Genomic DNA, 55,682 nt, shown 5'->3' on the forward strand with positions numbered 1-55,682 from the left:
GCTCCCGGGCTCGCCGCGCGCAGCGCTTGCCCTGCGGTTCTCGCGCTTGCCGCGCAGCGCTTGCCTTGCGGCTCCCGGGCTCGCGGCGCGCAGCGCCTGCCTTGCGGTTCCCGCGTATCGGCCGCGCGCAGCGCCTGCCTTGCGGTTTTCGCGCTCGCCGCGCGCAGCGCTTGCCTTGCGGTTCTCGCGCTCGCCGCGCGCAGCGCCTGCCTTGCGGTTCTCGCGCTCGCCGCGCGCAGCGCCTGCCCTGCGGCTCCCGGGCTCGCCGCGCGCAGCGCTTGCCCTGCGGTTCTCGCGCTTGCCGCGCAGCGCTTGCCTTGCGGCTCCCGGGCTCGCGGCGCGCAGCGCTTGCCTTGCGGTTCTCGCGCTCGCCGCGCGCAGCGCCTGCCTTGCGGTTTTCGCGCTCGCCGCGCGCAGCGCTTGCCTTGCGGTTTTCGCGCTCGCCGCGCGCAGCGCTTGCCTTGCGGTTCTCGCGCTCGCCGCGCGCAGCGCCTGCCTTGCGGTTCTCGGGCTCGCCGCGCGCAGCGCCCGCGCTGCGGTTCTCGGGCTCGCCGCGCGCAGCGCCTGCCCTGCGGCTCCCGGGCTTGCCGCGCGCACTCCAGCCTCGTTGTTCTCCCGCGCTTGCCGCGCGCAGCGCGTGTACCGTTGCCCGCCCGGCCCCGCGTCGAGCCTGCTTTGTTGTTCTTCCGTACCGGCCGCGCGCAGCGCTTGTGCCACCGGCTCTTCCGCGCCGCGCGCAGCGCGTGTGCCACTGCCCGCCCCGTTCCGCGCGTCGCGCCTGCATCGCCGTTCTCCCCACCAGTTGCGTGCAGTGCGGTTGGCGGGTGGGGTGCGTCAGAGCACGGTGTCGTGGGCCGTGAGGGCGGCGTGCAGGGTGAGGAGGTCGGGGCCGCGGGTGGTGTCGAGGCCGGTGAGGTCGGCGGTGCGGCGGAGGCGGTAGTCGACGGTGTTGGGGTGGACGAGGAGGTGCGCGGCGGTGCGGCGGCGGTCGAGGCCGCAGGTGAGGAACGCCCGGAGGGTGTCGAGGAGTTCGGGACGGCCGGTGAGCGGGGCGAGGAGCGCGGCGAGGGCGTCGCGGGCCGGTCCGGGGCGGCTGAGCTGGTATTCGAGCAGGACGTCGTCGAGCAGGTACAGGCCGGGTCCGCGGCCGAGTTGCCGGATCTCGGCGGCCAGCCGGACGGCGTCGGCAACCGCGGCGGGCGGCGCGGTTGTCGCGGCGGCGATCAGCGGTGCGCCGCAGGCCCGGGCGAGCCGTTCGACCAGGGCGGTGAGCGCGTCCCGTTCGAAGGGGGCGGCGGGCAGCAGCACCGTTCCCCCGTCGGCGGCGAGTGCGGCGAGCGGGACGCCGTCCGGGTTGCGGCGCTCCAACTCGGCGCGCAGGCGGCGGAGTTTGCGTCGGGCGGCGACCGAGCGGTTGACGCCGGGGCGGGATTCGTCGGGGTGCGGTCCGATGGCGAGGGAGAGCACGACGTAGCGGGCGGGGAGCCGGATGCCGGCCCGGTCGGCGGCGGTGTGCGGGTCGCCGCCCTCGAGCAGGCGGGAGAGCAGGGCCTGCCGGGCGACCTGTTCGTCGCCGAGTGCGGCCTGCCGTTCCTGTACGTAACCCGCGGCGACCTCGCAGCTGACGGCGTGGAGGTAGCCGAGCAGGCGGTCCTGCGCGGTGGCGATGTCGGGCAGATCGGCGGGTGCGGCGGCGGTGAGCAGGCGGGCGGCGCACAGTTGGGCGCCGAGGTGGTAGGCGCCGACGACGGATTCGAGTGGGACGCCCTCGTCCGCCCGCCGCGCGGACGATTCGCGGATGCGGGCGAGTTCGTCCTCGCCGGGCGGCCGTCCGGTGCGCACGACGTCGGCGAAGGCCCGGATGGCGCGTTCGACCTGGCGGGTGATCTCGCCGCGGAGTTGTTCGGGCGGCAGCGCGTGGTAGGCGGGGAGGCGGTCGAGCAGGCGGGTGGTGACTTCGGCGGCGAGTTCGGGGGCGAGGGCGAGCAGCCGCAGGTGGACCGGGGTGCCGTCGAAGTGTGGTTCGGGGGCGGAGTGTTGGGCGTTGGGCGCGGTCACAATCCACCTCGCGAATCTCTGTGCAGCGGCCCGGCGACGTGGCCGGTCGACGCGTCCATGATGGTTTCCCCGGAGGTTACCTACCCGTAGGTAACTCGCGCGATCCCCCCTCGACCCCCCCGTCAGGTCGCGCCCCGTCCCCCAGCCGGAACCGTCAGAAACGGGAGAGCCATGTACCGAGCCGTAGCCCGGACGATCGCCACCGCCCTCGCCGCCGCCGCTCTCGCCACCGCGGCCCCCGCCGTCACTGCCACGGCCGCCGTCACCGCCACGGCCGCCTCCGCGGCCACGGACACCTTCTACGCGTACGACGGCAGCGCCCCGCTGTCCTCGTTCGCCCCCGGCACCGTGCTGAAGACCCGCACCCTGTCGTACCACCTGCTGGGCATACCGACCCCGGTGCAGGCCGTGCAGCTGCTGTTCCGCACCACCGACGCGCAGGGCCGCCCGTCCGCCGGGGTGACCACCGTGGTGCGGGGGCTGGGCAGTGACGGGTCGAAGGCGGTGTCGTACCAGTCGTTCTACGACTCGCTGAACCCGGCCGACGGCCCGTCCCGGGCGATCGCCGGCGGCCTCACCCTCGGCGGGGCGATCCCCAACGCGGAGGCGCTGTTCGTGGTGCCGTTCGTGCTGCAGGGCTACGACGTGGTGATCCCCGACACCGAGGGCCAGACGGCCGACTTCGCCGCCGGGCCCGAGTACGGCACCACCACGCTGGACTCGATCCGCGCGGTCTCCGCCTCCGCGGCGACCGGCATGAACGCCAACACCCGGTTCGGCCTGCTCGGCTACTCCGGCGGCGCGATCGCCACCAACTGGGCCGCCGCCCTCGCCCCCGGCTACGCGCCGGACGTCAACCGCCGCCTGGTCGGCTTCGCCGAGGGCGGACTGCTGGTCGACCCCGCGCACAACCTGAGGTACGTGGACGGCGGGGTGGTGTGGCCCGGCGTCATCCCGATGGCGATCATCGGCGTCGCCCGCGCCTACGACCTCGACCTGACGCCGTACCTGAGCGACTACGGCAAGCAGGTGTACGCGAAGATGCAGAACGCGTCGATCGTCAACGCGCTCGGCCAGTACCCCGGCCTGACCTGGAAGAAGCTCGCCAGGCCGGAGTACTCCGACCCGAACTCGGTCCCCCCGTTCCTGGCCGCCGTCAACAAGGTCAACCTCGGCTCGGCCGCCACCCCCACCGTCCCCGGCTACCTCGCCCAGGGCAACGCCGGCGTCCTGGAGGGCACCTACTCCAACCTGCCGGGCATCGGCACCGGCGACGGCGTGATGGTGGCCGGCGACGTCCGCGCGCTGGCCCGGCAGTACTGCGCCACCGGCAACGGCCGGATCGCCTACCAGCAGTACGACCTGCTCAGCCACCTCGGCGCGGCCGTCCCGTGGGCACCCACCGCCGTCGGCTACCTGAACGACCGGTTCGCCGGGAAGACCGCGCCCAGCGACTGCGGCCGCATCCCCGCCGGCAACTCGCTCGCCCCCGAGCAGCCCACCCGATAGCCGATGTGACGAAGGGCCCGCCGGGAGCGTCCCCGGCGGGCCCAACGTGCCGACAGCGTCTCAGAGTTCGCGCGGATACAGCTTCGCGGCGCCGCGGATCCGCATCGCCGCGACCACCTCGGTCACGCCGACCACCAGCAGCGCGACGCCGGCCAGGATCGCCAGCGCGGTGATCGAGTGAGCAGGGAACACCATCAGCAGAATGCCCGCCAGGATGTACAGCACGGAGACGAAACCCTGCCAGCCGCGGGCCGGCATCAGCGGGTCCGAAGCCACCGCGGAGAGGTGCGTGATGCCGCGGAACAGCCAGCCGATGCCGATCCACAGAGCCAGCAGCAGGATCGACTGGGCGGCCGACCGGAAGCACAGCAGGCCCAGCAGCACACAGATCGCGCCGCTGACGAACGCCAGCACCCGCAGCGCCGTCGCGACGTGCGTACCGAACGCGGCGACCACCTGCACGATGCCGATCACCACCAGGTACACGCCGAACAGCACGCCGACCACCCACAGCGTCTGCTTCGGCCACACCAGGATCATGATTCCCAGCGCCAACGAGATCAGACCGCCCGCCAGCACCACCTGCCAGGCCATCCGGGCCAGTTGCTGGAACGGTCCGACCAGGCCGGGACTGTCGTCGGTCCGATAGGGGTCTGCCATGGCTCCTCCGGGGTTGCCGCTGCGAACAGGGATCGCTTCCAGCCTCGACGCCCGCCCCGCCTCCGGGCACGGCGGACTACGCCGAACGGGGCAATTTCCCGGTGCGGATCCGATACCGTCTGTTCACCCTGGCGTCCTGACGGGGCGTCTACCATCTGACGCTATGACTGATCAGGGGCGGGGGAGCCCACAGGCCGCAGCCGGCACGGCCGGCACGGCCGACACAGGGGACAGCGGCAGGACAGGACCGAACGGTGGCGGGGATGGGCCGGTCGAGGGGCACTACATCGTCTGCGGCGGCAACTCGATCGCCTACCGGCTGATCCTCGAACTCACCGAGCAGTACGAAGTGCCGGTGGTCGCCGTGCTGCCCGACCGCTCGCGCGAATACGGGCCGGCGATAGCCGAGTTACCCGGTGTGGCGGCCGTACTGGAGTACTCCACGCTGACCGGCGAGGCGCTCGGCGCGGCCGGTGTCGAACGGGCCCGCGGCATCGCGCTGATGGACGGCACCGACCAGGAGAACATCCACGCCGCGATGGCCGCCGAGAACCGCAACCACGGCGTCCGGATCGTGCTGCGCATCTTCAACCAGCGGCTCGGCGAACACCTGGAGAAGCTCCTCCCCAACTGCGCGGCCCTGTCCGCCTCCGCCACCGCCGCACCGGCCTTCGCCAACGGCGCCCTCGGCCGTCCGCACTCCGTCGAGGTCGGCGGACGCCACCTGTACGTCGCCTACGACGAGGAGATCCACAGCAACCAACTGTGCCTGGTCGCCGACCGGATCGACCGTCAGGACCTCACCCAGCTGCGGCTGCTGCCCGACACCGGCGGCCGCGCCGCCGACTTCATCCGGATCGCCGAACGCTTCGGCAGCGGCGAAGGCCCGATCGAACTCGGCCGCCCCGACCTCGCCCCCGCCCCCGAACCCGGCGGCCTCGCCGCCCTGCAACCCCTCGACGCCGAACCGGCCCTCCGCCAGCCCTGGCGCAACCGGGCCAAGTGGTGGCTGCTGGACAGCCTCAAGTACTTCACCAACACCCGGCTGCGGGTCATCCTGATCACTGCCTTCGCCGCCATCGTGGTCGGCGCCGCTGTGCTCTACTACCGCACCCAGCACCCGCCCGGCCTCGGCTGGACGCTCTACTCCACCCTGCTCGACGCGGCCGGCGCCGCCCAACCCGACCTGCCCACCGACCAGGCCCTCGGCGACCCGTGGGCCCGCGCCGCCCAGGTACTGATCACCTTCTGCGGCATCACCTTCGTCCCGCTGGTCACCGCCATCGCCGTCGAAGCCCTCGCCAGCGGACGCCGCGGCCTGCCCCGCCCGCCCGGCGCCCGCACCCGCGACCACGTCATCGTGGTCGGCCTCGGCAACGTCGGCACCCGGGTCGCCACCCTGATCCACGCCACCGGCCTGCCCGTGGTCTGCCTGGAACGCGACCCGCAGGCCCGCGGCATCGCCGCCGCCCGCGCCCTCGGCATACCCGTCCTGATCGGCGACGGCCCCCTGGAGGCCCAGCTCAAGCAAGCCCGGGTCAAGCACGCCCGCGCCGTCGCCGCCGTCACCTCCGACGACGCCGCCAACCTGGAAGCCGCCCTCGAAGCCCGCGCGGTCCGGCCCGAAGTCCGCATCGTGGTCCGCCTGTTCGACGACGACTTCGCCCACCACGTGTACGCCACCCTCGGCAACGTCGCCTCCCGCTCGGTCTCCTACCTGGCCGCCCCCGCCTTCGCCGCCGCCCTGATGGGCCGCGAAGTCCTCGGCACCCTCTCGGTGTTCCGGCACGTCCTGCTGATCGCCGAACTCACCGTCGAGGAAGGCTCCGCGCTGGAAGGCCGCAACATCGGCGACCTGGAATCCACCGGCGGCGTCCGAGTGGTCTCCGTCCGCCTGCAACGCCGCGCCGACGCCTACCAGTGGAACTTCGCCGACCGCTCCCGCCGCCTCACCCCCGGCGACCACATCGTCGTCGCGGCCACCAGGGCCGGGCTGGCCCGTATCATCCAGTAGTCGTGTACGGTCCAACACGACTGTACCCACCGGAGATTGACGGAGCATCAATGATCGGCGCGGTCCTGAACAACAACGTCGTCCTGATCCCGGCCTTCCTGGTGCTGGCCCTGCTGCTCGGCCCCGCCGGGTGGAAGCTCGCCACCCGGCGGAACCTCCCCGGCTGGCCCACCGTGCTGCTCGGTGTCGCCCTGGCCGGCGAACTCGCCGCCACCCTCTACCCCACCGGACCCGGCGGCAGCCAGGACCCGTCCTGCACCTGGGGCGCCGACCTCGCCTTCACCCTCGGCGCCGAACAGGGCCAGCTCAACCTGCTGATGTACGTCCCGATCGGCCTGTTCGCCGTCCTGGCCTTCGGCCGCCCCGCCCTGGTGGCGGTCTCCGTCCTGGCCCTGACCGCCGTCACCGAGACCGTCCAGGGCATGCTCCCGTTCATCGGCCGCGCCTGCGACAGCGGAGACCTCGCCGCCAACGCCCTCGGCGGCCTGGCCGGCGTACTGCTCGGCTGCGCCGTGCGCCTTGTCCAGCGCCGCCGGATACGGCCCGCCAGGCGGGAGTTGGCGTTCGGCTCCGCCCTCGCCGTGGCGCTCGGGGCGCCGGTACTGGCCCTGCACTTCCTGGTGCTGGAGCCGACGGTCGCCATCGGAGCCTCGGCAGCCACCGGCCACCAGCGCGAACTCGCCCTCCGGGACGCCGAGTTGCTGTTCGGCCCCGGTAGCAGGGTGGTCGCGGTGCAGTACGAGCTGGGCGGCCCCGGGATCGAGCGAGTGGTCGTCACCGGCGAGCACCAGTTCTTCACCCTGGATTGGCCGTCCGGGCTGCTGCTCAGCCTCGACGGCGGATTCCTCCCCGACGAGCCCGACCCCGGCCCCGCCACCGAGCAACAGGCCCGCGAAGCCGCCGACCGCTTCCTCGCCCAGTGGTGCCCCGCCGCCACCGGCGAACCTCAGTTCGCCCCCCACGGCGGGCAGGGCGGACGCCGACGCTTCACCTACGCGCTCGGCAGCGGAACGGTCCACGTGGACGTCGATCGGAACAGCCGGGTGGTCGAGTTCCGCCGGGACTGACCAGGTGCTCAGACGATGCCCACCAGCACAATGACCAGCGCGGGCAACGCGATGAAGACCGTCCCGAGGTAGACGGCGAGCACCCATCGGTGCTCGGAGGCGACATGGGCACCCACCCGAGCGCCTTCCGCCACCCCGGAAGCTGCACAGCCTTGGCGCCATCCCCGGCCCCGGAGACATCACCCTCCGCCCGGCCGCTGTCGGGTGCGCCTTCCGTCATGAACCAAGGTAGGAGCACTCACCGAGCACCGCGCGTGGCCGGCCCCACAGCCGTGCGAACGGACGGCCGGCGCCACCGGGGTAGGTTGACGTCCGCCAGTGGTGGCTCACGGAAACAGCAACAGGAGGGGCAGCATGTCGCATCCGACAGACCTTCAGGTGGGGGACGACGTACGGGTCATCGGAGGTCCCTTCATAGACTCCACCGGCCCCGTCCTGGCCGTCGACCACGCGCGGGCCCGCGTGCAGCTGACTGTGGACATCTTCGGCGACCCGACCCGGATCGATATCCCGCTGCCGCACGTTGTGCGGGCCGACTGACGCAGTTCTTCCGGGCCGCGGCCAACGCTGACCACGCCATGGTGATCCGGCTCGACCCCCGAGTGGCTGTGACCACTACCGCTTGCGGGCCAGCAACTGCACCGCCTGCGACCGGTGGCCGTTCATCGTGGCCACCTCGATCCGGCGCTCGTCCACCGGGTCGAAGTCCGAGAGAAGAGCGCGCAGCTCCGCGATGTCGTGGTGCCGACACACCGCACCGTCGTCGGTGGCGAACACCCCGTACGGTGTGCCGAATTTCCGGGCATGGGCGGCGTAGCGGTCGCGGTTTCGTTCGTCGTCCTGCAGAAGCAGGTCGCTGACGTAGAGCAGCCCGCCGGGCGCGAGGACGCGGTTCAGCTCCTCGACCAACGCTTCCTGGGCGTCGCCGTCGGGGACGCATGTCAGCACGGCGAACAGCAGGATCACATCGAAGCTCTCCGAGGCGTGTATCAGGGTCGGCGGGGACTCCAGGACGGCGAAGCGCAGGTCGGGCTGCAACCGCCGGCCCCGTTCGATGAGTGCGGGAGACAGGTCGACTCCGGATACGTCACGGAAGCCGTGCTGGCTCAGCTCGGCCATGACGCGGCCGTATCCACAGCCGTAGTCCAGGACCCGAGCGTCCGGGCCCACCTCTGCCAGCCAGCTGAGATTCACCGGATGGGTGAACATTTTCGTTGCGCCGACGCCGTCCCAGTACGCGATCTGACTACCAAGATCCTTCATGAGTGCAGCTTATGGATCCTTCGGCTCTGAGCGCCCCCGTTTGATCCGCCTCTGAAACAGGCCCGAGTACGGCAGTCGCAGACTACTTCCGCTGCATGGAGAAGTAGCAGGGGTCCAGTTCCTGGGGCTCGCACAGCATGCTCGGGGAGGAGCCCCCGTACACGTCCATGGTTTCGGAGTCGTTCAGGACGATGCTCTGCCCCTGGCCGTGGCCGGATGTCCCTGTGCGGGTCCAGTGCCCCGACAGGTAGACGGGTGGCCGTGTTTCCCAGACCCGGGCCGGGTCTTCGCCGATGAAGTTGGTGCGGTACTGGCCGTCCGGTTGGAGCTCCAGCACCCTGCCGCCGATGCCGGTCCATGTTCCGACGAGGGCCTGGTCGGAGGGGTTTGACGGTGTCCAGCGCTGTTCGGCCTGGTAGCAGGCGAAGCCCCAGCTCGCTCCGGTGGCCAGGAGGGTGGCCCCGGCGAGTGCGGCGGCGGCGCGCTGCCACTGCGCCCGTTCGCGGGCCTTCACTGCGAAGAGGACGGCGACGATCAGCGCCTGGAGCGGCCACAGGAAGGCGAGCAGCATGGCCAGGTCGCACCAGGCCAGCCAGGCAAGGGAGTTGCCACTTCCGCGCACCGACCGGTTGGTCGCTCCGACGAGGCCGGTGACCGCCGTGCCGACGGCCCAGGCCATCGCGATATCGACGTACAGACCGAACCCGGCGGCGTCCGCCGGCTGCGGGCCGCTCCGGTCGAACAGCGCCTCGGCGGCACCCCACAGCAGAACCCCGGCGATCCCGAGGCAGGCGAACGCCCCAAAGGCGAACAGCAAAATGCCGCGCACTGTTCGCACCCAGATCGATCTCTCCATGCAATCCCCCCGGTCAGCACCTGCCCACCAGGAAGGTAGCCCGGATCCACCCAGGGCGACCGAACGGGCCGTCCCTGGTTCAGGATTGTGACCGTAGGGCCGGCTCGGCCGTTTGCCTGATGGTCCTGCTCCCCCCGAGGGCAGAGCAGGACCATCGACGCCCCTACTTGTTGGTGAAGGAGGCCGGCCGCTTCTCCGCGAAGGCGGTCATGCCTTCCTTCTGGTCGGCGGTGGCGAAGGCGGCGTGGAAGAGGCGGCGTTCGAAGCGGACGCCCTCGGCGAGGGTGGTTTCGAAGGCGCGGTTGACGGATTCCTTCATCATGACCGCGGCGGGGAGGGACATCGCGGCGACGGTCTCGGCGACGGAGAAGGCTTCGGGGAGGAGCTGGTCGGCGGGGACGATGCGGGAGACCAGGCCGGCGCGTTCGGCTTCTTCGGCGTCCATCATGCGGCCGGTGAGGCAGAGGTCCATGGCCTTGGCCTTGCCGACGGCGCGGGTGAGGCGCTGGGAGCCACCGATGCCGGGGATGACGCCGAGCTTGATTTCGGGCTGGCCGAACTTCGCGGTGTCGGCGGCGATCAGGATGTCGCAGAGCATGGCCAACTCGCAGCCGCCGCCGAGGGCGTAGCCGGCGACGGCGGCGATGACGGGCTTGCGGAGGCGGCCGAGTTCGTCCCAGGGGCCGAGCCAGTCGTCGAGGTAGACGTCGGGGAAGCGGTTGTCCTGCATCTCCTTGATGTCGGCGCCGGCCGCGAAGGCCTTCTCGGAGCCGGTGATCACCATGGCGCCGATTTCCGGGTCGCGGTCGAAGGCCTTGGCGGCCGCCACCACCTCGGTCATCAGCTGGGTGTTGAGCGCGTTGAGCGCCTTGGGGCGGTTGAGGGTGATGATGCCGACCCGGCCCTTGCGGTCCACCAGGATCGTCTCGTACTCGGTCATCGCCGCAAATCCTCTCCACGCTGAGCGGAACACTGACGGTGGATACGATCTCGGAACGCCGCCCCGGATGCCAGTCTCGACAGGCGAGACGATGGTCACCTCGGCAAAGACAGGTCTCCGCCCTCGGGGGTCACGAAGAAGCGTGCGACGTCGTCGGTGGTGACCTCGGAGAGCGACGCGGGGCTCCAGCGCGGGTTGCGGTCCTTGTCGACGACCTGCGCCCGGATGCCCTCGACCAGGTCGTGGTGGGTGAGGGCGGCGCAGGAGATCCGGTACTCCTGTTCGAGGGTGGCGGCCAGTGAGGGCAGGGAACGGGCCCGGCGCAGGGCGGCGAGGGTGACCTTGAGCATGGTGGGGGACTTGGCGAGGAACTGTTCGACGGCTTCCTTGGCCTCGGGGAGGCCGGTGGCCTGGAGGCGGTCGAGGATTTCCTCGATGCTGTCGGCGGCGTAGCAGTGGTCGATCCACTCGCGCTGCGAGGCGAGTTCGGACGCGGGGGCGGGCTGGGCGAGAGCGGCGGCCTCGGCCACGGGATCGGAGGCGGAGAGCAGGGAGGGCAGCGCGGAGGAGGGGACGAAGTGGTCGGCGAAGCCGCAGTACAGTGCGTCGCCGGCGGTCATGGTGGCGGCGGTGAGGCCGATGTGGGTGCCGAGTTCACCGGGGGCGAGGGCGAGCAGGCGGCTGCCGCCGACGTCGGGGACGAGGCCGATGCGGGTTTCGGGCATGGCGACGGCGGTGCGTTCGGTGACGATCCGGATCGCGGCGTGCGCGGACAGGCCGACGCCGCCGCCCATGGTGATGCCGTCCATCAGCGCGAGGTACGGCTTGGGGTAGCGGGAGATCAGCTCGTTGAGGGGGTACTCGACGCGGAAGAACGCCCGGCCGCCGGCGCCGCCGAGCTTGGCGTCGTCGTGGATGGCGCGGATGTCGGCCCCGGCGCACAGCCCGCGTTCGCCGGCGCCGGTGAGCAGAACGGCCGAGATCCGGTCGTCCGTGGCCCAGGCGTCGAGCGCGGCGCGGACGGTCTCCAGCATGCCGTGGGTCAGCGAGTTGAGGGCGCGTGGGCGGTTGAGGGTGATCCGGCCGGTGCGGCCGGTCCGCTCGATCAGCACGTCCTGCGGGGTGTCCGTCATTGCTGCCACCGCTCCGTCCCGGAAAGTTCGAGAAAAGTACGACGATCTTCCGGTGCACGGTACCGGGCCGGCTCGGTCAAGGAGCGGGCGGGACTCTCACCCGAACAGCGGCGAGCTGCGGGCGCGCCGTTGACGCACCCGCAGCCCACAGAGAGACAGATCAGCCGACGATCTGCCCGGTGACCTCGCCGAAGCCGACCCGCAGCCCCCCCGGGCCGGGGGCGGTGGCGCTGATGGACACCTCGTCGCCGTCCTCGAGGAAGGTGCGGGTGGTGCCGTCGGGGAACTTGAGCGGGTGCTCGCCGTTCCAGGTCAGTTCGATGAGCGCGCCGCGGGTGTCCGGCTCGGGGCCGGAGACCGTGCCGGAGGCGTACAGGTCGCCGGTGCGCAGGCTGGCGCCGTTCGCGGTGAGGTGGGCCAGCTGCTGGGCGGCGGTCCAGTACATGGAGGCGAACGGCGGGCGGGAGATGGTGCGGCCGTTGAGCGCGACCTCGATCGCCAGGTCCAGGCCCCAGGGTTCGGCGTCGCGGTCGTCGAGGTACGGCAGCGGCTCGACGTCGCGGGCCGGCGGGGTGACCCGGGCGTGCTGCAGGGCCTCCAGCGGGACCACCCAGGGGGAGACCGAGGTGGCGAAGGACTTGCCGAGGAACGGGCCGAGCGGCACGTACTCCCAGGCCTGGATGTCGCGCGCCGACCAGTCGTTGAGCAGGCAGACACCGAAGACGTGCTCGGCGAAGTCGGCGAGCGCCACCGGCGTGCCCATGGCGCTGGGCGTGCCGACGACGAACGCGACCTCGGCCTCGATGTCGAGGCGGCGGCTCGGCCCGAACGAGGGAGCCGGGTCCGCGGGGGCCTTGCGCTGGCCGTGCGGGCGGGTCACCGGGGTGCCGGAGACCACGATGGTGCCGGAGCGGCCGTGGTAACCGATCGGCAGGTGCTTCCAGTTGGGGGTGAGCGGCTCCGAACCCGGGCGGAAGATCTTGCCCAGGTTGGTGGCGTGGTGCTCGGAGGCGTAGAAGTCGACGTAGTCGGCGACCTCGAACGGCAGGTGCAGCCGGACGTCCGCCAGGTCGAGCAGGCAGGGCTCGACGGCCGCCCGGTGGGCGGGGTCGGTGAGCCACTCGGTGAGCGCGGCGCGCACCGACTGCCAGGTCGAACGGCCCGCCGCCATCAGCGGGTTGAGCGTCTCGGCGGCGAGCAGATCGAGCAGCTCGGACGGGCTGCCGACCGCGCGGGCAGCCGCGCCGGCGTCCAGCACCTGCTCGCCGATCCGCACGCCGATCCGCCGGCCGGGCCAGTCGGGGGCGGTGAACACGCCGTAGGGCAGGTTGTGCACGCCGAACGGCGAGTCCGCGGGCAGATCGAGCCAGGTGGTGGTGGTCAAGAGTTCTCCAGGAGGCCGAGTCGGGCGAGGTCTTCCAACGGCTCGGCGATGCTACAGGTGCCGAAGGCGGTGAACGCGGAGCGGATCCGCGCGGTCTGGTGCTCCGTCAGCGACTGCACGGCGGTCGCCAGCCGGGCCCCGTCGCGCTCGGCGAGCAGCTCGGTGGCCTCGTCCCGGTCCGAACTCCCGGCCGCCAGCAGCACGTTGAGGAAACCGTGGTGCTCGTAGCCGGTGCCCAGGTCGGTGTGCCGGACGGCGTGGTGCAGGCCGGCCGTGCATTTGTACGCCAACTCCCGCTCGGCGCACGCCACTTGGAAGGAGGCGAGCTCGGCGACGCTCGGGAACGCCGCGAAACTCAGGCCGCCGGTCCGGTACTTGGCGCGGTAGCGGGTGCCCGCCAGGGCGTCCAGATCGGAGAGCGTGAAAGAGCGCGACACCTCGACGGCCGCGCCGACGCCGTCCGGCAGCAGCGCGTCCAGCTCCGCCACCGCCGCCCGCACGTCCTCGCCGGCCAGGTACTCCACGCCCGCCAGCGGCAGGCCCGCCGCGGCCTTCAGCGCCTCCGCCAGCCGGCCGGTCGGCACCGTCACCACGATCGGGAACTCCGGTGCCGCCGAAGCGAGTTCGTCCAGCTTGTCGATCGGCGCGAGCAGCGGGCCGACCGCCCCCGCGTACGGGGCGGCGCGGTGCGTCCGGTGCGCGGGGACGGCCTCGGCCAGCGGCAGGTCGCCGGGCGGGAAGACCGCCGCGTCGTCGAAGAGCCCCCGGTACAGCTCGGGTACGTTCATCGCCTCGCCCAGGTCCATGCGTAGTTCGGGTCCTCGCTGGCGGTGGCGGCCTCGCCGAGCTCCAGCGGGCGGAAGGTGTCCACCATCACCGCCAGCTCGTCGAAGAACTCCACGCCGATCGAGCGCTCGTACGCGCCCGGCTGCGGGCCGTGGGTGTGGCCGCCCGGGTGCAGCGAGATCGACCCCTGTCCGATGCCGGAGCCCCTGCGGGCCTCGTAGTTGCCGCCGCAGTAGAACATCACCTCGTCGCTGTCCACGTTCGCGTGGTAGTACGGGACGGGGATCGACAGCGGGTGGTAGTCCACCTTGCGCGGCACGAAGTTGCAGATCACGAAGTTGTTGCCCTCGAACACCTGGTGGGCCGGCGGCGGCTGGTGCACCCGCCCGGTGATCGGTTCGAAGTCCGCGATGTTGAAGGCGTACGGGTAAAGGCAGCCGTCCCAGCCCACCACGTCGAACGGGTGGTCCGGCACGGTGTAGCGGGTGCCGGCCACGCCGCCCGGGCCGCGGTGCTTGACCAGGACGTCCACCTCGCCGCCCTCGACCAGCAGCGGGCCCTCGGGGCCGCGCAGGTCGCGCTCGCAGTACGGGGCGTGCTCCAGCAGCTGCCCGTACTTGGAGAGGTAGCGGCGGGCCGGGGTGATGTGGCTGTTCGCCTCGATGCAGTAGGCGCGCAGCGGCTCGTCCCCGGTCGGCACCCAGCGGTGCGTGGTGGCCCGGGGGATGATCACGTAGTCGCCCTGGCCGACCGTCAGGGTGCCGAAGACCGACTCCAGTACGGCGGTTCCCGACTCGAGGTACACGCACTCGTCGCCCAGCCCGTTGCGGTACAGCTCGCTGGGCGCGCCGGCCGCGACGTAGGAGATCCGCACGTCGGCGTTGCCGAGCACCAGCCGGCGGCCGGTGACGACGTCCGCCGACTTCCACTCCTGGCCGGGGAACAGCTCGTGCAGCTTCAGGTGACGGGGGAGCAGCGGCAGGTTGGCGGTGGTGGACTGGTCCGGCAGCTCCCACACCGCGGCGGCCGTGACCGCCGACGGGATGTGCCGGTGGTACAGCAGCGAGGAGTCCGAGAAGAACCCCTCCTCGCCCATCAACTCCTCGTAGTAGAGGCCCCCTTCGGGGGTGCGGTGCTGGGTGTGCCGCTTGGGTGGCACCGAGCCCAGCTGCCGGTAGTACGCCATCGTCCCGCTTCTCCCTCGTCGCCCTGGTTACCGACTGCCCGTCAGAGGTTGCCGCGCCGGTCCTGCTCGCGCTCGATCGCCTCGAAGAGCGCCTTGAAGTTGCCCTTGCCGAAGCCCAGCGAACCATGCCGCTCGATGAACTCGTAGAAGACGGTCGGCCGGTCGCCGATCGGCTTGGTGAAGATCTGCAGCAGGTAGCCGTCCTCGTCGCGGTCCACCAGGATGCCGCGGGACTTCAGCTCCTCGATCGGGACGCGGACCTTGCCGATCCGCTCGCGCAGCTCCGGGTCGTCGTAGTACGAGTCCGGGGTGTTCAGGAACTCGACGCCGCGCGAGCGCAGCACGTCGACGGTGGTGAGGATGTCGTTGGTGGCCAGCGCCATGTGCTGGCAGCCCGGGCCGGTGTAGAACTCGAGGTACTCGTCGATCTGCGACTTCTTCTTCGCGATCGCGGGCTCGTTCAGCGGGAACTTCACCCGGTGGTTGCCGCTGGCGACGACCTTCGACATCAGCGCCGAGTAGTCGGTGGCGATGTCGTCGCCGACGAACTCCGCCATGTTCACGAAGCCCATCACCCGGTTGTAGAACGACACCCACTCGTCCATCTTGCCGAGCTCGACGTTGCCCACCGCGTGGTCCAGCGCCTGGAACAGCCGCTTCGGCGCGCCCTCGGGGCGGACCACGGTCGACTCCTTGGCGACGTAGCCCGGCAGGTACGGGCCGTGGTAGCGGGAGCGGTCGATCAGGGTGTGGCGGGTCTCGCCGTACGCGGCGATCGCGGCGCGGCGGACGGTGCCGTGCTCGTCGGAGACATCGTTCGGCTCCTCGAGGATGGTGGCGCCCTGGGCGCGGGCGTGCTCGATGCACTTGTCCACGTCCGGGACCTCCATGGCGAGGTCCACGACGCCGTCGCCGTGGCGGCGGTGGTGGTCCAGCAGCGGGCTGTCCGGCAGCACGCCGCCCTTGATCACGAAGCGGCAGGAGCCGGAGCGCAGCACGAAGGCCTTGCGGTCGCGGCGGCCGGTCTCCGGGCCGGAGTAGGCGACCAGTTCCATGCCGAACACGGCCTGGTAGAACTGCGCCGTCTGGGTGGCGTTGCCGACCACGAAGACGACGGCGTCCTGGGCGGTCACCGGGAACGGGTCGGTCGAGGCGTCGTACTCGACCAGGCCCACCAGAGTGCGCAGCTGCTCGGCCGTCAGTCCGGCCGCCAGCTCCTCGGGAGTCAGTTCAACAGCGGCGTCGGTGGTCATTGGTGCATTCCTCCACGTCGAGTCGGGTTGCGAGGAGCTTCCTCCAGCTCGGTGAGGTGGGCAACAGGTCCGATTCCGGCTGCTCAATGTGTACAAGATGAGCAGCTCGGGGCCGGTCCCACTGGGCGGATTGCTCAGTGTTCCGGCCGGTCCCCTCCAGGTTGACGCACCGTGAGGTGTCCGGCGAACCACAGCGCGGCCAGGTCGGCGACCGCCTCCAGCGCCCCCGGCTCCTCGAACAGGTGGCCCGCACCGGGGATGACCTGCAGCTCGCTCTCGCAGCGCAGCTCGGAGCGGGCCTGCCGGTTCAACTCCACCACGTCCTGGTCCGCGCCGCCCACGATCAGCAGCGTCGGCGCCGTCACCAGCGGCAGCCGGGCCCGCGCCAGGTCCGGGCGGCCGCCGCGGGAGACGATCGCGCCCGGTTCGGCGTCCCGCTCGGCCGCCGCCCACAGCGCCGCGGCGGCGCCGGTGCTCGCCCCGAAGTAGCCGAACGGCAACCCCGCCAGCGGCGGGTGGCGGCGCACCGTGCGGGTCGCCTCGGCGAGGCGGCCGCCCAGCAGGCCCGGGTCGAACACCTTCCAGCGGTCCTCGGCCTCGCTCGGTGTCAGCAGGTCGAACAGCACCGTGGCCAGGTTCTCGCGGTGCAGCCGCTCGGCGACCTGCCGGTTGCGCGGGCTGCGCCGGCCGGAGCCGCTGCCGTGCGCGAACAGCACGACGCCGATGGGGTGTTCGGGCACCGCGATGGCGGCCGGGCCGGTCGGGAAGGCCAGTTCGTGGGTGGCCACCGTCAAGTGCCGCGGCCGGTTCGCCTGTTCGAGCGCCGCCAGCACCTCGTCGTCCGTGGTCTGCCGGAAGTCCTGGTAGAACTCGCCGACGGCCATGAACCGGGACGGGGTGTGCACCGCGACGAACGCGTCCGCCGCACCGGCCAGCCGGGACGTCCAGTCGGACGGGGCGACCGGCACCGCCAGCACCACCCGCGCCGCGCCCCGGGCCCGCACCAGCCGGCAGGCCGCCAGCGCCGTCGAACCCGTCGCCACCCCGTCGTCCACCACCAGCACGGTGCGCCCGGTCAGCGGCACCGGCGGCCGGCCCTCCCGGTACGCGGCGGCGCGGCGGGCCAGCTCGGCGCGCTCACGGGCCTCGACCGCCGCGAACTGCTCGGGCGTGATGCCGGCCATGTCCACCACGGTCTGGTTCACCACCCGGGCGCCGTCCTCGCCGACCGCGCCCATCGCCAGCTCCGGCTGCTCGGGCACCCCCACTTTGCGGATCACGCACACGTCCAGCGGTGCCCCCAGGGCCGCCGCCACCTCCACCGCCACCGGCACCCCGCCGCGGGGCAGCGCCACCACGACGGCGTTCCGCGCGTCGGCGGCCCTGGCGGGGGTGTCGGTGAGTGCGGCGGCGAGTCGGCGTCCCGCTTCGGTCCGGTCGGTGAAGTGCATGGGCGAACCTCTTCTCCGTTCTCCACCGTACGCGCGCGGGGAGGGAGCGGAGAGGTCGGGACGGCAGGGCACAGAACAGGACAGAACGGGTGATAAGTAAAAAATAAGGATTAACCGGCCGATAGCGTTAGTTTCACCTCAGACCGGGTACCGGCCAAGTGGTTTCGCATTGGCCTGACAACGAGGAGGTGATCCAGGTGTCTACCCAGCTGCCGTCGGGCATGGAGCATCACCCGGACATCCTGGAGATGCGTGAACACGCCGAACGGGCGACATCCACGAACGCGGGGCAGGGGACGGAGGCACTGGCGATCTGCGCCGGTCTGTTCCTCGCCATCTCGCCGTGGGTGGTCGGCTTCAGCGGCTTCACCAACCTGGCTATCAGCAACCTGGTGCTCGGTATCGCCTACACCGTCCTGATGGCGGGCTACGGCCCGGCATGGGGCCGCACGCACGCACGCGCCTGGGCCTGCGCGGTCATCGGCGTGTGGACGATCATCGCGCCCTGGGCCGTCAACGGCGGAGCTCACGTCCGCCGGACCATCCTCACCAACACGATCACGGGCGGCGTCATGACGCTGCTGGCCCTGGCCGCGGTCGGAATGGTGTTCGCCGGAGCTTCCGGCGCGGCCTCGCGGCGACGGCACTGACGCGTCGCGTGACCAGACGTCCGCCCCGGCCCATCGCCGGGGCGGACGTCTGTTCGCAGGCCCTTACGCGGGCCGGGTCATCCGCAGCACGTCGAGCGCCTCGTCCAGCTGGGCCTCGGTGAGCAGACCGCGATCCAGGTAGCCGCGCTCCACCACGACCTGGCGGATGGTCTTGCGCTCGGCGAGGGACTGCTTGGCGACCTTCGCCGCCTCCTCGTACCCGATGTACCGGTTGAGCGGGGTGACCACCGACGGGGAGGACTCCGCGTACTCGCGGGTGCGCTCCGCGTTCGCGGTGATGCCGGTGACGGTGCGGTCGGCCAGCAGGCGGGCCGCGTTCGCCAGCAGGCGCACCGACTCCAGCACGTTGCGGGCGATGACGGGGAGCATCACGTTCAGCTCGAAGTTGCCGCTCGCGCCGGCCACCGTGACGGTGGTGTCGTTGCCGATCACCTGCGCGGCGACCATCAGCACCACCTCGGGCAGCACCGGGTTGACCTTGCCCGGCATGATCGAGGAACCCGGCTGCAGGTCCGGCAGGTTGATCTCGCCCAGGCCGGTGCGCGGGCCGGAGCCCATCCAGCGCAGATCGTTGGCGATCTTGGTGAAGCCGGTGGCCACCGTGCGCAGCTGGCCGCTCAGTTCGACCAGGCCGTCGCGCGCGCCCTGCGCCTCGAAGTGGTTGCGGGCCTCCGTCAGCGGCAGCCCCGTGGCCCGGGCGACCTCGGCGATCACCGCGGCGGAGAACCCGGGCGGGGTGTTGATACCGGTGCCCACCGCCGTTCCGCCGAGCGGCAGTTCGGCGGCCCGGGGCAGGGTGGCCGTCAGCCGCTCCACGCCGTAGCGGACCTGCGCCGCGTACCCGCCGAACTCCTGGCCGAGGGTGACGGGCGTGGCGTCCATCAGGTGCGTGCGGCCGGACTTCACCACCTCGGCGAACTCCCCGGCCTTCGCCTCCAGCGCCCCCGCCAGGTGCTCCAGCGCCGGGATCAGCTCGTGCGCCACGGCCCCGGTGGCCGCGATGTGGATCGAGGACGGGAACACGTCGTTGGACGACTGCGAGGCGTTGACCTGGTCGTTCGGGTGCACCGGGCGGCCCAGGCGCTCGCTCGCCAGGGTGGCGATCACCTCGTTGGTGTTCATGTTCGACGAGGTGCCGGAGCCGGTCTGGAACACGTCCACCGGGAACTCCGCGTCCCAGCGGCCCTCCGCGACCTCCTCGGCCGCCGACCGGATCGCTGCCGCGACCGGCTCCTCCAGCACGCCGAGGCGCGCGTTCACGGTCGCCGCCGCCGCCTTGATCCGGGCCAGCGCCGCGATGTGGGCGCGCTCCAGGCGCTGGCCCGACACCGGGAAGTTCTCGACCGCGCGCTGCGTCTGCGCCTGCCACTTGGCCGCGGCCGGCACCCGCACCTCGCCCATCGAGTCGTGCTCGGTCCGCCAGCCCTGCTCGTTCTTGCTGTCCGCCATGGTTGGGACACCTCCTGGTCCCGTCAGCCTTCCACGGGCCCCGGGCATTCCCGCGGCTGCGGACGTGTGTGTCGGCCCGCGCCATCCCCCACGGTGGCGCGGGCCGACGCGGCATCAGCCGTGGTAGGAGGCGATGACCTTGGTGAACGCGTAGGCGGACTGGCCGATCCCGCTGCAGGTGTCGCCGGCGGAGGTGCCGGACGGGCACGGGCGGTCGCGGTTGACCGCCCAGAAGGTGAACCGGGCCAGGTGGTGGGCCTTGGCGTAGTTCAGCATGGTGGTGAAGTCGGCGGTGGAGACCGTCTCGTCGGCCTCGTCGGTCTTCCCGTTCATCGAGGAGATCCCGATGTGCTTGTACGCCGTCGCCGAGTCGTAGCCGTAGGCGCTCGCCACCGCGTTCTTCAGACCGTCGGCGGCCTGGGTGGAGACGGTGCCCATCGCGCCGCTGTGGCCGCCGAAGTCGAACGGCATGACGGTCCAGCCGTCCACCGCGAGGCCGGCCGCCGCGCCCTTCTTGATCAGGTCGGTGCCGGTGGAGTCCGGGCCGGAGGGCGTGGTGCCGAAGGTGACGTACACCTTCAGGCCCGGGTTGTTGGTCTTGACGGTCTTCAGCGCGCTGATCACCCGCTGCCGGACCGTCGCGTTGGACGCCTCGGTGTTCTCGATGTCGATGTCGATCGCCTTCAACCGGTAGGCGTCGATCACCTTCTGGTACGCGCCGGCCAGCGCGGAGGCCGAACTGCACTTCTCGCCCAGCTTGTTGCCGTCCCAGCCGCCGAACGAGACCAGCACGTCGCCGCCGGCGGCGCGGATCGCGTCGATGGTGCGCTGGTCGCTGCCGCCGGTGAGCGCCCGGGAGCCGTCCCACTTCGGGTTGCAGCCGCCGTCGGAGAGCATGAAGGCCAGCGTGAACTGGGTGGCGCCGGTGGCCCGCATCACCTGCACCGGGTCCTGCGGGCTGCCCCAACCCAGGTACTCGTAAGGGGCGTTGAGGCCGACCGGGTCGGGGGAGGCGGCCTGCCCGGCCGGGGCCAGGGCGAGTGCGCCGGCCGACAGCGCGGCGGTGACGGCGAGGGCGAGCAGCGGACGGGCGGGGGCGGGGATGGCCATGGGTCACCGTTCCGGGAGTCGCGGACGCGGCGGGGCGAGGGGTCGCCCGACCGCTCAACTGTTAGGAAAGTTTCCTGATCTGACAGGGAATCAGCTCGCCCTGACCGCGTCAAGACTCCGGGCCCGACGGGCGGCATACTCCTCGGTAGCCCGTTCCGCGCAACCCTCCGAGGAGCCCGCCCGATGGCCACCACCCCCGACTCCGCCTCCCGCCGCCCCGACCCGCTCGACCTGCTCGGCGTCGACGAACTGCTCACCGACGACGAGCGGTTGATCCGCGACACCGTGCGCGCCTTCACCGACCGGCACATCCGGCCGCACCTCGCCGACTGGTTCGAACGAGGCACCTTCCCGGTCCGCGAGATCGCCCCCGAACTCGGCAAGCTCGGCGTCCTCGGCATGCACCTCGACGGCTACGGCTGCACCGGCTCCACCGCCACCGAGTACGGCGTCGCCTGCATGGAACTCGAGGCCGCCGACTCCGGGCTGCGCAGCTTCGTCTCGGTGCAGGGCTCGCTCGCCATGCGCTCCATCCACGCCTTCGGCTCCGAGGAGCAGAAGCTGCGCTGGCTCCCCGAGCTGGCCGCCGGACGGGCCGTCGGCTGCTTCGGCCTGACCGAACCCGAGGTCGGCTCCGACCCGGCCGCGATGCGCACCCGGGCCCGGCGCGACGGCACCGACTGGATCCTCGACGGCGCCAAGATGTGGATCACCAACGGCTCGGTCTCCGACGTCGCCGTGGTGTGGGCCGCCACCGAGGACGGCGTGCGCGGCTTCCTCGTCCCGCAGGGCACCCCCGGCTTCACCGCCCGCGACATCCCCGGCAAGCTCTCCCTGCGCGCCTCCGTCACCAGCGAACTCGCCTTCGACGCCGTCCGCTTGCCCGCCGAGGCGATGCTGCCCGACGCCCGCGGCCTGCGCGCCCCGCTCTCCTCGCTCGGCGAAGCCCGCTACGGCATCCTGTGGGGCACCGTCGGCGCCGCCCGCGACTGCTTCCGGGCCGCCGTCGACTACGCGCGCGACCGCGAACAGTTCGGCCGCCCCATCGGCGGCTTCCAGCTCACCCAGCAGAAACTCGTCGACATGGCCCTCGAGTTGGAGAAGGCCTACCTGGTCGCCGTCCGGATCGGCCGTCTCAAGGACGAGGGCCGCGCCCAGCCCGCCCACATCTCCTTCGGCAAGCTTAACAACGTCCGCACCGCCCTGGAGATCGCCCGCACCGCCCGCACCATCCTCGGCGCCAACGGCATCACCACCGCCTACCCCGTGCTGCGCCACGCCAACAACCTCGAATCCGTCCTCACCTACGAGGGCACCTCCGAGATCCACACCCTGGTCCTCGGCGAGGCCATCACCGGCGAGTCCGCCTACCGCTGATATTCGCTGGTCAGAGCCCTGGCGCGCCCCCTACGGTGACGACATGACGACGCACCGGCCCCCGACCACCACCCTCTGGCGCCCCACCGGCCCCAAGGAACTGGCCCTGGTCGCCGCCTCCGGCTGGCGCGCCTGGCCGCCCCGGCTGCCCGAACAGCCGATCTTCTACCCCGTCCTGAACGAGGACTACGCGATCCGGATCGCCCGGGACTGGAACGTCCCGGCATCCGGCGCCGGGTACGTCACCCGCTTCGAGGTCGAGACGGAGTTCCTCAAGCGCTACCCCGTGCAGCAGGCCGGCGGCCGGACCATCCTCGAACTGTGGGTACCCGCCGAGGAGCTGACCGAGTTCAACCGGCACCTGGTGGGGCAGATCGAGGTCGTCCACGAGTTCCGCTGAAGGGGATCGGTCCATGGACGTGACAACAGCGTTGGACAGCGTGCTGCAACAGGCGCACCTGGTCCGGGTGAGCCCCGTGCCCGGGTCCGGGCTGGACGGAGAGCTCCGGGTGGATCTCTCCGACCCGGCGGAGTCGGCCCGGCTCAGGACGGTTATGGCCGTGGAATCGCTGCCCGGGATCCAGTGCATGTGCCTCGGTGACGTCCGCTTCGAGGTGTTCGACCGGAACGGTGGGCCGCTCGCAGTCCTCTTCCTGCACCACGGGGCGACACTGAGGTGGGACGAGTGGGAGAGCGACGCCGTCCTCACCGACGGCCGCCCGCTCCTCGCCTGGCTGGCCGGGCACGGCATGCCCGGCCCCATGCGGCAGTTCGAGGCAGACCGGCGACAAGCGGAGAAAACGGCCGAGGAACAGCACCACTGGCTGGCCGCGATACCCGCCGGACTGGAGGAGACCGCCGACCGGATCCTCGACCTCTCCCGCACCGGCCGCATGCCTTCCCCCGAACTGCTCGCGGAACTCACGGACCGACTGCAACTGACCTTCCCCGACCCGGTGGAGCGAACGCTGGCCCTGCTCGCCTGGCACGGCGCCGGCAGCGGGCGCTGCTCCGGCTACCCCATCCACGAGGACGTACCCGGCCAACTGCTCGCCGACGTCCCGATCACCGACCTGCTCGCCGCGCTGACCGACCCGCGGGCCGACGAGCGGCACGACGCGGGGGCCGTCCGGCACCTGGTGGGCTGGAAGACCCGCCCCCGCCAGAAGCGGGACCTCGCCCGTGTGCCCGTAGCGCTGCGCGCCCGACTGCTGGCGCACGCCCGCCGCTCCGGAGACTCCGACAAACAGGGCCGCGCAGAACGGTGGTTGACGCCCCGGCGGGCCTGACCGGGCATCTCGTCCCTGGATCCATGTCAGGGCCTGGGTCCCCCTTGTGGGTGGGGTGGTCTCCGCCGGAAGTCGGGGCGCGGTGGGCGGGGGGTCAGCCTGCGGGACGATCCAGGTCGGTACCTGGTGCGCATGGGCGGGGGGCCGGGGCGGGGCCACCATGGAGGGGACGGTGAGCGGCGGGATGGGGTGGGCAGGGATGGGCGGCGCGCGGCAGGCGACGGCTTTGGTGTTCGGCGGGGCGGCCGTCGCGGCGCTGGTGGTGATGGTCGCACCGGCCACCATTCAGGAGGCGCAGGACCGGATGGACCAGACCCTGCGCTTCCCGACGGGCGCCGCCGCCAAGGCGGCCGGCAGCCAGGTGCCGGGCTGGCTGCCCGACACGGCGGTGCGGATAGCGTTCCTGACGGGCAGCCAGGACGGAGACCGGCTGATCCGCGCTACGCTCCCCGACCGCGCACTGCCCGCCGGCTGCACCGAGGGGCGGCCGGTCGGCAGCGTCCACCTGAGCGCGCACTGGTTCCCGCGCGACACCCCGCAGCGCGCGACCGCGCACTGCGGCCTGTACGACGTCGCGCTGATCGGCGATCAGCTGTACGGCTGGCAGGACGCCGCGGTGGCGGCCAGCGCCCGGCCCAGCGGCGTTCCCGTGCACTGAGACAGCGCGGGGCCCGGCCTTCCGGGCGACCCGGCGGATGCGATAGGACGGTGCGCATACCTGCCACCCCGAGGAGCACCATGCCAGGCCCGACCGTCGATGCCGACGGCGACCAGACCGTCCCCGCAGCCCCAGGCCGACCCGACTCCATATCCGGCGCACCGAGCAAGGCCCCGTTCGTGGCGGCCACCGTGGCCGTCCTGGGCAGCCTCGCCGCGCTCGGGCCGACCACCACCGACCTGTACCTGCCCGCCCTGCCCGAGCTGACCGCCGACCTGCACTCCACCGCCCCGGCCGCCCAGCTCACCCTGACCGGCTCGCTGCTCGGCATGGCCGCCGGCCAGCTGCTGTTCGGCCCGCTCAGCGACCGGATCGGCCGCCGCCGCCCGCTGCTGGCCGGTCTCGCCCTCTACACCGTGGCCAGCGTGATGTGCGCCCTGGCCACCTCTATGCCGATGCTGGTGGCCGGCCGCGCGCTCCAGGGCGTGGCGGGCTCCGCGGGGCTGGTGATCGCCCGGGCGATCGTCCGCGACCGGCTCGAAGGCGTCGCGATGATACGTTTCCTCGCCACCATGGGCCTGATCTCCGGCCTCGCCCCGATCCTGGCCCCCGTCGTCGGTGCCCAGTTGCTGCACATCACCGACTGGCGCGGCACCTTCTTCATCCTGACCGTGCTCGGCGCGCTGCTCACCGTCGGCTCCGCGCTCGGCATCCGCGAGACCCTGCCACCCGAACGCCGCCACGGCGACGGTCTGGGCACCACCGTCCGCGCCATCGGCGGGCTGCTGGGCGACCGCCCGTTCCTCGGCTACCTGCTCACCAGCACCTTCGCGTTCGGCGCGCTGTTCGCGTACGTCGGCGGCTCGTCGGTGGTGCTGCAGGACGTGTACCAGATCTCCCCGCAGACCTACAGCCTGGTGTTCGCCGTCAACTCGATCGCGCTGCTGGCCGTCACCCAGCTGAACGGCCGGGTGCTGGTGCAGCGCTTCCCCGGGCCGGTGCTGCTGGTCTCCGCGCTGACGGTGGCCGTGGCGGCCGGCGTCGCGGTGGTGCTGTGCACCACCGTCTGGGACACCGGCCTGGCGGGGGTGTGGCCCGCGCTCGCGGTGCTGATGGGCTCGATGGGCGTCATCATGCCGAACGCCAACGGACAGGCCCTCACCATGGCGCCGCACGCGGCGGGTTCGGCGTCCGCGCTGCTCGGCACCGGCACCTTCCTGTGCGGCTCGCTGGTCGCTCCGCTCAGCAGCGCCGGCGGCCACCCGTCCGCTACCGCGCTCGGCGTGATCGTGCTGGGCTGCTCGCTGTTGGCGCTGCTGTCCTTCCTGCCGCTGGCGACCCGCCGGGAGTGACGGGCCGTCGGCGAACCGGCGTCCGGGCAGGCAGGTCGGAGGCGGCGCCGGGCGCCGAGCGGTGGTGACGGGCGCAGCACTTCGTCCGTCACCACCGCACCGCAGGGCATCGCCTCACTGCCCGTCGCGGACGGCGGCCGGTCCCCGGTGAGGGCCGGCCGGGGGCCAGTGGCAGCGGCCGCCGCTCCCGAACCGGACGGCGGCCGCGGCGTGACCACGGGAGCAGGAGGCGGCATCGGCCGGTGTCAGTGCCTGCGGCGGGTGCGGCCGACGCGGAGCAGCGCGGCGCCGGCCGCGGCGGTCAGCGCGGCGACGGCGGCCAGCGGACCGGTCGTGGAAGCGCCGGTCTCGGGAAGCGCGGGTGCCGCCGGCGTGCGGGTCGGCTCCGGTGAGGTGGACGCCTCGCCCGTCGGCTCCGGTGAGGTGGACGCCTCGCCCGTCGGACTGACACTCGGTGACGGGCTGGGGCTGGGGCCGCAGGGAATCCACTGGAGCAGGACCTCGCCGTCGCCGCTGCGCACCCCGGTGGCGAACTGGGCTCCGGCGGGGCCGAGGCTGGAGCCGCCCCCGCCGCCGCCACCGTCGAGCGTGCCGGTGGTGGACGAGCCGCCCGCACCGCCGCCGTGGGCGCCACCGCCGCCGCCTCCGCCGCCGCCCATGTGGGGGTCGGCGAGGTTGAGCGCGCCGGATCCGCCGATCATGCCGTTCGCGTCGCCGCCGGCCGCGCCCGGCTGGTCACCGGCGAAGGCTGGGGTTCCGCCGGCCCCGCCCCCGCCGCCGTCGCCGCCCGAGGCGCCGCCCTGGCCGCCGCCCGGGGTGGTGGGCGTCTGGCCGGGCTCGCCGCTCTGGCCGCCGTCGCCGCCGCGTCCGGTGTCGGTGTTGGCGAAGCTTCCGGCGCCGCCGCCTCCGCCGCCCGCGACGATCACCGTGATGTCGTCGAGGGACACGGCTGTCGCCCCGCCGCCACCGGCCGCGGTGGCGCCGTTGCCGGGCATCGGGACGCTGCCGTAGGCGCCGCCCTGGCCGCCGCCACCGTATCCGCCGTGCGGCGGACTGCCGTCGGTGAGGCTGCCGCCGCTCCCGGCACCGGCCACGTTCACCGTCAGCACCTGGCCGCCGTGGACGTCGAGCGTCGCGCGGACCTCGCCGCCCAGCCCGCCGGACGAACCGTAGACCGCGGTACCCCCGGCCCCGCCGAAAGCGGTGACGTCCACCTGGCACACGTCGTCGGGCACCGTGACGGTCTGGGGGCTGCCGGTGAACCCGAGGTCCACCGTCCCGTCGGGGCCCTGCACCGCCGACGGCAGTGCCCGGGCCGCGAAGGCGGCGGGCACGGCCACGACCAGACCGGAACTCAGAGCAACCGCGCACGCTGCACGCACGGTGGGATTTAGTCGTCTCATATGCCCACAGTAGGTTCGCGGACGGTGAGCACATCGACACTCTCGGTAGTCGATCGGGTGTGTCGGCCGCACCGCGGCGAGCGGAACCGGGGACAACGGGCCGCGCCCGGCCGGTGGCGGGGAAGGAGCCACCGGCCGGGCGCGGCCGTTTCACCGAAGGGTGCGTCAGGCGATGGAGAAGTCGTCGCCGTAGACCGCGCCCTGGCCGTACCAGCCGTGCAGGTAGACCGTGACGGTGCCGCTGGCGCCGGTGGTGAACGGGACGCTCACCTTGGCCCAGGAGGTGCCGTTGGCCCAGGTGGAGGCGGTGGCGCCGCCGGTGACCCCGACGTAGGAGTACGGGCCCTGGACCCAGGCGGTCAGGGTGTACGCGTGGTTCGGGGCGAGGGTGACGGTCTGGTCGCACTCACCGGTGGTGCCGGCGGTCGGGGTGACCTGGAGCGCCTTGGAGCCGCTGTGCACGGGGCTGCCGACGACGGCGGCGCCGCTCTGGCAGGTCCACGGGGCGAGGTTGCCGGACTCGAAGTCACCGTTGACCAGGCCGGTGGGCGGGGTGACGCCGGTGACGGTCAGCGCGTACGTCGCGGTGTGGGTCCGGCCCGCGCCGGTGCCGGTGACGGTCAGGTTGTAGGTGCCCGGGGCCGCCGAGGCGGTGGTGGCGACGTTCAGCGTGGCGGAGCCGCCGGCGGTGACGCTCGCCGGGCTGACGGTGGCGGTGACGCCGGCCGGGGCGCCGGAGACCGACAGGCCGACGGCCTGGGCGGTGCCGGAGGTGACGGCCGTGTTGATCGTGCTGGTGGCGGAGGAGCCGGCCTGCACGCTGCCCGCGGCGGGGGAGAGCGACAGCGAGAAGTCGGAGGCGGTGGTGCCGCCGGTGACGGTCAGCGTGTACGTCGCCGAGTGGGTGCCGCTCGCGCCGGTGCCGGTCACGGTCAGCGGGTAACTGCCGTTCGGCACGGCCGAGGTGGTGGAGACGTTCAGCGTGGCGGAGCCGCCGGCGGTGACGGTGGAGGCGCTCAGCGAGGCGTTGAGGCCCGGCACGGGCTGGGTGGCCACCGACAGGTTGACGCTCTGCGCGGTGCCGGAGGTGACGGCCGTGTTGATGGTCGTCGAGGTCGAGGAACCCGCCACGACCGAGCCGGTGGTCGGGCTGAGCGCCACCGAGAAGTCGTTCGCCGGCGCGGTCGAGCTGGTGAACTGCGAGAAGATGTGGCTGAAGTCCCACTTGTTCTGCGCGATGCCTGAGCAGTCGTCACGGCCGCCGGTGCCGGCGCAGCCGCCGTTGTCGCGCTGCAGCGCCCAGAAGGACAGCGTGTTGATGCCCTTGGAGACGGCCCAGTTGTAGACCGTGGTGGCGTTGGCGACGGTGAAGGTCTCGGCGGCGCCGAAGTCGTCGATGCCGGGCATCTCGATGATGCCGATCATGCCCCAGATCTGGGCGGAGGTCTTGGTCGGGTAGAGCTTCGCCAGCTGGTTGTACAGGCCCTGCGCGGAGGTCTGGGTGTCCGCGGCCATGTCGTGCGGCTGGTTGTCGTAGTAGTCGAACGTCATCATGTTGACGACGTCGATGCGCGCGTTGTTGGTGACGGCGTTCTTCAGCACCGCGAGGCCGCTGGAGGCCAGGCCGCTGGTGGTGGTCGGCAGCGTGTAACTGAACTGGATGGAGCGGCCGTTGGCGGCGGCCCAGTCCTCGACGATCTTGATCGCCTTGTTGCGGCGGTCGATGCCGGCCGTGTTGGTCAGCGAGTTGTCCTCGATGTCCAGGTCGATCCGGGAGACGTCGTAGGTGGTGATGACGTTCTCGAACTGGGCGGCGATCTGGTTGACGTCGGTGCACGAGTCGGCGATCTCGGTGCCCGTGTTGTCGGCGGTGTAGCCGCCGAAGGACGGGATCACGTCGCCGCCGTTGGCGCGGATGGTCGCGATGTCGGCGCCGAACACGGAGTTGGACACCGGCATCGTGGTGTCGCCGTTCCACAGCGCGGTGCAGGAGCCCTTGGTGGCGGCCTGCAGGAACGCCATGGTGAGGTGCTTGACGCCGGACTGGGAGGCCAGCGCGGCCGGGCTCTCGCCCGTCCAGGACTCGAAGTACGGGGCGAAGACGTGCTGCGGCAGCGGAGTGGCGGCCTGCGCGGGGGCGGAGATCAGCCCCAGCGAGGCGGCCGCCATCGCGCCCGTGGCGAGCAGCGCTTGGAGTGGTCGGTGAAGGCGCATCGAGGCTCCATCAGGCATGGGTGGATGGCCTCGTGCCGCAGTTCGGGCACGGGGCAGGGGTGGTCGGCCTGGTACAGGGAGTGCCGGGGTGGTGCGGGGCGTACGAAGCCCCGGCCGGTGGTCACACCCCCACGATGCGTTTCCGGTCGGGAAAACAACGCTCCCATGGTTGGTCTGGACCACTCATCTGTCAAGACTCCTAACTGTCCGTCCCACCAGGTGTCCTGACATGCCGTCGGCCCCGCACCCGATGCCGAGGGGTGCGGGGCCGACGGGCGGCGCGGGTCAGTTCAGGCCGTTGCTCTTCAGCCAGTCCTTGGCGACCGCCGACGGGTCCTCCTTGTCCACCGCGACGCGCTTCATCAGCGCCGTCAGCCCGGCGGTGTCCAGCTTCGCCGAGACCGCGTTCAGCGCGGCCGCCCCGGTCGGGTCGATGCCCGTCTTGTTCACCAGCGGGGTGACGTTCTGCGAGCTGAACAGGTTCTTCGGGTCGCTCAGCGACACCAGCTTCAGCTGGACGATCTTCGGGTCGGTGGTGAACACGTTGCCGACCTGGACGGTGCCGTCCTTGAGCGCGTTGGCGGTGGTGTCGGCGGTCGGCTTCCACTCCTTGAAGGTGACCCCGTACACGTCCTTGAACTGCTGCTCCCGCCGCGACTTGAACTCCGGCGGGCCACCCACCACCAGGTCCTGCGCCTTGTCCGCGAGATCGGCGATCGACTTCACACCCAGCTTGTCGGCCGTCTCCTGGGTGACCGTCAGCGAGTCCTTGTCCTCGGCCGGCGCCGAGTCGAGTATCCCCAGCGCCGCCGGCAGCTTGGACGCCAGCTCACTGTTCACCGCGTCCTTGCCGGTCGCCGTCGACTTGGCGTCCAGGTAGCCGAGCAGCGCACCGTTGTACTCCGGCAGCACCGTCAGCGCACCGGACTGCAACTGCCCGTACAGCACCTCCCGGCTCCCGATGTTGAACTTCTCCTCGACCTTCACCCCCTTCGCCCGCAACGCCTGCGAGTAGATCGACGCCAGCAGCACGTTCTCCGGGAAGTTCGCCGATCCCACCACCACGGTCTTCCCCGAACCTCCGGGCGCGGCAGGGGACTTCGCGGCCAACGGGTCGCCCCCGCCGGAGGAGGAGCAGGCCGCCGCGCCGAGCATCAGCACGGCGACGGCGACGGCGGTTCTGACCGGACGGGAAGTCATATCGAGTCCTTTGCAAGTGCGGGCAGGCCCGCGGGTTCGTCAACAGGGGCGGTGCGCGCGCCGCGTGGCGTCGCGTACCGGATGAGCAGGGCGAAAAGGAGCTGGACGGCGACGGCGAGCAGGACCACCAGGAGGGCGCCGCCGACGGTGGTGGGGAAGTTGCGGGTGGCGAGGCCGTCGATGACGTAGCGGCCGAGGCCGCCGAGGCCGACGTAGGCGGCGACGGTGGCGGTGGCGATCACCTGGACGGCGGCGGTGCGGGCACCCGCGAGCAGGGTGGGCAGAGCGGACGGGAGGCAGACCTGGAAGAGCGTCTGCGGGTGGGTCAGGCCGATGCCGCGGGCCGCGTCGCGGACGTCCGGGTCGGTGCCGCGGATGCCCTCCGCGGTGGCCACCAGCAGCGGCGGCGCGGCGAGCGCCGTCAGCGGGAGCAGCACCGCGGTGTCACCGACGCCCGCGAGCAGCACCGCCAGCGTGACCAGGCCCAGGGTGGGCAGCGCGCGGGCGACGCCGGTCAGCGCCGTGACCAGGAACAGGCCGCGCCCGGTGTAGCCGATCAGCAGGCCCAGCGGCACCGCGAGCAGCGTGGCGAGCGCCAGCGCCTCGGCGGAGAACACCAGGTGTTCCAGGACGCGGTTGAGGATCGAGTCCGGCCCGCTCCGGTGCGCCGGGTCGGCGAAGAAGTCGTGCAGCCAGCCGAACCAGTTCACCGCGCCACCCCCGTCGCCCACGGCGCCAGCACCCGGCGGGCCGCGACCAGCAGCAGGTCGCAGACCAGCGCCAGCAGCGCCACCAGCACGATCCCGGCCAGGATCGGAGTCGGGAAGGTCCGCTGGAAGCCGTCCACGAACAGGTAGCCGAGCCCGCCCCGGCCGATCAGCGCGCCGACCGCCGCCAGCGAGATGGAGGACACCGCGGCGACCCGCAGGCCCGCTATCAAGTACGGCACAGAGGCCGGGAGTTCGACGGCGGCCAGCCTGCGCCACGGCCCGTAGCCCATCGCCGTGGCGGCCTGCCGCACCGGCTCCGGCACGGCCCGCAGCCCGTCCACCGTGGTCGGCAGCAGCACCGCCAGCGCGTAGAACGTCAGCGGCACCATCACGGTCTCCCGGGTGGCCAGCCCGGTGTACGGGATCAGCACCACGAACACCGCCAGCGAGGGCAGCGCGTACACCACGTTGAACACCGCCGCGAGCGGCTGGTACAGCCGCGGGTAGCGGGTGCAGGCCAGGCCCAGCGGCACCGCCAGCAGCAGGCCGATCAGCACCGGGACCAGCGCGATCACCGCGTGGTCGCCCGTCAGACCGGCCAGGTAGCCCAGGTGGTCGCCGAGCCAGTGCCAGCGCACCAGCGGCTCACCGTCCAGCATGGTTCACCTGCGCCCCCGACTCGTGCCTGTCCGTCCCCGGCTCGGCGAGCGCGGCCACCACGGCGGCCCGGCTCGCGGTGCCGATCGCCCGGCCCTCGGCGTCCACCGCCACGGCGTGGCCCGACGGGGCCAGCACCGCGGCGTCCAGTGCCGAGCGCAGGTTGTCCCGGGCCGGGGCGAACACCGGCACCGGGTGGCGCCGGTCGCCGCGCACCCAGTGCTCGGGGCGGCCGTCCGCGTCGAGCGTCAACGCCCAGTCGTCGTAGGCCGGTTCGAGCTTGGCGAGCGGGACGTCGGCGGCCGGGCGCAGACCCAGACCGCGCAGGCCCCGGTCGCGGCCCAGGAAGGCGGCCACCCCCGCGTCCGCCGGGGCGGTCAACAGGGTGTGCGGGTCCGCGAGTTGGGCGATCTCGCCGTGCTCGCGCAGCACCACCACCCGGTCGCCGAGCCGCACCGCCTCCTCGATGTCGTGCGTCACGAACAGCACCGTCTTGCCCAACTCGGCCTGTAGGCGCAGCAGTTCCTCCTGCAGCCCGGCGCGCACCAGCGGATCGACCGCGCTGAACGGCTCGTCCATCAGCAGCACCGGCGGATCCGCCGCCAACGCCCTCGCCACGCCGACCCGTTGCTGCTGGCCGCCGGAGAGCTGCGCCGGGTATCGGCGGGCGGTCTCCGGCGGCAGGCCGACCAGCTCCAGCAGCTCCGCCGCCCGGGCCCGGGCCCGCTTGCGGTCCCAGCCGAGCAGCCGCGGCACGGTGGCCACGTTGTCGATCACCCGGCGGTGCGGGAACAGTCCGGCCTGCTGGATGACGTACCCGATGCCGCGCCGCAGCTGGGCCGCCGGCAGGGTGGCGACGTCGGTGCCGTCAAGAAGGACCTTGCCGCCGGTCGGCACCACCATCCGGTTGACCATCCGCAGGATGGTGGTCTTGCCGCAGCCGGACGGGCCCACCAGGACCGTGGTCCGGCCCGCCGGTACGTCGAGGTCCAGGCCTCGGACGGCCACCGTGCCGTCGGGGTGGCGCTTGGCGGCGCCCTCGAATCTGATCACGGAAGGGTCCTAGCGATGGCCGAGCGAATAATCGAACACTGATCTGAATACGTCTGTCCGGCTTCCCATGAGTCGGTCACCGCAAACCTTGATCCACCGAACGGGTGGGCAGGCCGGCCGCAGCCCAGGCCACGAACCCGCCGTCCAGGTCGGTCGCCCTGAACAGGCCCAACTCCCGTAGCGAGGCTGCCGCGAGAGAGGAGGCGTAGCCCTCCGAGCAGACTACAATCCACGGCACGTCGTGTCCGGTTGCTTCGGGAATCCGGTGACTGCCCGTCGGGTCGAGCCGCCACTCCAGCACGTTCCGTTCGATGATCAGCGCACCCGGAATCTCACCCTCCCGGGCACGCTGTGCCGCCGGACGGATGTCCACCAACCGTGCGCCGGCCGTCACCGCCGCCCACGCCTGCTCCGGCCCCGGCCGCTCGATCCCCGCGCGGGCCCGCGCCACCAGCTGATCCACCGTCGTCACCACTGCTCCGGTCCTTCCGTCGCCGTGCGCACCAGGCCGCCGGCCCGCAGCTCGTACCGGGACATCTCGCTCAGCGGCGGCGAGTACGCGTGCAGCGTCACCGCCGGCCCCGGCGAGGTGTTGCGCACATCGTGCAGGTACTGCGGCCCGAACGCCCGCTCGGCGCCCGCCGTCAGCCGGCGCGAGGTCAGGCCGTGCTCCGGACCGGCCAGCGCCAGCTCCTCCAGCTCGCCCAGCGCCACCGTGAACGCCCCGCGCGAGCCGCCGTGGTCGTGGAACCCCGTCGACTGCCCCGGCAGCCAGCTGATCAGCCACACCTCGTAGTCCTGTGCCAGTTCCAGTCGCTCGTACCACCGGTCCTCGGCGGCCAGCCGTACCCGGTGCAGCCAGCGCTCCGGGCGTTCGGCCAGGTCGCGGACGATCCGGCGCAGCGCGTTCGGCGACAGCGGCGGGCGGGCGGGGGCATCGAGTACGGGGGTGGCCGGGACGGCGGGCATGGGTCTCCTCCGGGGAGTGCCGGGGCAGCCGTCGCCGGAGCTCGGCGGGCGGCTGGAAGGCAGGTGGGCGTACCGCCGGACGGGCGGATTCGGGGGTGCTGCGTGGGATCGCGCGACGGCCCTGGCTCGACTCACAGGGGCGTGCGGAGGTTACCGAGGGAAGGTCAACAGGCACACATGTCGCTCGCCTGGCGTCGCAGATCGACGTGCAGGCGGCAGACCAGGAAGGTGCCGCGGTTCATGCCGCCGATGCTTCAGGACGCGGTGGCGGCGCGTCAAGTTCCGCCACGCTCCGATCGAATGCTGAGCACTTCTGTCTCGCCAGCCGAGAAAACGGCAAAAAACCGATGGCCCGCGCTCCGGGGAGAGCACGGGCCACCGGGGTTCTCGGGGTGGGTTCAGTTGTCCTGGCCGGCGTTCTCATCGGCCTGGGCGGCGGCGCTGTCCGCCGCGTCCACCTTCTGCTGCATCTGCTGTTGGACCTGCGAGCCGTCCGGCCCGTCGGCCGGCGCCGCGGTCGGGCCGCAGGCCGTCAGCAGGGCCGCCGAGGCCAGCGCGAGCGCGGCCAGCGCGGCGGCCGCGGCGGTGGGGCGACGGGTCACTTGGAGGCCGCCGGGGCGTTCTTCGCGCACCAGTCCGCGACCGACTTCAGGTCCGCCTTGCGGGTGTCCAGGGTCGACACCAGGCCGCGACGCGCCGTCAGGCGGTCGTTCAGGTACTTCTCGACCTCGGTGTGGCCGGCCTTCTTGGCGTCGTCCACCCGCTGCTCCAGGCGGGCGATCGAGCCGTTCACGCTCGCGTCCCCGTGCAGCCGGGTGAGCGCCTTGTCGATCTTCTCCTCGGTCTTCGGCAGCCGCTTGCAGATCGACTTCGCCCCGTCGCCCTTCGGCGCCGACCCGTTCGCCGCCTGTGCGGGCCCCGCCGCCAGCAGCGCGCCCGCCAGCGCGAGCACTCCGGCCGCGGCGACCGTCCGGTTGATCCGCATGGCAGTCCCCTTCCCACTTCTCACGGCCGGACCGCCCGGCCGTGGACGCGACCGTACGGGGGCTTCTTGTGGAAACCCTGTGGAACGCCCGCCCGGTCAGGAATCCGTCCCGGCGGGCTCCTCCGTCGCGGTCAACCAGGCGCGGGGAGCGGGGAGTTCGGGCGCGGGGGCGTGCTCGCGGAGCAGCGGGAGGCGGAGGTCGAGGCGGCAGCCCGGGGGATCGGGGCGGGTGGTGGCGGTGACGGAGCCGCGGTGCAGGGCGGCCTGTTGGGCGACCAGGGTGAGGCCGAGGCCGGAGCCCGGGCTGTCCGGGCGGCGGTGGAAGCGGCGGAAGACGGCGGCGCGTTCGGCGGGCGGGATGCCCGGGCCGCGGTCGTCGACGGTGAGGTGCGCGGCGCCGCCCTCGATCCGCAGCCGGACGTCCACCTCGGCGGGCCGTTCGGCGGTGCGGCCGTGCACGGCGGCGTTGCCGAGCAGGTTGTCGAGCAGGATGCGCAGGCCCGACTCCCAGCCGAACACCCGCACCTCCGAAGGGAGTTCGGCGCGGAAGGCGGCCCCCGGGTGGCGGCGGCGGGCCTGCTCGACGGCGGCGTCGACCAGCTCGGCGAAGTCCACCGGGGCGAACGCGGACAGCTCCACCAGGTCTCCCCGGGCGAGCGTGGACAGGGCGCTCAGCAGGTCCACCGTGCGGGCGTGGTCCTGCTGCAACTCGGCCAGGATCTCGGCGCGTTCGGCCTCCGGCAGGTCCGGGTGCGCGGAGAGTACGTCCAGGTTGGTGCGCAGGCTCATCAGCGGGGTGCGCAGTTCGTGCGAGGCGGCGGAGGAGAACGAGCGCGCGGTGTCCAGGGCCTGTGCGGTGCGGGCCGCCTGCTCGTCGTACCGGGACAGCAACAGGGCAATCGCACCGGAGAGTTCGTCCACCTCGGCGGTGCCCGTGCGGGAGTGTGCGAACACCGCGTGCCCGGTCCGCGGGTCCAGCACGGCCGCCCGGCGGCCCAGCCGGCGCAGCGGCAGGGTGGCGCGTTCGGCCAGTGCGAAGGCGATCAGGCCGGAGAGCGGCGCCGCCACCAGCGCCACCAGTAGCACCCGCTGCCGCACCGCCCGCAGTTCGTCGGCCGGCTGCCCGGCGGGGGAGAGCACCCACAGCGTGCCGGTGGTGTCCCCGCTGTTCAGCTTCACCGTCAGGACCCGCCAGGCGTTGCCCCGCTCGTGGACCGTCACGGTGCCGGCGGCGGGCAGCAGTTGGGGATCGTCGGGCTGTGATCCGGCCGCCAGCAGGACGGAGCCGTCGGCGGCCGTGACGCGGACGCCCGCGTCCAGGGCGGCGTCGAGCATCTTGCGCTGCTGGTTCTGCTCGGCCTTCGGCCTGCCCTTGCTGCCGGCGGCCAGCAGGGCGCGGGCGTTCGGGAGCAACGCGGCGGCGCGGTCGCCCAGCCGGGTGTCCTGGCGGCGGTGCAGGTCGGCGTTGACCAGTGGCAGCAGCAGGGCCGCGGCGGCGGTCACCAGCAGCGGCACCAGCAGCGCGGCGCCGAGCGCGATCCGGGTGGAGAGCTTCAACGCGCGCCGATCTCACCGGAGTTGGGGACGCGCAGGACGAATCCGACGCCGCGCACGGTGTGGATCAGGCGGGGCCGCTGCCCGGACGCCTCCAGCTTCCGGCGCAGGTAGGAGACGAAGGTGTCGACGGCGTCGCTGCGGACGTCGAAGTCGTAGCCCCAGACCCGGTCCAGCAGCAGTTCCCGGGAGAGCACGATGCCCGGGTTGCGGGCGAACTGGGTGAGCAGCTCGAACTCGCGCCGGGTGAGCCGGAGTTCGTCGTCCTCCCAGAACGCCTCGCGGGTCTCCGGGTGGATCCGCAGCGGGCCCACCCGGAGCAGGCCGGAGGGCTGGGGCGGTCGGCGGCGCAGCAGGGCGTGCAGGCGGAGCACCAGCTCCTCCAGGGCGAACGGCTTGACCAGGTAGTCGTCCGCCCCCGCCTGCAACCCGGCCACCCGGTCGGCGAGTTCGTCCAGCGCGGACAGCATCAGCACCGGGGTGTCGTCGCCGCGGGCCCGCAGCGTCCGGCACACCTCGGTGCCCGCCAGGCCCGGCAGGCCCACGTCGAGCACCACGACGTCCGGTGGCGCGTCCGTGAGTTGCGCGAGCGCGCCGGGCCCGTCCGCGGCGAGCGCCACGGCGAAACCGCTCAGCCGCAGCCCCCGCTCCAGACTCCGCCGGATCGCCGCGTCGTCGTCCACCACCAGTACCCGCCCGACCATCCTGGCCACCTCCGGGACGACTGTGGCACAGGACCGCTGCGGCCCCGGACCCGGGGACCGGACTACGGCTGCGGGTCGTCATCCCAGGCGAAGGCCGTGATGCGCCAACCGTCGGGGGTGCGGGCGAACTGCATGGTCTTGGTGCCGCCGCCTTCGTAGCGTTCGCCGTCGAGCAGGCCGGACTTGCGGTACTCGAGCATGCGGCTGGCCACGGAGCCGGCGATCTCGGTGTTCTCGCTGGTCTCCCACTCGTGGAACTCGGTCAACCGGCCGCTGGAGAACAGGAGTTCGCGGGGTTCGATGAACTCTTCGAGGGTGAGGGTGAGGTACCGGGGCGCGGTGATCACGATGATGCTGCCGGGGAGCATCAGGCGGCGCAGCCGGGCGACGTCGGCGGGGCGGCCGTCGCGGTTGTCGAAGGCGTCGAAGAACTCGGCGGTGAGGCGGTCGAGTTCGGCCTTCACCTCGGGGTGCGGAAGCGGGAGCGACATGCGCCGAACAGTAACATTTTACTGTCCCTGGTGGGTGAAATACCGGGGGCGGGCCCGCCGCTTAGACGGACCCGCCCGGTCGATCAGTCAGTGGTCAGCGGTCGGAGGTCAGTGGCGCTGCCCCTTCCGGCGCCACCAGAGCAGTCCGCCACCGATGAGCAGCAGCAGGCCGGCAGCGACCGCGGCCGGGACGGTGAGGTCCGAACCGGTCTCGGGCAGGCGCTCGTGCTCGCCCTTCTCGCCCTTGTGGTGGGGCTTGCTGGGCTTGGGCTTCGGGGTCGGGCTGGGCGACGGGCTGACGACCGTCGTCTCGGTGGCGCAGGTGCCGGCGCAGGTGCCGTCGTCGCCGGGGGTGGCCAGGTTGCGCAGGACCATGTCGCCCGTGTCGGGGTCGTTGACGGTCACGCTGTAGGTGATGGTGGTGCTCGCGCCGACCGCCAGCGGGCCGGACCAGGTCAGGAGGTCACCGGTGACGGTCGCGCCGTTGGTGGCGTCGTTGTTGTAGGTGGCGTCGTCCAGGACGTCGGCGAGGTTGTCGGTGAAGGAGGCCGGGTCGGCGTCGGTGAAGTCCGAGCCGCCGGTGTTGGTGACGGTGACGGTGTAGGTGACCTTGTCGCCCGGGTCCGCCGTGTTGGTCGAGACGGCCTTGGAGATGGTGAACGCCGCGGGCGGGAGGATCGGGGTGCTGGTGGTGCAGTCGGCCGCCGTGGTGCAGTGGCCGAAGTGGTCGGGCGCGGCCAGGTTGGTCAGCTTGGCGCCGGCCGGGACGTCCTGGTCGGCCGTGACCGAGTAGGTGACGGTCACGCTGCCGCCGACCGGCACGCTCAGGTCCCAGGCCAGCGTGTCGCCAGTCAGGGTGCCGCCGTCGCTGGCGTCGTCGTTGTACGTGGCGTTGTCGAGGACGCCGGTCAGGTCATCGGTGATGTGCACTGCGGGCGCCGAGCCGGGGCCGTTGCCGAACGGGACGTCGCCGGTGTTGGTGACGGTCAGCGCGTAGGTGACGATGCCGCCGGGGGCGACCGAGGCCGGCTCGGCGCTCTTGCTCAGCGAGTACTCGGCGACGCGCGTGACCCGCGAGCAGATCTCCGCACAGTGGCCGGTGGCGCCGGGGACGGCCGCGTTGCGCAGCACGTGGTCACCGGTGCCCGGGTTGTTGACCACCACCTCGTAGGTGACGACGTGGGTCTCGCCCACGGCCAGCGGGCCGGACCAGGTGATGCTGCCGTTGACGGACTGGGCGCCACCGGTGAGGGACGCCGGGTCGAGCGTCGCGTCGTCCAGCACGTCGGTCAGGTTGTCGGTGAACGACGCCGGGTCGGCCGCCGGGTAGTCGATCAGCCCGGTGTTGTGGATGGTGACGGTGTACTTCACCCGGTCACCGGGGCCGGCGAAGTTCGGGGCCTCGATCGAGGCGTTCTTGGAGATGGAGAACGAGGGTTCGACCGTGCCGGCCGGGCAGGCGGTGGAGGTCGAGGTGTTGTTGGAGAGGTTCGGGTCCGACTCGTTGCCGATGATCTCGGTGGTGTTGCTGATCCGGTCGGTGGTGCAGTCGGTGCCCGCCTCGGCCGGCGCGGTGCCGGTCACCGCGATGTCGGTGTGGCTCCCGTCGGCGAGCGGGGCCCCCGCGCACTCCAGGAAGTGGTGGCCGTCCGGGTCCACGGTGATGGTGCAACCGTCCGTGGGGGTGGTCGGGTTGAGCACGGTGTCCGGCAGTTCGTCGTTGACGATGAAGCCGGAGGAGTCGCCGGGCCCGTGGTTGGTCACCGTGAGGGTGTAGGTCAGCGTCTGGTTGGGGCTCCAGTCGGTGGGCCCGGACTTGGTGATCCCCAGGTCGACGGGCAGACCGGGGTAGGAGGCGCCGTCGTTCTGGGTGGAGGCGGGGCCGGGGGTGGACGAGACGAGGACCGCCGACGGGGTCGCGGAGCCCGGGTTCACCAGCTTGAGCTGGAAGACCCTGCCAGTGACATTGTCGGAGATGCCGATGTTGCCGTTGCCGTACACCCACTGGGCGCCGAACGGGTCGGTGGGCAGCTTGGGCGCGGCGAAGTTGATGACCTCGCCGGTGGTCGGGTTGATCCGGTAGATCCGGTTGGTCGGCCCGTACACGCCCCAGATGTAGCCCTGCGTGTAGACGAAGTCCGACAGGTTCGGCACGTCGGCGTTCAGCGCGATGTGGGTCGTGGTGTGGGTGACCACGTTGACCGCGTACAGGTTGCGGTCGGTGACGGCCAGCCGGACGTACAGCAGGTCGCCGGTGGCTCCCTCGCCGAAGGTGCCCTGGTTGTAGTTGGCCGCGTTCGACGGCAGACCGACCTGGCCGAGGTTGGTGGCCGCGCCGTCCTGGCCGATCCGCACCAGGCCGTTGTTCTCGTTGATCGCGTACAGGAACATGTCGGCCAGGTGGAAACCCATGGCGTTGTAGCCGAATGCGGCGGTGCCCTGCTTCACGAAGACGATCTGACCTGGGCCCTGCACCGCCTCGTACAGCGTCGTGGGCTCGCCGCGGGCCGGGCCCTGTGCGACGAACACCAGGGCAGGGCCCGCCGGGAACGGGTCGCCCGGTGCCGCTTGGGCCTGCTGAGGCCCCAGCATCGGGAGACTGGCGGCCGCCAACCCGCCTGCAACGATCAATCCGGCCCACCATCGACGCGCCATTGCGGCCGTCCTCCATTCGCTGTTCGGGAATGCCGGGATCGTAGGCTGGCGAATCAATATAAAACGGGCATTTCGGGCCGAACGGGGGCATGTCGGAAGAGCGTAAATGCCGTTGCGGGCAGGCGATATGGGGGGTGACGATTTGTCATATGAGCTCTGTAATTCGTCATGTGACCATTGACTGCCTCGACCCCTACACCCTCGGCTCCTTCTGGGCGCAGGTGCTCGAACAGCCGCTGCAGCCCGAGGACTTCCCCGGAGACCCGGAGGCGCTGATCGCGGGCGCGAACCTGCTGTTCATCAGGGTGCCGGAGGCCAAGGCCGGCAAGAACCGGCTGCACTTCGACCTCCAGCCGCAGGACCGAACCCGGGACGAGGAAGTTACCCGGCTGCTCGGCCTGGGCGCGACGCTGGTCGACGACCGGCGCAACGCCGACGGCACCGGCTGGGCCGTGCTGGCCGACATCGAGGGGAACGAATTCTGCGTGGAGCGCAGCAAGGCCGAACGCGAGAACTGAGACGGGCCGGGGCGATCGGGGCTGAATCCTTTTCGGCGGCCGCCCCCTCTTACGGGCACACGTACCGGCGGACGGCCGCCGGACACGACAGCTCGGAGGAACCTCATGGTGGTGGCCATCGCCATCGGCGCCGGCGCGGTACTGCTCTGTACCTGCGTCCTCGCGCTCAAGTCGAAGCGGGGCAAGCGTGGTTGAGACGTCCTGGCCGCCCGAGGAAGTGATCGCCGCGGCCCGCTGCGGCGACCCCGAGTCGATCGACGCGCTGGTGGCGGGCGCCCACCCCAAGGTGCGGCGGTTCGCCCACTCGCTGTGCGCCAGCCCCGAGGACGCGGAGGACGCCGCGCAGGAGGCGCTGATCATCCTCTACCGCCGGATCGGCATGCTGCGGGCCACCGGCGCGCTCGCCTCCTGGCTGTTTCGGATCGTCCGCAACGAGTGCCTGCGGCGGGTCCGCCCCGCCCCGGCCGCGCCCGAGGCGCCGGCCGGGGAGGCGGACTCCGCCGAGCAGGAGGCGCTGCGGCGGCTGGACACCGAACGGGTCGCCGCGGCGATCGCCGCGCTGCCCGCCGACCAGCGGCGGGTGCTGATCATGCGTGACCTGCGGGGGTACGGCGGCCGGGCGGTCGCGGAGGCGCTCGGGCTGAGCACCGCCGCGATGAAGTCCCGGCTGCACCGCGCCCGGGCCGCCGTCCGGGCCGAACTCGGAGGCCCCCGATGAGCGGGCCCGGCGACTTCGCCAGCGCCACCCTGACACGTCATCTGGTGCGCGGCGGCCTCGGGTTCGGCGCGATCGTCGTCGGATTCGCGCTGCTCCCGGTGGCCGGACCGGTCTCGCTGCTGCTAGCGCCGCTCGGGCTGGTCGCGCTGCGCGGCTGCCCGATGTGCTGGGCGATCGGCCTGGCGCAGACGCTCTCCCGGGGACGGCTACAACGGGCGTGCCACGACGGGCAGTGCACGCTCCGGCGGAGCTGACACCGGGGCATCGGGCGCATGATCGGATGAACGGGTGGATCGGCCGGGCGGGGGAACGGCCGTCGGTTCTGCACCGCAACTCGGGGGCGTTCGACCAGACTTCGTCACGTCGAACGCCCCCGAGCGGCGGAGGAACCAGCCGTCATGAGCCCAGCCAGCGCGTACCTCGCACCGACCGGGCCGATGGCCGAACTGCTCGCCCAGACACCTCTGTTGACGCCGCACCCGCACACCGACGCGCTGCGCGCCGAGATCGCGCACTGGCTCACCGGCACCGGCGTCCTGGACGCGGCCGCCGCCGCCCGCTGCCTCGACCGGGGACACCTGGACCTTGCCGCCCGCAGCTGGGGCGACGTCCCCGCCGGGCCCGGACTGCGGGCCGCCACCAAATGGCTGGTGCTGACCCGGATCCTCGACGAGCACATCGAACTGGACGAACCGGGCGACACGACCCGGCGGACCGTCGGCGCACTCCGGGCACTGACCGCCGGCGGCCAGGTACCGGCCGCGCGGAGCGAGGACGGCTCCGCGCTGGTGCGGGCGTTCGAGGGGCTCTGGCGGGACAGCGCGACGCTCGCCGGACCCGACTGGCAGAACCGCTGCGGCGCCGACTTCCGGTCCCACCTGGACAGTTCACTCGCCCGGCTGGGCGCCGGGCCGAGCGTCCCGACCGTCCCGCAGTACCTGACCCAGTACGGCCGCGACGGCGCGGTGCGGTGCGCGGCCCACTGGGTGGAACTCGCCCACGGCCTCGACCTGCCCGAGCAGTTGTACCGCCACCCGCAGCTCGCCGACCTGTTGGCGCGCTTTCAGCACCTGGTCTGCTGGATCGGCGACCTCGGCGCCGGGAGCGGGATGGTGCGCGCCCTGGAGGTGCACCGCGGACTGTCGCCGCACACCGCCGCCGCGCGGGTCGCCGAGCTGTGCGCCGCCGAGCTCACCACCCTGGAGTTCCTCGCCGACGGCCTCGCCCGCGGCTCCCACTGGCCCACCCAAGCCCGCCGCCACGCCCGGGGGTTGGTCCGCCACGTGCACGCGCTGATCCACTGGACGGCGACCGCGACTGGTCACGCACAGGAGATTTGACAGAAGATCATTTGAACCGTCACGCTCACCGCCACACGGGCCGGTCGGTGAGGGGGCGAACGATGGTGCCGGCGCGAATGCGCAGACACTGGTGGCGAGTTGCGCTCGGGGTGCTCGGGGTGCCGGCGGTGTCGTTCGGTGCCGCCCTGATGCTCGCCGTCCGGGTCGACGACCGGAGCATGAACCCCAACCTCGGGCCGAACTCGCGGGTGCTCACCGTCCCCGGCAGCGGCGGGCGCGCCGAACGCCTCGACGCGGTGGCGCTGCGCGCACCCGGACAGGACACCACCACGATCAGGCGCGTCATCGGCCTGCCCGGCGACCGGGTCGAGATCACCTCCGACCCGCGCGACCCGTACCACCCCGCGGCGGGCGAGCCGTTCGTCCTGCTGGTCCAGCCCGGCGGGAGCGGCCAGTGGTTCCGCGTGGACCTGCCCACCGGGCGCGGCCAGGACCGGCCCGCCAGCCCCTGCTGCTCCGCCGACGGCCGCGGGCAGCCGACCGCGGCGGCCCCACTCGTCCCGCCCGGCAAGCTGTTCGTCATCGGCGACTACTCCGAGGTGGCGGAGGACTCCCGCGCCTACGGCTGGGTCGACGAGGCCGCAGTGACCGGCCGGGTCGGCTGGGCCGTTCTGCCACTGCTCGACAACGGCCCGCTGCCCTACGACGCCGACCTGGTCGCCGTCGATCCGCCGCCCGGGAGTTGACGGCCGTCAGGCGGCCTCGTCGAGCAGCAGCGCGAGCACCCCGACCAGGGTGGCGCTGCTGACGATCTCGCGGCGGGCCACCAGGGCGCGCAGCTCGGACAGCGGGACCCACGCGATTCGGTCGGACTCGTTCTGTTCGGTGGGCGGGCCGGTGAACTCGGCCGGTTCGGCGCGGAACACGAAGTGCTCGGCGTCGGTGATGCCCGCGGCCGGCTGGGCGTAGATCAGCGGGCGTACGTCCGACACCCGCCAGCCGGTCTCCTCCAGCGCCTCCCGGGCCGCCGCGGCCGCCGGGTCCTCACCGGCCTCCACCAGGCCCATCGGCAGTTCCCACGCCCAGGTGTCGGTGATGAACCGGTGCCGCCACAGCATCAGCACCTCGGCACGGTCGTTCACCACCGCCGCCACCGCGAGATGGCGCAGCTTCACCACGTGGTGCTCGAAGCGCTGCCCGTCCGGCAGTTCGACATCCGCGACCCACACGTTCAGCCACGGGTCCTGGTACACCGGGCGCTCCCCGTACACCTTCCACCGCACCCCGCCACCCCTTTCGTCCCCCGGACGCTACCGCACCCCGCGCGCGCCGCGGCCGGAACCGAACGGTTGCGCCAGTCGTCCTTGTGGTGGAGAAGCGCGACGGGATTGGCCCTCGTGGCGAAGGGCAGGAGAACGGCATGGGCATCGTCAGTTGGATCATCCTGGGGCTCCTCGCCGGAGCTATCGCCAAGCTGCTGCTCCCCGGCAAGGACCCGGGCGGCATCGTCATCACCACGCTGATCGGCATCGCCGGTTCGTTCATCGGCGGGTGGCTCTCCTCGAAGTTCCTGCACAAGTCGATCAACGTGCACTTCTTCGACCTGCCCACGTGGATCTCCGCGATCGCCGGCGCCCTCGCCCTGCTCATCGTCTACCGGCTGCTGTTCGGCAGGTCACGCGACTGAGGCGGCGTCAACACGGTGCCCCGGCGAGCTGGTTGCTCGCCGGGGCATTCGCGTTGTGCGGGTCAGAGCGGCGGCAGGGGCTCCTGCGCGCCCGACCAGGCGGCCGGGACGCCGGACAGGCCGGTGCGGGCGGCGACCACGCCGGCGGCGATGGCGCAGGTGGTGTCCATGTCTCCCCAGCCCGCGACGGTGTGCCAGAGGGTCTCGACCAGATCGTCCGGGTGACCGGCGGCGGACCAGAGCGCGAACGGGACGGTGTCCTGCGCCGAGACCAGGTGGCCGGAGCCAAGCACCACCGCGGCATGCCGGATGCTGGTCTCCGCCGGGAGGCGGGCGGCGATCCGCAGGCCGGACCGCACATCGGACTCCGGCAGCAGCGCCGCCACCTCCTGAAGGAAATCGGCCCGGGGAGCCGCCGCACCGCCGCGCGAGCGGACCGCCAGCGCCGCGGCCAGCGCGACCGCCTGCGCGCCCGCCACCGCCTCCGGGTGCGCGTGGGTGGCCCGGGCGGAACGTTCGGCCTGCTCGGCGACCACCGCCAAGTCGTCCGCGAACCACGCGCCGAGCGGCGCCACCCGCATTGCCGCGCCGTTCCCGTGCGAGCCCTGCCCGCCGAACAGCGCGCCGGTGACCGCGAGATGGTCCTCGCCCGCGTGCACCGCGCGCAGCACCTGGTGCATCGACGGCCCGTACTTGCGGTGCGGCACCGCCATGTACTCCTGCGCGAACTCCCGCGCCAGCGCGGCCGGTTCGACCTCACCGCGGTCGCGCAGGTGGCGCACCAGGACGAGCGCCATCGCCGTGTCGTCCGTCCAGTGCCACGGCCCGGGCCTGGTCAGCCGGCCCGCGACCTCCGCCGACGCCTCGTCCACCGGCGGGTGGAACCAGCGATCACCGAAGGCATCGCCCAGCGCCAGACCGTGAAGGCTGTCGAGGGCGGGCGGCGGGACGGGGGACAACATGGCGACTCCTCGCGGGGGCGGGTGGACGTCACCGATTCTGGCTGCTCGGAGGGCCGCCCGGCGAACCGATTTCCTGGAGACGGATCCGGTGTCACCCCTCGGACGGGGGTTCGCTCGATCGTGGGCGATTCGCGCTGCCGATTCGTCCCCGCGGGTCCAAGGTGGGAGACGGACGCGCTCGGAATCCGCGTCCCGCTCGCCGTGCCAGGCCCGGGTTCTGCGGCCGTTCCACGGCCTTGACGACGGGTGGAGCGACGAGTGCGCGGACGGTGGGCACCTCGCCGGGAGCTGATCGAATCTTCTAGGCTCGCTTCCCGGTCCCTGCCGCGGCGCCCGTCCGTGCCGAGGAACAGAGACCGACGTCCCCGGACCCCGGGCCGAGCCGGGGTCGCGGACCGAGCGAGGAGGACGCAGTGCTGCCCAGTCCCAGGTCGAATCGGACACCACGACCCAGCCCGAAACGGTCCAGCCCGAAGCCGCAACAGATTCCCGCGACGCCCGTCCCGGCCATGCCTCCCAGTGCCTCGCGCCCCACCGGGGGTGAACGGTGAGCCGCCATACCGTGGCCCCCGAGCCACATCCCGCCACCCCCACGGCCGGCGAACTGCCCGTAGCGGCACCGACGTTGGCCACCGCCGCACTACCGGGCCTGCCCCACACCCTGACCAGCAGGGCCCGCACCCTCACTGCCGCCGTCCGCAAGCGCTGCGCGGACCTCGCCCGGATCGAAACCCCGTCCGGCGACGCGCCCCGGCTGAACACCCTCGCCGAAGAACTCGCCACCGGCTACGCCGCCACCGGCGCCACCGCCACCCGCGAGAACTGCGCCCACGGAGACCACCTGGTACTCGACTGGCCCGGCCGGCACGAAGAACTCCCGCACCTGCTGGTGGTCGGCCACCACGACACCGTCTGGCCCGTCGGCACCCTCACCGACTGGCCCGTCGAGGAACAGGACGGGCGCCTCACCGGCCCCGGCATCCTCGACATGAAGGGCGGACTCGCCCTCCTCGAAGGCGCGTTCGCGCTCCTCGCCGACCTCGGCCAACGCCCGCACCGACCCGTGCGGATGATCGTGGTCTCCGACGAGGAGATCGGCAGCCCCGACGGCCGCCGCCTCGTCGAACGGCACCTGCGCGGCGCCGCCGCCGTCCTCGGCCTCGAACCCGGCCACCCCGACGGCCGCCTGAAGACCGCCCGCCGCGGCTCCACCCGGGTCCGGCTCACCGTCACCGGACGCGAGGCACACGCCGGCAACGACGCCGCCGAGGGCCTCTCCGCGATCGACGAACTGGTCGACCAACTGATCACCGTCCGCGGCCTGGGCCGACAGCCCGGCACCGAACTCAACACCGGACGCATCGACGGCGGCACCCGCGCCAACGTCGTCGCCGGCCGCGCCCAGGCCGAGATCGGGCTGCGCTTCGACACCACCGAAGCCCAGCGCCGCACCCTCGACACGCTCGCCCACCTGACCGCGAACCGGCCCGGCGCGAACGTCCGCACCGAGGTGCTGTCCTCCCGGCCCACCTGGCCCGAGCGCACCGCGAATCCGCTGCTGCGGCACGTCCGCTCACTCGCCGCGGCGCTCGGCCAGCACCTCGACGGGGCGCCCGCGGGCGGGGCGGGGGACACGAATCTCGCCGGCGCGAGGGGTCTTCCGACCCTGGACGGACTCGGCGCGGTGGGGGCCGGGCCGCACGCGCGGCACGAGCACCTGCGGATCGACCAACTGGGGTCGCGGATCGCTCTGTTGGCGGCGCTGTTGGCTGTGCCGTTGCCTCGGCTGCGCTGAAGTCCGGGGAACTGCGCGACGAGCGCAAGCCTGTCCGTGAGGTCGCGAGCACGTGCAAGTGGTTGTCTTGCGTCGCGATCTCGCGATCTCGCGGTCGAGTGCCTTCGGTCTCGCGCAGTTCCCCACGCCCCTGTTTTCGCACCCGCTACTTGGCCAGTGCGCCGAGGGTGCCCGGGTAGAGGTACTGCTTCGCGGGGATCGACGTTCCGTGGGCCCAGGCGTCGAAGAAGCCCTTGAGGTCCTGGCCGGAGACCTGTGCCGCCAGGGCCTCGAACTGGGGGAAACTCGCGTTGCCGTAGGCGTGGTCGGTGGTCCAGCGGCGGAGGGTGGTGAAGAAGGCGTCGTCGCCGACGGTGCGGCGCAGGGCGTGCAGCATCAGGGAGCCCTTGAAGTACAGGGCGGGGTCGAGTTCCTTGCCCGCGCCGGGGTCGTAGAGCTTGGTGGACCAGTAGCCGGGGTTGTCCTTGTTGTTGGCGATTTCGGCGGCGTAGAAGCCGGTGTCGAGGTTGCTGCCCTTGTGCTCCTCCCACAGCTGGTTGGCGTACTGGGCGAAGCATTCGGCGAGGCAGCCGTCGCGCCAGTCGGTGAACGAGACGCTGTCGCCGAACCACTGGTGGGCGTTCTCGTGGACGACCGACATGTCGAAGATGGCCCCGCTGTAGGTGGGCCGGCTCTGCGTCTCCAGCGCGACCGGGCCGCCGGGGCCGGGGTTCTTGGGCATGCCGACCACGATCGCGCCGGCGGAGGAGAACGGGTAGGGGCCGAACTTCGAGGCCAGGAAGGCCAGGATGTCCTGCTGTTCGGCTTCCGAGGCCGGGTCGATGGTGGCGTCGGGGCTGTAGGCCGTGATGACCGGTGTGCCGTCGGGCAGTTGGGCGCGGTGGACGGTGAAGCGGTCGATGGCGACGGTGCTGAGGTACGTCGCCATCGGGCGGTCCTCGTTCCAGCGGAAGGTCGTGGTGCCGCGGGCGGTGGTGGTCGGCCCGGGCCGGCCGTTGCCGATGGCGGTCCAGCCGTCGGGGACGGTCGCGGTGAGGGCGAAGGTGGCCTTGTCGGACGGGTGGTCGTTGGACGGGTACCAGGAGGTCGCGGAGTGCGGTTCGCCCGTGACGTTCGCGCCGCCGTCGGCCAGCGTGTGCCAGCCCTCGGCGTCGGGCGTGCCCGCGTACTTCACCCGGACGGTGAAGGTGGCGCCCCCGGCGAGCGGCCGGGCCGGGACGATGTTCAGCTTGTGCTCGCCGGAGCGCGAGATGGACCGCGCCGGTGTGCCGTTCACGGTGACCGAGGCGACCGTGAAGCCCTTCAGGTCGAGGCTGAGGCGGTCCAGCGTGCGAGTCGCCCGGGCGGTGACGGTGGTGTCGCCGTCCAGGTGGTCCGTGCGGGCCGGGTCGTAGGCGATCCGGACGTCGTAATGCCCGACGTCGTAGCCGGAGTTGCCGTCGTCGGGGAAGTACGGGTCGATGCCGGTCGCCGCCGAGGCGGGCAGCGCGGTCAGGGCGACGCCGAGGGCGGTGGCGATCGCGAGGGCGGTGGCGGTCCGTCGGGTGCGCATATGAGCTTCCTGGGGTTGTCGGGTCGGTCAGGGACGGGTGGTGGCGGCGAGCTGCCAGAGCACGCCGATCAGGGCGTTGGTGCTGGTGGTCTCGGTGGCCGGATCGACGTTGGCGAGGGTGTCGCACGCCTGGTGGATGCAGTCCGAGATGCCGGTGCTGAAGCCGGAGGACGGGATGCCGGCGCTGCCGAACGACTCGTTGTCCGACCCGCCGATGCCGATGTCGAAGGTGGCGTGCCCGCGGTCGGCGAACCAGGAGGCGAAGGCCTGCCCGGCCGCCTCGTCGGCCTGCGGACCGTCCTGCACCACGAGCCACTGCTGGGTGTTCCGGCTGCCCGTCTGGTCGAAGTTGAGGTAGAGGTCGATCGCCTTGCGGTCGTCGGCGGACAGGCCGTTGACGTAGTCGGCGGAGCCGACCAGTCCGGCCTCCTCCGCCCCCCACCAGGCGAACCGCAGGTGCCGGGCGGGCTTGAGCCGGGCCTTGGCGACCTGGAGGGCGGTGGTCAGCACGGTCGCCGAACCGGAGCCGTTGTCGTTGATGCCCGGGCCCACCGGGACGCTGTCCAGGTGGGCGCCGGTGAGCAGCACGTGGTTCGGGTCGCCGCCCGGCCAGTCGGCGATCAGGTTGTAGCCGGCCCGGCCGTCGTGATCGAAGCGTTGGAGCTCGGTGCGGAACCCCGCCCGGTCCAGCGCGTTCCGCACGTACGACACCGACTCCGTGTACCCCCGGGTGCCGTGCGCGCGGTTGCCGCCGTTGCGGTCGGCGATCCGCTGCAGGGCGCTCAGGCGCGGCATCACGTCCCGCTCCGAGACGGTCGGGGCGGCCGCGGCGGCCACGCCCTCGGCAGGTGCGGCCGCGGCGACCGCGGACAGGGCCAGGGCCACGCCGAGCAGCCGGGTGGCGAGGAGCGACGGGCGGAGGGAGGACTTCACGCGGAGGCCTTTCGGAGCGGTACCGGGGCTCGCCCCGGCGGACTCCGCCACACTGGCCGGTCCGTGTCAGGAAGTTGTCAGGAACCGGTGGGGAAGCAGTGGGCCGTGACGTGACGTCAGATCGGCTCCCCGAGCAGGCGTTCTACGATCACCGCATGTGTGCACATGTCGTCGTCGCCGAGGACGATCCCAAACAGGCCGACCTCGTCCGCCTGTACCTGGAACGCGAAGGGCACCAGGTCGTCGTCGTCCACGACGGCCGCGCCGCCCTGCGCGAAGCCCGCCTCGGACCGGCCCAACTCCTGGTCCTGGACGTCATGATGCCCGTGCTGGACGGCCTCGACGTCTGCCGGGCCCTGCGCGCCGAGTCCGACCTGCCGGTGCTGATGCTCACCGCCCGCACCGCCGAGGACGACCTGCTGCTCGGCCTCGACCTCGGCGCCGACGACTACCTCACCAAGCCCTACAGCCCCCGCGAACTCGTCGCCCGGGTCCGCGCCCTGCTGCGCCGCCGCGCCCCCGCCGCCCCGCCCCGGGACACCGCGACGCCACCGGGCGCGCTGAGCGCCGGAACCCTGACCGTCGACCCGCTGCGCCACGAAATCACCGCCCACGGACAGCCCGTCAACTGCACACCCGCCGAATTCCGGCTGCTGGAGGTGCTGGCCGCCCAGCCCGGCCGGGTCTTCACCCGGGCCCAACTGCTGCAACACCTGCACGGCATCGACCGGTACACCACCGCCCGCACCGTCGACACCCACGTGATGAACCTGCGCCGCAAGATCGAACCGCACCCGCAGCGCCCCACCGTCCTGCTGACGGTGTACGGCATCGGCTACAAGCTCGCGGAGGTGCCGCGCGTTGCCCCGTGACACCCCGCTGCGCCGCAGCCTGACCGCCCGACTGCTCGCCCTCTCCGCGCTGGTGTCGCTCTGCTCCATCGCCGCCACGGCCTGGCTGGCCGCCCGCACCACCACCGGCGCGATCAAACAGGAACAGACCCAGGCCATCGCCGACCACACCCGGATCTACCGGCAACTGCTCGGCTACGCCGCGACCCACCCCGACTGGAACGACGCCCAGGACACCGTGCGGCAACTCGCCGCCGCCACCGGGCAGCGCATCGTCCTCGCGACCCCGCGCTTCGAACCGGTCATCGACTCCGCGGCCCCGGCCCCCGACCCTGCCGCCTTGCCCCGCACGCCCACCACCATCGTCGACCCGCTCTCCGTCGACCTCGCCATGCTGCCCGACGCCCCCGGCGACCGGATCGACGCACGCGCGGTCGGCCCGTTCCGGCTGACCCCGGGGGAGCACCAGGCGCTGCGCAACGAACTCGAGCAGCAGGCCGACTGCATGCGCACGGTGCTCGGCGTCGACGCGACCGTCACCGACGACCTCGCCGGGCGGCCGCAACTGCGCACCGCCAACGGCTCCGTCCTCGGCCGGCGCTGCGCGACGCCCATGGTGGCCAGCGCCCCCACCCGCACCGACACGGCGGCCCTCGCCGACCTCACCGCCCTCGCCAACGCCTGCCTGGCCCGCCAGCAGCTCGGACCCGTCACCCTGTCGCTGGGGCCGGACGGCGCCCCGGTCAGCAACGCCCGCCCGGACCAGCCGACCTCGGCGTGCCTCACCAACGCCCGCCGGCAGCAGCTCGTGCAGTACGTGGCGCCGCCCATGCTGCTGTTCGTCGGCACCCCGGCCGACACCGCCGGTCCCGCACCCGTCCTGACCGCCGCCCACCCCGGACGGGTCACCGAGGTCTCCGCCGTGGTGCTGGTGGTGACCGTGGCCGTCACGGTGACGGTCGGACTGCGGCTCTCCAGGCCGCTGCACGCACTCACCCACGCGGCCCGGCGGATGGCCGATGGAGACCTCTCGGCGCGGGTACGGGTCACCGGCCGCAACGAGATCTCCGGACTCGCCGCCGCCTTCAACGCCATGGCGGAGCAGCGCGGACAACTGGAGGAACTGCGCAAGGCCATGGTCGGCGACATCGCGCACGAACTCCGCACCCCGCTGAGCAACATCTGCGGCTGGCTGGAGGCCGTCGAGGACGGCGTCGCCACCGCCGACCGGGCCCTCACCGGCTCCCTGCTCGAAGAGGCCATGCTGCTCCAGCACCTCATCGACGACCTGCGGGACCTCGCCGCCGCCGACGCGGGCGAACTGACCCTGTTCCGCGAACCCGTCGACGTCGACGAACTGTTGACGCAGGTCGCCAACGCGCACGGCGCGCAGGCACAGGCGTCCGGGGTGACGCTGGCCGTCGAGCCGGCCGCCGATGCCTCGGAGGTCTTTGCCGACCCGGTGCGGCTGCGGCAGGCCGTGGGGAACCTGGTCTCCAACGCCGTCCGGTACACCCCCGCGGGCGGCACCGTCACCCTGCGGGTCCGGGCCGAGAGCGACGCCGTGCTGATCGAGGTCGCCGACACGGGCAGTGGCATCGCCGAGGCGGACCTGCCGCTGGTCTTCGAACGCTTCTGGCGCGCCGAGAGGTCACGCAGTCGGCGCAGCGGGGGCAGCGGGCTCGGCCTCGCCATAGTCCGCAAGATCGCCGAGCTCCACGACGGCGGCGTCCAGGCGGCCAGCACGCCGGGGGCGGGCTCGGTGTTCACCGTCCGGCTGCCGCTCGAGGGTGCGAAATCAGGCTCGCGCGAGCCGGCGGGCAGGCCTCCAGGGGCGCTGGGACCTGGGCGACAAGCGCACGCCCGTCCGTAAGGTCGCGAACACGCGCACGTCATGGCCCTCGTCGCGATCTTGCGGTGGGGCGCCTTCCGCTGCGCGCAGTTCCGCCCCCTCGCTTCGCTGGGGGTACCCCCAGCGCCCCCGGATTCGCACCCGCCTGCGCTCTCCCGGTATGCGCACTCGCTGCCCTTTCCCTCCATGCTTGTCACGAGGTCCCCCATGCGTACAGAATGGAACCGACCGAACGGTCAGTCGGGAGGTGGGTGGTGGAGGCGAGCGCGGAAGCGCAGTCGCGGTTCGAGGCGGTGATCGCCAACGAACAGCGCGTGGAGCCCCGGGACTGGATGCCCGAGGCGTACCGGGCGACCCTGGTGCGGCAGATTGCGCAGCATGCCCACTCGGAGATCATCGGGATGCAGCCGGAGGGAAACTGGCTGACCCGGGCGCCGTCGCTCAGGCGCAAGGCGATCCTGTTGGCGAAGGCGCAGGACGAGGCCGGGCACGGGCTGTACCTGTATGCGGCGGCGGAGACCCTGGGCGTGGATCGGGCCGAGCTAACCGAGAAGCTGATCGACGGGCGGCAGAAGTACTCGTCGATCTTCAACTACCCGACGCTGACGTTCGCGGACGTCGGCGTGATCGGCTGGCTGGTGGACGGCGCGGCGATCTGCAACCAGGTCCCGCTGTGCCGGTGCAGTTACGGGCCGTACGCGCGGGCGATGGTGCGGATCTGCAAGGAGGAGTCCTTCCATCAGCGGCAGGGCTACGAGTTGCTGATGACGCTGATGGCCGGCACCGAGGCGCAGCAGCGGATGGTGCAGGACGCGGTGGACCGCTGGTGGTGGCCGTCGCTGATGATGTTCGGCCCGCCGGACGGGGCCTCGCCGAACAGCGAGCGGTCGATGGCATGGCGGATCAAGCGGCACAGCAACGACGAGCTGCGCCAGCGCTTCGTCGACATGACCGTCCCGCAGGCCGAGCATCTCGGCGTCACACTGCCGGACCCGGCGCTCGCCTGGAACGAGGAGCGCCGCAGCTGGGACTTCGGCGAGCCGGACTGGTCGGAGCTGATGCAGGTGATCAAGGGCCAGGGCCCGTGCAACGCGCAGCGGATCGACCGGCGGCGCGCCGCCCACGAGGACGGCGCCTGGGTGCGTGAGGCGGCGTCGGCGTACGCGGCCAAGCGCGGGCAGAGGAAGGGGAGTTCGGAATGAGCGGGGAGCGATCGTCCTGGCCGCTGTACGAGGTGTTCGTACGGCCCCGGCGCGGACTGAACCACGTGCATGTGGGGTCGCTGCACGCGGCCGACGACAGGATGGCGCTGCTGGCGGCGCGGGACCTGTACACCCGGCGCAACGAGGGGGTGAGCCTGTGGGTGGTCCGCTCGGACGCGATCGCCGCGTCCAGCCCGGACGAGCAGGACCCGTTCTTCGCGCCGAGCGGCGACAAGGTGTACCGGCACCCGACGTTCTATCCGATCCCCGAGGACGTTCCGCACATCTGACGCGGAGCTGATCCACCGTCAATTACTGGGCAGGGAAGGCGACATGACCGACGACCACGTGTACCTCTCACTGGCCGACGCCGCCGGGGAGCCGGACGGCGAGGCCCGCTGGGCCTACGGCACGGGGTTCGCCGATCCGCTGCTGGGCGTGGACGCCGCGCCGCCGCCGGGCATCGACCCGGCGGACCTCGCGGCGTACTGCCTGATGCTGGGCGACGACGCGCTGGTGCTGTCCCAGCGGCTGATCCAATGGATCACCCGGGCACCGGAGTTGGAGGAGGAGGTGGCGCTCGCCAACCTCGGCCTCGACCTGCTCGGACAGGCCCGCCGACTGCTCACCCGGGCCGGGCAGCTGGACGGCACCGGCCGCGGTGAGGACGAACTCGCCTACTGGCGCGAGGACTTCGAGTACCGCAACGTCCGCCTGGTGGAGCTGGAGAACGGCGACTTCGCGCAGTGCGTGGCCCGGCTGCTGATGTTCGCCACCGCCCGCGAGGAGCTGTACCTCCGCCTGGCCGGGCACGCCGACCCGGTGCTGGCCGCCGTCGCGGCCCTCGGCGTCAAGGAGTTGGCGTACCACCGGGAGTACGCGCAGTCCTGGGTGCTGCGGCTCGGCGACGGCACCGCGTACTCGCGGGAGCGGATGCAGGCCGCGCTGGACGCGCTGTGGCCCTGGCTGGACGAGCTGTTCACCCCGCACGAGGTCGAACTGCGGCTCGGCGTCGACCCGTTCGAGCTGCGTGAACCCGTACTGGCAAGCCTGGCAGCGGTGTTGGGGGAGGCCACACTGAGCGTCCCGGAGACCGCGCCGCGGGCGTACGTGAACGGCCGGGCCGGGCGGCACGGCGTGCACACCGAGGCGCTCGGCCCGCTGCTGGCCGAGCTCCAGGTGGTGGCCAGAGCGCACCCGGGGGCGACATGGTGACCACAGTCGAACGGGCCAGGGAGGTCGCGGCCGCGGTGCCCGACCCCGAACTGCCCATGCTCACCCTGGCAGACCTCGGCATCCTCGCCGACGTCGAGGAGCACGACGGGACGATCACCGCCTGGCTCACACCCACCTACTCCGGCTGCCCCGCGGTCGCCGAGATGGCCGGCGACGTGGCCCGGCGGCTGCGCGCGGCCGGCTTCGAGCAGGTCGAGGTGCGGCTGCGGATCGACCCGCCGTGGTCCAGCGACCGGATCAGCGAGGAGGGCCGCCGGAAGCTGGCCGAGTCGGGCATCGCCCCGCCGGTTCTCGGGGCGCGGCCCGTGGTGACCTCGCTGACACTCGGCCCGACCCGGCTGGCCGTGCACTGCCCGCAGTGCGGCTCCACCGACACCGAGGAACTCTCCCGGTTCGGCTCCACCGCCTGCAAGTCGCTGTGGCGGTGCCGCAGTTGCCGCGAACCCTTCGACCGGATCAAGGAGATCTGATGGCCGCCCGCCGCCCGCAGTTCCACATGCTGCCGATCGGCAACCTGGAACGGCTCTGCGAGGACGCCGTCGCGGTGACCTTCGACGTACCGCCCGCGCTCGCCGAGGAGTTCACGTTCCGGCCCGGGCAGACGCTCACGCTGCGCCGGATCGTCGACGGGGTGGACGAACGCCGCTCCTACTCGCTGTGCTCGCCCGTCGGCGGGCCACTGCGGATCGCCGTCCGCGAGGTGCCCGGCGGCCTGTTCTCGCACTGGCTGGTCGACCAGGCCGCGATCGGCGAGATGGTCGAAGTCCTGCGCCCCAGTGGGACGTTCACCGCCGACCCGGCCGAACCCGGCGAGCACGTGCTGATCGCCGCGGGCTCCGGCATCACCCCGATGGTGTCCATCGCGGGCTCCGTGCTGGCCGGCCACCCCGACTCGCGGGTCACCCTGCTGTACGGCAACCGGCGCAGCGACACGGTGATGTTCGCCGACGAGCTCGCCGACCTGAAGGACCGCTACCTCGACCGCTTCCAGCTCGTCCACGTGCTGTCCCGGGA

55 protein-coding genes and 1 pseudogene (1 of these 56 only partly in view) are annotated in these 55,682 nt (G+C 72.4%); 24 read left to right on the plus strand and 32 right to left on the minus strand.

Annotated features, from left to right (window positions below; all coding sequences use genetic code 11):
• A pseudogene (locus ACFYST_RS03075) lies at positions 1-717 on the minus strand (hypothetical protein); the annotation flags it as partial.
• A gap of 117 nt (positions 718-834) precedes the next feature.
• Entirely contained in the window at positions 835-2,058 is a 1,224-nt protein-coding gene (locus tag ACFYST_RS03080; RefSeq protein ID WP_387859468.1) for a PucR family transcriptional regulator, read from the minus strand.
• Positions 2,059-2,229: 171 nt separating this feature from the next.
• On the opposite strand from ACFYST_RS03080, the gene ACFYST_RS03085 reads away from it, so the two are divergent.
• Entirely contained in the window at positions 2,230-3,567 is a 1,338-nt protein-coding gene (locus tag ACFYST_RS03085) for a lipase family protein (protein WP_387859469.1), read from the plus strand.
• A gap of 60 nt (positions 3,568-3,627) precedes the next feature.
• Here the strand turns inward: ACFYST_RS03085 and ACFYST_RS03090 are convergent, their stop codons facing one another.
• Positions 3,628-4,227, minus strand: coding sequence for an HdeD family acid-resistance protein (locus ACFYST_RS03090; protein WP_387859471.1), 600 nt, complete (start codon positions 4,225-4,227; stop codon positions 3,628-3,630).
• A gap of 163 nt (positions 4,228-4,390) precedes the next feature.
• Between ACFYST_RS03090 and ACFYST_RS03095 the strand changes: the two genes are divergently transcribed.
• The 3 genes from ACFYST_RS03095 (at position 4,391) to ACFYST_RS03105 (ending at position 7,848) form a co-directional block, all read left to right on the plus strand.
• Positions 4,391-6,241, plus strand: coding sequence for an NAD-binding protein (locus tag ACFYST_RS03095; RefSeq protein ID WP_387859473.1), 1,851 nt, complete (start codon positions 4,391-4,393; stop codon positions 6,239-6,241).
• A 50-nt stretch (positions 6,242-6,291) separates the two neighbouring features.
• Positions 6,292-7,308 carry a VanZ family protein gene (locus tag ACFYST_RS03100; protein WP_387859475.1) on the plus strand — a complete coding sequence of 339 codons (1,017 nt, stop codon included), beginning with the start codon at positions 6,292-6,294 and terminating at the stop codon, positions 7,306-7,308.
• Positions 7,309-7,662: 354 nt separating this feature from the next.
• Positions 7,663-7,848 (plus strand): KOW motif-containing protein, encoded by a 186-nt coding sequence (locus ACFYST_RS03105; RefSeq protein ID WP_387635121.1) that lies wholly within the window; start codon positions 7,663-7,665, stop codon positions 7,846-7,848.
• A gap of 75 nt (positions 7,849-7,923) precedes the next feature.
• Here ACFYST_RS03105 and ACFYST_RS03110 read toward each other — a convergent pair whose 3' ends face one another.
• The 9 genes from ACFYST_RS03110 to ACFYST_RS03150 form a co-directional block, all read right to left on the minus strand.
• Positions 7,924-8,571 carry a class I SAM-dependent methyltransferase gene (locus ACFYST_RS03110; RefSeq protein WP_387859477.1) on the minus strand — a complete coding sequence of 216 codons (648 nt, stop codon included), beginning with the start codon at positions 8,569-8,571 and terminating at the stop codon, positions 7,924-7,926.
• An 82-nt stretch (positions 8,572-8,653) separates the two neighbouring features.
• The gene (locus ACFYST_RS03115) at positions 8,654-9,409 is read right to left on the minus strand and encodes a hypothetical protein (RefSeq protein ID WP_387859478.1); all 756 of its coding nucleotides are present in this window, start codon (positions 9,407-9,409) and stop codon (positions 8,654-8,656) included.
• A gap of 181 nt (positions 9,410-9,590) precedes the next feature.
• Positions 9,591-10,367, minus strand: coding sequence for an enoyl-CoA hydratase (locus ACFYST_RS03120; protein WP_387635113.1), 777 nt, complete (start codon positions 10,365-10,367; stop codon positions 9,591-9,593).
• Between the two features lie 95 nt (positions 10,368-10,462).
• Positions 10,463-11,500: an enoyl-CoA hydratase/isomerase family protein gene (locus ACFYST_RS03125; protein ID WP_387859479.1), complete on the minus strand. Its 1,038-nt coding sequence runs from the start codon at positions 11,498-11,500 to the stop codon at positions 10,463-10,465.
• A gap of 160 nt (positions 11,501-11,660) precedes the next feature.
• The gene (fahA, locus tag ACFYST_RS03130; RefSeq protein WP_387859480.1) at positions 11,661-12,884 is read right to left on the minus strand and encodes a fumarylacetoacetase; all 1,224 of its coding nucleotides are present in this window, start codon (positions 12,882-12,884) and stop codon (positions 11,661-11,663) included.
• Positions 12,881-13,690 (minus strand): hypothetical protein, encoded by an 810-nt coding sequence (locus tag ACFYST_RS03135; protein WP_387859482.1) that lies wholly within the window; start codon positions 13,688-13,690, stop codon positions 12,881-12,883. The genes fahA and ACFYST_RS03135 overlap by 4 nt, the downstream gene beginning before the upstream one ends.
• Positions 13,669-14,856: a homogentisate 1,2-dioxygenase gene (locus ACFYST_RS03140; RefSeq protein WP_387859484.1), complete on the minus strand. Its 1,188-nt coding sequence runs from the start codon at positions 14,854-14,856 to the stop codon at positions 13,669-13,671. The genes ACFYST_RS03135 and ACFYST_RS03140 overlap by 22 nt, the downstream gene beginning before the upstream one ends.
• 41 nt (positions 14,857-14,897) lie before the next feature.
• The gene (gene hppD / locus ACFYST_RS03145) at positions 14,898-16,109 is read right to left on the minus strand and encodes a 4-hydroxyphenylpyruvate dioxygenase (protein WP_387635100.1); all 1,212 of its coding nucleotides are present in this window, start codon (positions 16,107-16,109) and stop codon (positions 14,898-14,900) included.
• 134 nt (positions 16,110-16,243) lie between these two features.
• Entirely contained in the window at positions 16,244-17,560 is a 1,317-nt protein-coding gene (locus tag ACFYST_RS03150; RefSeq protein ID WP_387859485.1) for a phosphoribosyltransferase family protein, read from the minus strand.
• Positions 17,561-17,757: 197 nt separating this feature from the next.
• On the opposite strand from ACFYST_RS03150, the gene ACFYST_RS03155 reads away from it, so the two are divergent.
• Positions 17,758-18,210, plus strand: coding sequence for an SPW repeat protein (locus tag ACFYST_RS03155; protein ID WP_387635096.1), 453 nt, complete (start codon positions 17,758-17,760; stop codon positions 18,208-18,210).
• A 63-nt stretch (positions 18,211-18,273) separates the two neighbouring features.
• Here ACFYST_RS03155 and ACFYST_RS03160 read toward each other — a convergent pair whose 3' ends face one another.
• Entirely contained in the window at positions 18,274-19,680 is a 1,407-nt protein-coding gene (locus ACFYST_RS03160; RefSeq protein ID WP_387859487.1) for a class II fumarate hydratase, read from the minus strand.
• 114 nt (positions 19,681-19,794) lie between these two features.
• A complete protein-coding gene (locus ACFYST_RS03165) occupies positions 19,795-20,790 on the minus strand; it encodes a chitinase (protein ID WP_387859489.1) in 996 nt (331 codons plus the stop codon).
• 183 nt (positions 20,791-20,973) lie between these two features.
• On the opposite strand from ACFYST_RS03165, the gene ACFYST_RS03170 reads away from it, so the two are divergent.
• The 5 genes from ACFYST_RS03170 to ACFYST_RS03190 all read left to right on the plus strand — a co-directional run bounded on the left by ACFYST_RS03170 (position 20,974) and on the right by ACFYST_RS03190 (position 25,466).
• Positions 20,974-22,167 (plus strand): acyl-CoA dehydrogenase family protein, encoded by a 1,194-nt coding sequence (locus tag ACFYST_RS03170; RefSeq protein WP_387859490.1) that lies wholly within the window; start codon positions 20,974-20,976, stop codon positions 22,165-22,167.
• A 43-nt stretch (positions 22,168-22,210) separates the two neighbouring features.
• Positions 22,211-22,567, plus strand: a complete 357-nt coding sequence (locus ACFYST_RS03175) for a hypothetical protein (protein WP_387859491.1) — start codon at positions 22,211-22,213, stop codon at positions 22,565-22,567.
• A gap of 13 nt (positions 22,568-22,580) precedes the next feature.
• On the plus strand, positions 22,581-23,456 hold the full coding sequence (locus tag ACFYST_RS03180; RefSeq protein WP_387859492.1) for a hypothetical protein: 876 nt from the start codon (positions 22,581-22,583) through the stop codon (positions 23,454-23,456).
• Between the two features lie 172 nt (positions 23,457-23,628).
• Positions 23,629-24,114 carry a hypothetical protein gene (locus ACFYST_RS03185; RefSeq protein WP_387859493.1) on the plus strand — a complete coding sequence of 162 codons (486 nt, stop codon included), beginning with the start codon at positions 23,629-23,631 and terminating at the stop codon, positions 24,112-24,114.
• An 80-nt stretch (positions 24,115-24,194) separates the two neighbouring features.
• Complete coding sequence (locus tag ACFYST_RS03190; RefSeq protein ID WP_387859494.1) at positions 24,195-25,466, plus strand: multidrug effflux MFS transporter; 1,272 nt, start codon at positions 24,195-24,197, stop codon at positions 25,464-25,466.
• A gap of 245 nt (positions 25,467-25,711) precedes the next feature.
• Here the strand turns inward: ACFYST_RS03190 and ACFYST_RS03195 are convergent, their stop codons facing one another.
• From ACFYST_RS03195 to ACFYST_RS03260, 14 genes are all read right to left on the minus strand, one after another.
• The gene (locus ACFYST_RS03195; protein WP_387859496.1) at positions 25,712-26,806 is read right to left on the minus strand and encodes a hypothetical protein; all 1,095 of its coding nucleotides are present in this window, start codon (positions 26,804-26,806) and stop codon (positions 25,712-25,714) included.
• A 228-nt stretch (positions 26,807-27,034) separates the two neighbouring features.
• Entirely contained in the window at positions 27,035-29,083 is a 2,049-nt protein-coding gene (locus ACFYST_RS03200; RefSeq protein ID WP_387859497.1) for a carbohydrate binding domain-containing protein, read from the minus strand.
• Positions 29,084-29,368: 285 nt separating this feature from the next.
• Positions 29,369-30,283 (minus strand): ABC transporter substrate-binding protein, encoded by a 915-nt coding sequence (locus tag ACFYST_RS03205; protein WP_387859499.1) that lies wholly within the window; start codon positions 30,281-30,283, stop codon positions 29,369-29,371.
• Positions 30,280-31,014, minus strand: a complete 735-nt coding sequence (locus tag ACFYST_RS03210) for an ABC transporter permease (RefSeq protein ID WP_387635067.1) — start codon at positions 31,012-31,014, stop codon at positions 30,280-30,282. Before ACFYST_RS03210 ends, ACFYST_RS03205 begins: the two co-directional genes overlap by 4 nt.
• Positions 30,990-31,652 (minus strand): ABC transporter permease, encoded by a 663-nt coding sequence (locus ACFYST_RS03215; RefSeq protein WP_387635065.1) that lies wholly within the window; start codon positions 31,650-31,652, stop codon positions 30,990-30,992. The genes ACFYST_RS03210 and ACFYST_RS03215 overlap by 25 nt, the downstream gene beginning before the upstream one ends.
• Positions 31,639-32,703, minus strand: a complete 1,065-nt coding sequence (locus ACFYST_RS03220) for an ABC transporter ATP-binding protein (RefSeq protein WP_387859500.1) — start codon at positions 32,701-32,703, stop codon at positions 31,639-31,641. The genes ACFYST_RS03215 and ACFYST_RS03220 overlap by 14 nt, the downstream gene beginning before the upstream one ends.
• Before the next feature lie 76 nt (positions 32,704-32,779).
• On the minus strand, positions 32,780-33,178 hold the full coding sequence (locus ACFYST_RS03225) for a rhodanese-like domain-containing protein (protein WP_387859501.1): 399 nt from the start codon (positions 33,176-33,178) through the stop codon (positions 32,780-32,782).
• Positions 33,172-33,672 (minus strand): cysteine dioxygenase, encoded by a 501-nt coding sequence (locus ACFYST_RS03230; RefSeq protein ID WP_387859503.1) that lies wholly within the window; start codon positions 33,670-33,672, stop codon positions 33,172-33,174. The genes ACFYST_RS03225 and ACFYST_RS03230 overlap by 7 nt, the downstream gene beginning before the upstream one ends.
• A gap of 398 nt (positions 33,673-34,070) precedes the next feature.
• Positions 34,071-34,274, minus strand: coding sequence for a hypothetical protein (locus tag ACFYST_RS03235; RefSeq protein ID WP_387635054.1), 204 nt, complete (start codon positions 34,272-34,274; stop codon positions 34,071-34,073).
• A complete protein-coding gene (locus tag ACFYST_RS03240) occupies positions 34,271-34,657 on the minus strand; it encodes a hypothetical protein (protein WP_387635051.1) in 387 nt (128 codons plus the stop codon). The genes ACFYST_RS03235 and ACFYST_RS03240 overlap by 4 nt, the downstream gene beginning before the upstream one ends.
• 96 nt (positions 34,658-34,753) lie before the next feature.
• Positions 34,754-36,214: a sensor histidine kinase gene (locus ACFYST_RS03245; RefSeq protein WP_387859505.1), complete on the minus strand. Its 1,461-nt coding sequence runs from the start codon at positions 36,212-36,214 to the stop codon at positions 34,754-34,756.
• Positions 36,211-36,915: a response regulator transcription factor gene (locus ACFYST_RS03250; RefSeq protein WP_387636824.1), complete on the minus strand. Its 705-nt coding sequence runs from the start codon at positions 36,913-36,915 to the stop codon at positions 36,211-36,213. The genes ACFYST_RS03245 and ACFYST_RS03250 overlap by 4 nt, the downstream gene beginning before the upstream one ends.
• A gap of 62 nt (positions 36,916-36,977) precedes the next feature.
• On the minus strand, positions 36,978-37,406 hold the full coding sequence (locus ACFYST_RS03255) for a DUF4440 domain-containing protein (protein WP_387635047.1): 429 nt from the start codon (positions 37,404-37,406) through the stop codon (positions 36,978-36,980).
• Positions 37,407-37,514: 108 nt separating this feature from the next.
• Complete coding sequence (locus tag ACFYST_RS03260) at positions 37,515-39,935, minus strand: DUF6923 family protein (protein WP_387859506.1); 2,421 nt, start codon at positions 39,933-39,935, stop codon at positions 37,515-37,517.
• A gap of 275 nt (positions 39,936-40,210) precedes the next feature.
• On the opposite strand from ACFYST_RS03260, the gene ACFYST_RS03265 reads away from it, so the two are divergent.
• The 5 genes from ACFYST_RS03265 to ACFYST_RS03285 all read left to right on the plus strand — a co-directional run bounded on the left by ACFYST_RS03265 (position 40,211) and on the right by ACFYST_RS03285 (position 43,344).
• The gene (locus ACFYST_RS03265; RefSeq protein ID WP_387635042.1) at positions 40,211-40,579 is read left to right on the plus strand and encodes a VOC family protein; all 369 of its coding nucleotides are present in this window, start codon (positions 40,211-40,213) and stop codon (positions 40,577-40,579) included.
• Positions 40,580-40,766: 187 nt separating this feature from the next.
• Positions 40,767-41,297 (plus strand): RNA polymerase sigma factor, encoded by a 531-nt coding sequence (locus tag ACFYST_RS03270; protein WP_387859508.1) that lies wholly within the window; start codon positions 40,767-40,769, stop codon positions 41,295-41,297.
• Positions 41,294-41,551, plus strand: a complete 258-nt coding sequence (locus ACFYST_RS03275; protein ID WP_387859510.1) for a hypothetical protein — start codon at positions 41,294-41,296, stop codon at positions 41,549-41,551. The genes ACFYST_RS03270 and ACFYST_RS03275 overlap by 4 nt, the downstream gene beginning before the upstream one ends.
• A 144-nt stretch (positions 41,552-41,695) precedes the next feature.
• Positions 41,696-42,637 (plus strand): terpene synthase family protein, encoded by a 942-nt coding sequence (locus ACFYST_RS03280; RefSeq protein WP_387859512.1) that lies wholly within the window; start codon positions 41,696-41,698, stop codon positions 42,635-42,637.
• 77 nt (positions 42,638-42,714) lie between these two features.
• Positions 42,715-43,344: a S26 family signal peptidase gene (locus ACFYST_RS03285; RefSeq protein ID WP_387859513.1), complete on the plus strand. Its 630-nt coding sequence runs from the start codon at positions 42,715-42,717 to the stop codon at positions 43,342-43,344.
• Between the two features lie 6 nt (positions 43,345-43,350).
• On the opposite strand, the gene ACFYST_RS03290 is transcribed toward ACFYST_RS03285, so the two are convergent.
• A complete protein-coding gene (locus ACFYST_RS03290) occupies positions 43,351-43,881 on the minus strand; it encodes an NUDIX domain-containing protein (RefSeq protein ID WP_387635031.1) in 531 nt (176 codons plus the stop codon).
• A 137-nt stretch (positions 43,882-44,018) separates the two neighbouring features.
• On the opposite strand from ACFYST_RS03290, the gene ACFYST_RS03295 reads away from it, so the two are divergent.
• Entirely contained in the window at positions 44,019-44,285 is a 267-nt protein-coding gene (locus ACFYST_RS03295; RefSeq protein WP_387635029.1) for a GlsB/YeaQ/YmgE family stress response membrane protein, read from the plus strand.
• A gap of 62 nt (positions 44,286-44,347) precedes the next feature.
• Here the strand turns inward: ACFYST_RS03295 and ACFYST_RS03300 are convergent, their stop codons facing one another.
• Positions 44,348-45,247 (minus strand): ADP-ribosylglycohydrolase family protein, encoded by a 900-nt coding sequence (locus tag ACFYST_RS03300; protein ID WP_387859515.1) that lies wholly within the window; start codon positions 45,245-45,247, stop codon positions 44,348-44,350.
• 547 nt (positions 45,248-45,794) lie between these two features.
• On the opposite strand from ACFYST_RS03300, the gene ACFYST_RS03305 reads away from it, so the two are divergent.
• The gene (locus tag ACFYST_RS03305) at positions 45,795-47,042 is read left to right on the plus strand and encodes a M20 family metallopeptidase (protein WP_387859517.1); all 1,248 of its coding nucleotides are present in this window, start codon (positions 45,795-45,797) and stop codon (positions 47,040-47,042) included.
• 145 nt (positions 47,043-47,187) lie between these two features.
• On the opposite strand, the gene ACFYST_RS03310 is transcribed toward ACFYST_RS03305, so the two are convergent.
• Positions 47,188-48,594, minus strand: coding sequence for a M1 family metallopeptidase (locus tag ACFYST_RS03310; protein ID WP_387859518.1), 1,407 nt, complete (start codon positions 48,592-48,594; stop codon positions 47,188-47,190).
• A 27-nt stretch (positions 48,595-48,621) separates the two neighbouring features.
• Positions 48,622-49,527: a M28 family peptidase gene (locus tag ACFYST_RS03315; RefSeq protein WP_387859520.1), complete on the minus strand. Its 906-nt coding sequence runs from the start codon at positions 49,525-49,527 to the stop codon at positions 48,622-48,624.
• 155 nt (positions 49,528-49,682) lie between these two features.
• Between ACFYST_RS03315 and ACFYST_RS03320 the strand changes: the two genes are divergently transcribed.
• The 7 genes from ACFYST_RS03320 to paaE form a co-directional block, all read left to right on the plus strand.
• Positions 49,683-50,399 carry a response regulator transcription factor gene (locus ACFYST_RS03320; RefSeq protein WP_387859522.1) on the plus strand — a complete coding sequence of 239 codons (717 nt, stop codon included), beginning with the start codon at positions 49,683-49,685 and terminating at the stop codon, positions 50,397-50,399.
• Positions 50,389-52,251, plus strand: coding sequence for a sensor histidine kinase (locus ACFYST_RS03325; protein ID WP_387859524.1), 1,863 nt, complete (start codon positions 50,389-50,391; stop codon positions 52,249-52,251). Before ACFYST_RS03320 ends, ACFYST_RS03325 begins: the two co-directional genes overlap by 11 nt.
• Positions 52,252-52,448: 197 nt before the next feature.
• Positions 52,449-53,432, plus strand: coding sequence for a 1,2-phenylacetyl-CoA epoxidase subunit PaaA (gene paaA, locus ACFYST_RS03330; RefSeq protein WP_387635009.1), 984 nt, complete (start codon positions 52,449-52,451; stop codon positions 53,430-53,432).
• Positions 53,429-53,722 carry a 1,2-phenylacetyl-CoA epoxidase subunit PaaB gene (paaB, locus tag ACFYST_RS03335; RefSeq protein WP_387635006.1) on the plus strand — a complete coding sequence of 98 codons (294 nt, stop codon included), beginning with the start codon at positions 53,429-53,431 and terminating at the stop codon, positions 53,720-53,722. The genes paaA and paaB overlap by 4 nt, the downstream gene beginning before the upstream one ends.
• Positions 53,723-53,765: 43 nt before the next feature.
• On the plus strand, positions 53,766-54,647 hold the full coding sequence (gene paaC / locus ACFYST_RS03340) for a 1,2-phenylacetyl-CoA epoxidase subunit PaaC (protein WP_387859525.1): 882 nt from the start codon (positions 53,766-53,768) through the stop codon (positions 54,645-54,647).
• On the plus strand, positions 54,641-55,138 hold the full coding sequence (gene paaD / locus ACFYST_RS03345; RefSeq protein WP_387859526.1) for a 1,2-phenylacetyl-CoA epoxidase subunit PaaD: 498 nt from the start codon (positions 54,641-54,643) through the stop codon (positions 55,136-55,138). Before paaC ends, paaD begins: the two co-directional genes overlap by 7 nt.
• Positions 55,138-55,682 carry the 5' portion of a 1,2-phenylacetyl-CoA epoxidase subunit PaaE gene (paaE, locus tag ACFYST_RS03350; protein WP_387634998.1) on the plus strand. The gene runs 523 nt beyond the window's last position, so the window shows 545 of its 1,068 coding nt (coding positions 1-545); the start codon lies at positions 55,138-55,140; its stop codon lies beyond the right edge, outside the window. Before paaD ends, paaE begins: the two co-directional genes overlap by 1 nt.

Source organism: Kitasatospora sp. NPDC004614 (assembly GCF_042873675.1).
GTDB lineage: Bacteria > Actinomycetota > Actinomycetes > Streptomycetales > Streptomycetaceae > Kitasatospora.

What these genes read in the sequence shown, in the direction of transcription:
- ACFYST_RS03085 (WP_387859469.1), top strand. Translation starts at nt 2,230, where the DNA reads ATGTACCGAGCCGTAGCCCGGACGATCGCCACCGCCCTCGCCGCCGCC.
- ACFYST_RS03090 (WP_387859471.1), bottom strand. Translation starts at nt 4,227, where the DNA reads ATGGCAGACCCCTATCGGACCGACGACAGTCCCGGCCTGGTCGGACCG.
- ACFYST_RS03095 (WP_387859473.1), top strand. Translation starts at nt 4,391, where the DNA reads ATGACTGATCAGGGGCGGGGGAGCCCACAGGCCGCAGCCGGCACGGCC.
- ACFYST_RS03100 (WP_387859475.1), top strand. Translation starts at nt 6,292, where the DNA reads ATGATCGGCGCGGTCCTGAACAACAACGTCGTCCTGATCCCGGCCTTC.
- ACFYST_RS03105 (WP_387635121.1), top strand. Translation starts at nt 7,663, where the DNA reads ATGTCGCATCCGACAGACCTTCAGGTGGGGGACGACGTACGGGTCATC.
- ACFYST_RS03110 (WP_387859477.1), bottom strand. Translation starts at nt 8,571, where the DNA reads ATGAAGGATCTTGGTAGTCAGATCGCGTACTGGGACGGCGTCGGCGCA.
- ACFYST_RS03120 (WP_387635113.1), bottom strand. Translation starts at nt 10,367, where the DNA reads ATGACCGAGTACGAGACGATCCTGGTGGACCGCAAGGGCCGGGTCGGC.
- ACFYST_RS03125 (WP_387859479.1), bottom strand. Translation starts at nt 11,500, where the DNA reads ATGACGGACACCCCGCAGGACGTGCTGATCGAGCGGACCGGCCGCACC.
- ACFYST_RS03135 (WP_387859482.1), bottom strand. Translation starts at nt 13,690, where the DNA reads ATGGACCTGGGCGAGGCGATGAACGTACCCGAGCTGTACCGGGGGCTC.
- ACFYST_RS03140 (WP_387859484.1), bottom strand. Translation starts at nt 14,856, where the DNA reads ATGGCGTACTACCGGCAGCTGGGCTCGGTGCCACCCAAGCGGCACACC.
- hppD (WP_387635100.1), bottom strand. Translation starts at nt 16,109, where the DNA reads ATGACCACCGACGCCGCTGTTGAACTGACTCCCGAGGAGCTGGCGGCC.
- ACFYST_RS03150 (WP_387859485.1), bottom strand. Translation starts at nt 17,560, where the DNA reads ATGCACTTCACCGACCGGACCGAAGCGGGACGCCGACTCGCCGCCGCA.
- ACFYST_RS03160 (WP_387859487.1), bottom strand. Translation starts at nt 19,680, where the DNA reads ATGGCGGACAGCAAGAACGAGCAGGGCTGGCGGACCGAGCACGACTCG.
- ACFYST_RS03165 (WP_387859489.1), bottom strand. Translation starts at nt 20,790, where the DNA reads ATGGCCATCCCCGCCCCCGCCCGTCCGCTGCTCGCCCTCGCCGTCACC.
- ACFYST_RS03170 (WP_387859490.1), top strand. Translation starts at nt 20,974, where the DNA reads ATGGCCACCACCCCCGACTCCGCCTCCCGCCGCCCCGACCCGCTCGAC.
- ACFYST_RS03175 (WP_387859491.1), top strand. Translation starts at nt 22,211, where the DNA reads ATGACGACGCACCGGCCCCCGACCACCACCCTCTGGCGCCCCACCGGC.
- ACFYST_RS03180 (WP_387859492.1), top strand. Translation starts at nt 22,581, where the DNA reads ATGGACGTGACAACAGCGTTGGACAGCGTGCTGCAACAGGCGCACCTG.
- ACFYST_RS03190 (WP_387859494.1), top strand. Translation starts at nt 24,195, where the DNA reads ATGCCAGGCCCGACCGTCGATGCCGACGGCGACCAGACCGTCCCCGCA.
- ACFYST_RS03200 (WP_387859497.1), bottom strand. Translation starts at nt 29,083, where the DNA reads ATGCGCCTTCACCGACCACTCCAAGCGCTGCTCGCCACGGGCGCGATG.
- ACFYST_RS03205 (WP_387859499.1), bottom strand. Translation starts at nt 30,283, where the DNA reads ATGACTTCCCGTCCGGTCAGAACCGCCGTCGCCGTCGCCGTGCTGATG.
- ACFYST_RS03215 (WP_387635065.1), bottom strand. Translation starts at nt 31,652, where the DNA reads ATGCTGGACGGTGAGCCGCTGGTGCGCTGGCACTGGCTCGGCGACCAC.
- ACFYST_RS03230 (WP_387859503.1), bottom strand. Translation starts at nt 33,672, where the DNA reads ATGCCCGCCGTCCCGGCCACCCCCGTACTCGATGCCCCCGCCCGCCCG.
- ACFYST_RS03240 (WP_387635051.1), bottom strand. Translation starts at nt 34,657, where the DNA reads ATGCGGATCAACCGGACGGTCGCCGCGGCCGGAGTGCTCGCGCTGGCG.
- ACFYST_RS03250 (WP_387636824.1), bottom strand. Translation starts at nt 36,915, where the DNA reads ATGGTCGGGCGGGTACTGGTGGTGGACGACGACGCGGCGATCCGGCGG.
- ACFYST_RS03255 (WP_387635047.1), bottom strand. Translation starts at nt 37,406, where the DNA reads ATGTCGCTCCCGCTTCCGCACCCCGAGGTGAAGGCCGAACTCGACCGC.
- ACFYST_RS03265 (WP_387635042.1), top strand. Translation starts at nt 40,211, where the DNA reads ATGAGCTCTGTAATTCGTCATGTGACCATTGACTGCCTCGACCCCTAC.
- ACFYST_RS03275 (WP_387859510.1), top strand. Translation starts at nt 41,294, where the DNA reads ATGAGCGGGCCCGGCGACTTCGCCAGCGCCACCCTGACACGTCATCTG.
- ACFYST_RS03280 (WP_387859512.1), top strand. Translation starts at nt 41,696, where the DNA reads ATGAGCCCAGCCAGCGCGTACCTCGCACCGACCGGGCCGATGGCCGAA.
- ACFYST_RS03285 (WP_387859513.1), top strand. Translation starts at nt 42,715, where the DNA reads ATGCGCAGACACTGGTGGCGAGTTGCGCTCGGGGTGCTCGGGGTGCCG.
- ACFYST_RS03295 (WP_387635029.1), top strand. Translation starts at nt 44,019, where the DNA reads ATGGGCATCGTCAGTTGGATCATCCTGGGGCTCCTCGCCGGAGCTATC.
- ACFYST_RS03300 (WP_387859515.1), bottom strand. Translation starts at nt 45,247, where the DNA reads ATGTTGTCCCCCGTCCCGCCGCCCGCCCTCGACAGCCTTCACGGTCTG.
- ACFYST_RS03310 (WP_387859518.1), bottom strand. Translation starts at nt 48,594, where the DNA reads ATGCGCACCCGACGGACCGCCACCGCCCTCGCGATCGCCACCGCCCTC.
- ACFYST_RS03320 (WP_387859522.1), top strand. Translation starts at nt 49,683, where the DNA reads ATGTGTGCACATGTCGTCGTCGCCGAGGACGATCCCAAACAGGCCGAC.
- paaA (WP_387635009.1), top strand. Translation starts at nt 52,449, where the DNA reads ATGGAACCGACCGAACGGTCAGTCGGGAGGTGGGTGGTGGAGGCGAGC.
- paaB (WP_387635006.1), top strand. Translation starts at nt 53,429, where the DNA reads ATGAGCGGGGAGCGATCGTCCTGGCCGCTGTACGAGGTGTTCGTACGG.
- paaC (WP_387859525.1), top strand. Translation starts at nt 53,766, where the DNA reads ATGACCGACGACCACGTGTACCTCTCACTGGCCGACGCCGCCGGGGAG.
- paaD (WP_387859526.1), top strand. Translation starts at nt 54,641, where the DNA reads ATGGTGACCACAGTCGAACGGGCCAGGGAGGTCGCGGCCGCGGTGCCC.